Annotated in this window: 65 protein-coding genes; 18 read left to right on the forward strand and 47 right to left on the reverse strand. The window is 56.9% G+C overall.

The genetic code is table 11. From position 1 onward, the window contains the following. Nucleotides 1–82 precede the first annotated feature (82 nt). Nucleotides 83–920 (forward strand): IS5 family transposase gene (locus HZB23_13405; GenBank protein MBI5845652.1). Its coding sequence is split into 2 segments (ribosomal slippage): nt 83–495 and nt 494–920, totalling 840 coding nucleotides; the frame shifts between segments, so codons are not numbered across the junction. Nucleotides 921–1278: 358 nt separating this feature from the next. Here HZB23_13405 and HZB23_13410 read toward each other — a convergent pair. The 5 genes from HZB23_13410 to HZB23_13430 form a co-directional block, all read right to left on the reverse strand. Further along, complete coding sequence (locus HZB23_13410; GenBank protein ID MBI5845653.1) at nt 1279–1779, reverse strand: hypothetical protein; 501 nt, start codon at nt 1777–1779, stop codon at nt 1279–1281. Continuing rightward, the gene (locus HZB23_13415) at nt 1772–3124 is read right to left on the reverse strand and encodes an ATP-binding protein (GenBank protein ID MBI5845654.1); all 1353 of its coding nucleotides are present in this window, start codon (nt 3122–3124) and stop codon (nt 1772–1774) included. The genes HZB23_13410 and HZB23_13415 overlap by 8 nt, the downstream gene beginning before the upstream one ends. Nucleotides 3125–3376: 252 nt before the next feature. After that, a complete protein-coding gene (locus HZB23_13420; protein MBI5845655.1) occupies nt 3377–4144 on the reverse strand; it encodes a succinate dehydrogenase/fumarate reductase iron-sulfur subunit in 768 nt (255 codons plus the stop codon). Continuing rightward, the gene (locus tag HZB23_13425; GenBank protein MBI5845656.1) at nt 4141–6054 is read right to left on the reverse strand and encodes a fumarate reductase/succinate dehydrogenase flavoprotein subunit; all 1914 of its coding nucleotides are present in this window, start codon (nt 6052–6054) and stop codon (nt 4141–4143) included. The genes HZB23_13420 and HZB23_13425 overlap by 4 nt, the downstream gene beginning before the upstream one ends. A 33-nt stretch (nt 6055–6087) precedes the next feature. After that, entirely contained in the window at nt 6088–6744 is a 657-nt protein-coding gene (locus HZB23_13430) for a succinate dehydrogenase cytochrome b subunit (GenBank protein MBI5845657.1), read from the reverse strand. A 253-nt stretch (nt 6745–6997) separates the two neighbouring features. Here HZB23_13430 and HZB23_13435 point away from each other — a divergent pair, with 253 nt between their 5' ends. The 3 genes from HZB23_13435 (at nt 6998) to HZB23_13445 (ending at nt 8751) form a co-directional block, all read left to right on the forward strand. Further along, nucleotides 6998–7372: a type II toxin-antitoxin system RelE/ParE family toxin gene (locus HZB23_13435; protein MBI5845658.1), complete on the forward strand. Its 375-nt coding sequence runs from the start codon at nt 6998–7000 to the stop codon at nt 7370–7372. Beyond that, nucleotides 7369–7722, forward strand: coding sequence for a helix-turn-helix transcriptional regulator (locus tag HZB23_13440; protein ID MBI5845659.1), 354 nt, complete (start codon nt 7369–7371; stop codon nt 7720–7722). The genes HZB23_13435 and HZB23_13440 overlap by 4 nt, the downstream gene beginning before the upstream one ends. 72 nt (nt 7723–7794) lie before the next feature. Beyond that, the gene (locus HZB23_13445) at nt 7795–8751 is read left to right on the forward strand and encodes a hypothetical protein (GenBank protein MBI5845660.1); all 957 of its coding nucleotides are present in this window, start codon (nt 7795–7797) and stop codon (nt 8749–8751) included. A gap of 190 nt (nt 8752–8941) precedes the next feature. On the opposite strand, the gene HZB23_13450 is transcribed toward HZB23_13445, so the two are convergent. The 5 genes from HZB23_13450 to HZB23_13470 all read right to left on the reverse strand — a co-directional run bounded on the left by HZB23_13450 (nt 8942) and on the right by HZB23_13470 (nt 14927). After that, nucleotides 8942–10081, reverse strand: coding sequence for a hypothetical protein (locus HZB23_13450; GenBank protein ID MBI5845661.1), 1140 nt, complete (start codon nt 10079–10081; stop codon nt 8942–8944). Nucleotides 10082–10092: 11 nt separating this feature from the next. After that, nucleotides 10093–11250: a nickel pincer cofactor biosynthesis protein LarC gene (gene larC, locus HZB23_13455; GenBank protein ID MBI5845662.1), complete on the reverse strand. Its 1158-nt coding sequence runs from the start codon at nt 11248–11250 to the stop codon at nt 10093–10095. A gap of 16 nt (nt 11251–11266) precedes the next feature. Next, complete coding sequence (locus HZB23_13460; GenBank protein MBI5845663.1) at nt 11267–12097, reverse strand: acyltransferase family protein; 831 nt, start codon at nt 12095–12097, stop codon at nt 11267–11269. 94 nt (nt 12098–12191) lie between these two features. Then, nucleotides 12192–13016: a YkgJ family cysteine cluster protein gene (locus HZB23_13465; GenBank protein MBI5845664.1), complete on the reverse strand. Its 825-nt coding sequence runs from the start codon at nt 13014–13016 to the stop codon at nt 12192–12194. Between the two features lie 192 nt (nt 13017–13208). Further along, a complete protein-coding gene (locus tag HZB23_13470; protein ID MBI5845665.1) occupies nt 13209–14927 on the reverse strand; it encodes a GAF domain-containing protein in 1719 nt (572 codons plus the stop codon). 435 nt (nt 14928–15362) lie between these two features. Here HZB23_13470 and HZB23_13475 point away from each other — a divergent pair, with 435 nt between their 5' ends. Further along, a complete protein-coding gene (locus tag HZB23_13475; protein ID MBI5845666.1) occupies nt 15363–15974 on the forward strand; it encodes a class IV adenylate cyclase in 612 nt (203 codons plus the stop codon). A gap of 148 nt (nt 15975–16122) precedes the next feature. Here the strand turns inward: HZB23_13475 and tkt are convergent, their stop codons facing one another. Beyond that, a complete protein-coding gene (gene tkt / locus HZB23_13480; protein ID MBI5845667.1) occupies nt 16123–18126 on the reverse strand; it encodes a transketolase in 2004 nt (667 codons plus the stop codon). A gap of 445 nt (nt 18127–18571) precedes the next feature. Between tkt and HZB23_13485 the strand changes: the two genes are divergently transcribed. The 5 genes from HZB23_13485 to HZB23_13505 all read left to right on the forward strand — a co-directional run bounded on the left by HZB23_13485 (nt 18572) and on the right by HZB23_13505 (nt 21672). Continuing rightward, complete coding sequence (locus HZB23_13485; protein MBI5845668.1) at nt 18572–19276, forward strand: YkgJ family cysteine cluster protein; 705 nt, start codon at nt 18572–18574, stop codon at nt 19274–19276. A gap of 2 nt (nt 19277–19278) precedes the next feature. Next, nucleotides 19279–19623: a hypothetical protein gene (locus HZB23_13490; GenBank protein ID MBI5845669.1), complete on the forward strand. Its 345-nt coding sequence runs from the start codon at nt 19279–19281 to the stop codon at nt 19621–19623. After that, on the forward strand, nt 19613–20422 hold the full coding sequence (locus HZB23_13495; protein MBI5845670.1) for a 50S ribosomal protein L11 methyltransferase: 810 nt from the start codon (nt 19613–19615) through the stop codon (nt 20420–20422). Before HZB23_13490 ends, HZB23_13495 begins: the two co-directional genes overlap by 11 nt. Nucleotides 20423–20459: 37 nt before the next feature. Continuing rightward, entirely contained in the window at nt 20460–21098 is a 639-nt protein-coding gene (locus HZB23_13500; GenBank protein MBI5845671.1) for a tetratricopeptide repeat protein, read from the forward strand. A gap of 187 nt (nt 21099–21285) precedes the next feature. Continuing rightward, a complete protein-coding gene (locus HZB23_13505) occupies nt 21286–21672 on the forward strand; it encodes a LysR family transcriptional regulator (GenBank protein ID MBI5845672.1) in 387 nt (128 codons plus the stop codon). Between the two features lie 36 nt (nt 21673–21708). Here the strand turns inward: HZB23_13505 and HZB23_13510 are convergent, their stop codons facing one another. The 3 genes from HZB23_13510 to HZB23_13520 all read right to left on the reverse strand — a co-directional run bounded on the left by HZB23_13510 (nt 21709) and on the right by HZB23_13520 (nt 22684). Further along, the gene (locus HZB23_13510; GenBank protein ID MBI5845673.1) at nt 21709–21996 is read right to left on the reverse strand and encodes a hypothetical protein; all 288 of its coding nucleotides are present in this window, start codon (nt 21994–21996) and stop codon (nt 21709–21711) included. A gap of 116 nt (nt 21997–22112) precedes the next feature. Continuing rightward, the gene (locus HZB23_13515; protein ID MBI5845674.1) at nt 22113–22439 is read right to left on the reverse strand and encodes a ferredoxin:thioredoxin reductase; all 327 of its coding nucleotides are present in this window, start codon (nt 22437–22439) and stop codon (nt 22113–22115) included. After that, nucleotides 22436–22684: a glutaredoxin family protein gene (locus HZB23_13520; GenBank protein MBI5845675.1), complete on the reverse strand. Its 249-nt coding sequence runs from the start codon at nt 22682–22684 to the stop codon at nt 22436–22438. The genes HZB23_13515 and HZB23_13520 overlap by 4 nt, the downstream gene beginning before the upstream one ends. Nucleotides 22685–22785: 101 nt before the next feature. Here HZB23_13520 and HZB23_13525 point away from each other — a divergent pair, with 101 nt between their 5' ends. Next, the gene (locus HZB23_13525; GenBank protein MBI5845676.1) at nt 22786–23451 is read left to right on the forward strand and encodes a TIGR04282 family arsenosugar biosynthesis glycosyltransferase; all 666 of its coding nucleotides are present in this window, start codon (nt 22786–22788) and stop codon (nt 23449–23451) included. Further along, nucleotides 23448–24122 carry a TIGR04283 family arsenosugar biosynthesis glycosyltransferase gene (locus HZB23_13530; protein MBI5845677.1) on the forward strand — a complete coding sequence of 225 codons (675 nt, stop codon included), beginning with the start codon at nt 23448–23450 and terminating at the stop codon, nt 24120–24122. The genes HZB23_13525 and HZB23_13530 overlap by 4 nt, the downstream gene beginning before the upstream one ends. 10 nt (nt 24123–24132) lie before the next feature. On the opposite strand, the gene HZB23_13535 is transcribed toward HZB23_13530, so the two are convergent. Then, a complete protein-coding gene (locus HZB23_13535) occupies nt 24133–24804 on the reverse strand; it encodes an MBL fold metallo-hydrolase (protein MBI5845678.1) in 672 nt (223 codons plus the stop codon). 334 nt (nt 24805–25138) lie between these two features. Between HZB23_13535 and HZB23_13540 the strand changes: the two genes are divergently transcribed. The 6 genes from HZB23_13540 (at nt 25139) to HZB23_13565 (ending at nt 32458) form a co-directional block, all read left to right on the forward strand. After that, complete coding sequence (locus tag HZB23_13540; protein ID MBI5845679.1) at nt 25139–26362, forward strand: SpoIIE family protein phosphatase; 1224 nt, start codon at nt 25139–25141, stop codon at nt 26360–26362. Nucleotides 26363–26597: 235 nt separating this feature from the next. After that, the gene (locus tag HZB23_13545; protein ID MBI5845680.1) at nt 26598–28322 is read left to right on the forward strand and encodes a glutamine--tRNA ligase/YqeY domain fusion protein; all 1725 of its coding nucleotides are present in this window, start codon (nt 26598–26600) and stop codon (nt 28320–28322) included. A 14-nt stretch (nt 28323–28336) separates the two neighbouring features. Beyond that, nucleotides 28337–29539, forward strand: coding sequence for an MFS transporter (locus HZB23_13550; GenBank protein MBI5845681.1), 1203 nt, complete (start codon nt 28337–28339; stop codon nt 29537–29539). A 275-nt stretch (nt 29540–29814) separates the two neighbouring features. Continuing rightward, entirely contained in the window at nt 29815–30447 is a 633-nt protein-coding gene (locus tag HZB23_13555; GenBank protein MBI5845682.1) for a PH domain-containing protein, read from the forward strand. Nucleotides 30448–30590: 143 nt separating this feature from the next. After that, nucleotides 30591–31862 carry an NYN domain-containing protein gene (locus tag HZB23_13560; protein ID MBI5845683.1) on the forward strand — a complete coding sequence of 424 codons (1272 nt, stop codon included), beginning with the start codon at nt 30591–30593 and terminating at the stop codon, nt 31860–31862. 80 nt (nt 31863–31942) lie between these two features. Beyond that, nucleotides 31943–32458: a peptidylprolyl isomerase gene (locus HZB23_13565; protein ID MBI5845684.1), complete on the forward strand. Its 516-nt coding sequence runs from the start codon at nt 31943–31945 to the stop codon at nt 32456–32458. Between the two features lie 160 nt (nt 32459–32618). On the opposite strand, the gene HZB23_13570 is transcribed toward HZB23_13565, so the two are convergent. The 32 genes from HZB23_13570 to tuf all read right to left on the reverse strand — a co-directional run. Beyond that, nucleotides 32619–33842, reverse strand: a complete 1224-nt coding sequence (locus tag HZB23_13570) for a PDZ domain-containing protein (GenBank protein MBI5845685.1) — start codon at nt 33840–33842, stop codon at nt 32619–32621. A gap of 260 nt (nt 33843–34102) precedes the next feature. After that, nucleotides 34103–34591 carry a 50S ribosomal protein L17 gene (gene rplQ / locus HZB23_13575; protein ID MBI5845686.1) on the reverse strand — a complete coding sequence of 163 codons (489 nt, stop codon included), beginning with the start codon at nt 34589–34591 and terminating at the stop codon, nt 34103–34105. After that, nucleotides 34588–35616 (reverse strand): DNA-directed RNA polymerase subunit alpha, encoded by a 1029-nt coding sequence (locus tag HZB23_13580; protein MBI5845687.1) that lies wholly within the window; start codon nt 35614–35616, stop codon nt 34588–34590. Before HZB23_13580 ends, rplQ begins: the two co-directional genes overlap by 4 nt. A 170-nt stretch (nt 35617–35786) precedes the next feature. Beyond that, entirely contained in the window at nt 35787–36413 is a 627-nt protein-coding gene (gene rpsD / locus HZB23_13585; GenBank protein MBI5845688.1) for a 30S ribosomal protein S4, read from the reverse strand. A 54-nt stretch (nt 36414–36467) separates the two neighbouring features. After that, nucleotides 36468–36854, reverse strand: coding sequence for a 30S ribosomal protein S11 (gene rpsK, locus HZB23_13590; GenBank protein MBI5845689.1), 387 nt, complete (start codon nt 36852–36854; stop codon nt 36468–36470). Between the two features lie 164 nt (nt 36855–37018). Beyond that, nucleotides 37019–37402: a 30S ribosomal protein S13 gene (rpsM, locus tag HZB23_13595; GenBank protein ID MBI5845690.1), complete on the reverse strand. Its 384-nt coding sequence runs from the start codon at nt 37400–37402 to the stop codon at nt 37019–37021. A 6-nt stretch (nt 37403–37408) separates the two neighbouring features. After that, nucleotides 37409–37522, reverse strand: a complete 114-nt coding sequence (gene rpmJ / locus HZB23_13600) for a 50S ribosomal protein L36 (GenBank protein ID MBI5845691.1) — start codon at nt 37520–37522, stop codon at nt 37409–37411. Between the two features lie 31 nt (nt 37523–37553). Beyond that, nucleotides 37554–37772: a translation initiation factor IF-1 gene (gene infA / locus HZB23_13605; GenBank protein MBI5845692.1), complete on the reverse strand. Its 219-nt coding sequence runs from the start codon at nt 37770–37772 to the stop codon at nt 37554–37556. A 9-nt stretch (nt 37773–37781) separates the two neighbouring features. Next, nucleotides 37782–38531 (reverse strand): type I methionyl aminopeptidase, encoded by a 750-nt coding sequence (gene map, locus HZB23_13610; GenBank protein MBI5845693.1) that lies wholly within the window; start codon nt 38529–38531, stop codon nt 37782–37784. A 7-nt stretch (nt 38532–38538) separates the two neighbouring features. Further along, complete coding sequence (gene secY / locus HZB23_13615) at nt 38539–39852, reverse strand: preprotein translocase subunit SecY (GenBank protein MBI5845694.1); 1314 nt, start codon at nt 39850–39852, stop codon at nt 38539–38541. A gap of 3 nt (nt 39853–39855) precedes the next feature. After that, nucleotides 39856–40317, reverse strand: coding sequence for a 50S ribosomal protein L15 (gene rplO / locus HZB23_13620; GenBank protein ID MBI5845695.1), 462 nt, complete (start codon nt 40315–40317; stop codon nt 39856–39858). Between the two features lie 7 nt (nt 40318–40324). Next, nucleotides 40325–40510 carry a 50S ribosomal protein L30 gene (rpmD, locus tag HZB23_13625; GenBank protein MBI5845696.1) on the reverse strand — a complete coding sequence of 62 codons (186 nt, stop codon included), beginning with the start codon at nt 40508–40510 and terminating at the stop codon, nt 40325–40327. Between the two features lie 9 nt (nt 40511–40519). Then, nucleotides 40520–41017 carry a 30S ribosomal protein S5 gene (gene rpsE / locus HZB23_13630; protein ID MBI5845697.1) on the reverse strand — a complete coding sequence of 166 codons (498 nt, stop codon included), beginning with the start codon at nt 41015–41017 and terminating at the stop codon, nt 40520–40522. 17 nt (nt 41018–41034) lie between these two features. Next, entirely contained in the window at nt 41035–41403 is a 369-nt protein-coding gene (locus HZB23_13635) for a 50S ribosomal protein L18 (protein MBI5845698.1), read from the reverse strand. A gap of 3 nt (nt 41404–41406) precedes the next feature. Continuing rightward, the gene (gene rplF, locus HZB23_13640) at nt 41407–41952 is read right to left on the reverse strand and encodes a 50S ribosomal protein L6 (GenBank protein MBI5845699.1); all 546 of its coding nucleotides are present in this window, start codon (nt 41950–41952) and stop codon (nt 41407–41409) included. 128 nt (nt 41953–42080) lie between these two features. Further along, complete coding sequence (gene rpsH / locus HZB23_13645; GenBank protein ID MBI5845700.1) at nt 42081–42479, reverse strand: 30S ribosomal protein S8; 399 nt, start codon at nt 42477–42479, stop codon at nt 42081–42083. Nucleotides 42480–42519: 40 nt separating this feature from the next. Beyond that, on the reverse strand, nt 42520–42705 hold the full coding sequence (locus HZB23_13650; GenBank protein ID MBI5845701.1) for a type Z 30S ribosomal protein S14: 186 nt from the start codon (nt 42703–42705) through the stop codon (nt 42520–42522). 51 nt (nt 42706–42756) lie between these two features. Continuing rightward, on the reverse strand, nt 42757–43296 hold the full coding sequence (rplE, locus tag HZB23_13655) for a 50S ribosomal protein L5 (protein MBI5845702.1): 540 nt from the start codon (nt 43294–43296) through the stop codon (nt 42757–42759). Nucleotides 43297–43317: 21 nt separating this feature from the next. Next, nucleotides 43318–43665, reverse strand: a complete 348-nt coding sequence (locus HZB23_13660) for a 50S ribosomal protein L24 (GenBank protein ID MBI5845703.1) — start codon at nt 43663–43665, stop codon at nt 43318–43320. Between the two features lie 28 nt (nt 43666–43693). Then, nucleotides 43694–44062 (reverse strand): 50S ribosomal protein L14, encoded by a 369-nt coding sequence (rplN, locus tag HZB23_13665; protein ID MBI5845704.1) that lies wholly within the window; start codon nt 44060–44062, stop codon nt 43694–43696. Between the two features lie 15 nt (nt 44063–44077). Beyond that, nucleotides 44078–44335: a 30S ribosomal protein S17 gene (gene rpsQ / locus HZB23_13670; protein MBI5845705.1), complete on the reverse strand. Its 258-nt coding sequence runs from the start codon at nt 44333–44335 to the stop codon at nt 44078–44080. 1 nt (nt 44336) lies between these two features. Further along, entirely contained in the window at nt 44337–44561 is a 225-nt protein-coding gene (rpmC, locus tag HZB23_13675) for a 50S ribosomal protein L29 (protein MBI5845706.1), read from the reverse strand. Continuing rightward, complete coding sequence (gene rplP / locus HZB23_13680; GenBank protein ID MBI5845707.1) at nt 44561–44974, reverse strand: 50S ribosomal protein L16; 414 nt, start codon at nt 44972–44974, stop codon at nt 44561–44563. The genes rpmC and rplP overlap by 1 nt, the downstream gene beginning before the upstream one ends. A gap of 16 nt (nt 44975–44990) precedes the next feature. Then, nucleotides 44991–45650 (reverse strand): 30S ribosomal protein S3, encoded by a 660-nt coding sequence (gene rpsC, locus HZB23_13685; protein MBI5845708.1) that lies wholly within the window; start codon nt 45648–45650, stop codon nt 44991–44993. Between the two features lie 18 nt (nt 45651–45668). Then, nucleotides 45669–45995: a 50S ribosomal protein L22 gene (rplV, locus tag HZB23_13690; protein MBI5845709.1), complete on the reverse strand. Its 327-nt coding sequence runs from the start codon at nt 45993–45995 to the stop codon at nt 45669–45671. A gap of 22 nt (nt 45996–46017) precedes the next feature. After that, nucleotides 46018–46305 carry a 30S ribosomal protein S19 gene (rpsS, locus tag HZB23_13695; protein MBI5845710.1) on the reverse strand — a complete coding sequence of 96 codons (288 nt, stop codon included), beginning with the start codon at nt 46303–46305 and terminating at the stop codon, nt 46018–46020. A 144-nt stretch (nt 46306–46449) separates the two neighbouring features. After that, nucleotides 46450–47274 carry a 50S ribosomal protein L2 gene (rplB, locus tag HZB23_13700; protein ID MBI5845711.1) on the reverse strand — a complete coding sequence of 275 codons (825 nt, stop codon included), beginning with the start codon at nt 47272–47274 and terminating at the stop codon, nt 46450–46452. Nucleotides 47275–47284: 10 nt separating this feature from the next. Beyond that, the gene (locus tag HZB23_13705) at nt 47285–47572 is read right to left on the reverse strand and encodes a 50S ribosomal protein L23 (GenBank protein ID MBI5845712.1); all 288 of its coding nucleotides are present in this window, start codon (nt 47570–47572) and stop codon (nt 47285–47287) included. Further along, nucleotides 47569–48192 (reverse strand): 50S ribosomal protein L4, encoded by a 624-nt coding sequence (rplD, locus tag HZB23_13710; GenBank protein MBI5845713.1) that lies wholly within the window; start codon nt 48190–48192, stop codon nt 47569–47571. Before rplD ends, HZB23_13705 begins: the two co-directional genes overlap by 4 nt. 18 nt (nt 48193–48210) lie before the next feature. Then, nucleotides 48211–48846: a 50S ribosomal protein L3 gene (rplC, locus tag HZB23_13715; GenBank protein MBI5845714.1), complete on the reverse strand. Its 636-nt coding sequence runs from the start codon at nt 48844–48846 to the stop codon at nt 48211–48213. Between the two features lie 122 nt (nt 48847–48968). Beyond that, on the reverse strand, nt 48969–49277 hold the full coding sequence (gene rpsJ / locus HZB23_13720; GenBank protein MBI5845715.1) for a 30S ribosomal protein S10: 309 nt from the start codon (nt 49275–49277) through the stop codon (nt 48969–48971). Between the two features lie 21 nt (nt 49278–49298). Further along, a partial coding sequence (tuf, locus tag HZB23_13725; protein ID MBI5845716.1) for an elongation factor Tu occupies nt 49299–49551 on the reverse strand: 253 nt, incomplete at its 5' end.

The raw sequence follows: 49551 nt of genomic DNA on the forward strand, positions 1-49551 counted from the left end.
AGAGCTTATTCGTAAATAATATTTACATAGACAGAATTTTTAGCTATAATGTCTCATTGTTAATCATAGTCATGGAGACATTATGGCAAAAATCCAGTCGTGGGAAGTTTCCGATTCTTTTTGGGCGGTGGTCGAGTCTCTGGTTCCGCCTGCCAAGAGGGATCAAAGCCGGGTGTATAAACGTAAGCAAGGTGGTGGTAGAAAGCCGATACCGGCACGAAAGATTTTCGAGGCCATTGTATTTGTGCTCCGCACGGGCTGCCAGTGGCAGGCTCTTCCTAAAGAGCGCTTCGGTAGCCCCAGCGCAATTCACACCCATTACATGCGCTGGATGAAAGCAGGATTTTTTGTTGCTCTTTGGCGGGCGGGCCTCGCTGAATACGATGAAATGGAAGGCATCTCCTGGAGTTGGCAAAGTATTGACGGGGCGATGGTCAAAGCGCCGCTTGCTAGGGAAGCGGTCGGAAGAAATCCGACTGACAGGGGGAAAAAAAGGGACAAAGCGCCACATCATGGTGGACGGGCGTGGTGTCCCTCTCTCGATCGTCGTGACAGGAGCAAATCGGCATGATGTCAGCCAGCTCGAACTGGTTATGGATGAAATCATTATTGAACGCCCCGATGATGTGGAACAGCATTTGTGCGCTGACAAAGGCTATACCGGTGAGCCTGCTCAAGCTGCTATTCGGGCGAAAGGTTACATACCTCACGTAAAACAGCGCGGAGAAGAAATTCGTGAGAAAAAAACTATTCCCGGATACAAAGCCCGCCGATGGGTGGTCGAGGTCTCTCACTCATGGTTCAACCGTTTCAGGAAACTACTGGTCAGGTATGAAAAACTCACCGACTCCTACTTGGCCCTTTGTCATTTGGCTGCGGCAATAATCGCCTCACGAAAGGCAGGGCTTATTTACGAATAAGCTCTTAGTATCTGCGGAGCGGAACCCATGATGGAGCGGATTTTGGTGATCGAAACAATCCTGCGGAAATTCCTCAGGCGCATTGGCGAACTATCTGGTGGGTCTTTGGGGAGGACGATTTCTTTTTTCAAGGTGCATCAAAATTGACGACCACGCGCGGCTAAAGGCTGAAAAAACCTTTGGCAGAAGGGGTGCGCCTGTTCTTTTTTTCTCCTGGCTTCCGGGCAAAGCCGCCGAAATCCCCGCCGGGGAAGTGCTCAAGCGCGCGCTTGCTGCCATCTATTAACTGAGTCTTCTGCACCAAAAAACATGTTGGGTGAACCGAAACGATGTGCAGAACCACCCAAGCCAACCTCGTTTACTTCGCTTTTTTCAGCAGAACGGAAAGGTCTATTCTGTAATCCTTCCAGTGAAGTGCATCTATGCCCCTTTTTCGCATTTCCTTGATTTTGGCTTGATCCTTCTGGCCCCGTGGGCAGGAAACAAGGCCTATCACCCTTTTGAGGTGATTTGAGCCCAAGCCCTTTCCGTGCTCCTTTTTCCGTCCTCTGCCGCAATACCTTTCGGATGTCTGCTCTAGTTGCGAAAGGGCGTGGGGGAAATCAGAACCCTTCAGTTCAACTATAACCACAACAAAATGTTGCGCATCCTTTGCCCTGCACACGAAAATGGCGTCAGCCGTCCGCTCACCTTTTTCTGCGGCCTTAGCTTCAAGCCTGACCCTCACAACCTCGTCGCCCTTCTCGTGGGTAATGGTAAGGTTGCGCCGTTTCTCGCCTATGGAATTTTTCATTTCGACGCCATGCCCAGGAAACATCTGCGCCACGGCTTGCGCCAGATCAGACCCGGAATCAGCCACGGCCTTCCTCCAGGTCCAAAAGTGCGTCGAATTCGCGGCCAAGCTGGTTGGCGGTGGCGTCAACCTCGTCGGAATCCATCAGCCCGGTTTTCTTGTCAATTATGCTGACAGCCTTCCCGTCCGCCGTAAGACGGTATGCTGCGACCTCCTTGGGATCGAGAAGGTGATGATTTTCGGGCATTTCAGCACCAAGATGATCGCCACACCGTGCCTCTCCCATTCTGAAAGGTGGATATTTTTGGCAAAATGCAGAATAACTCATAAATGTTTGCATGAGGTTGTTTATTGTATAAAGCACATAAGGTGAATGCGTGGTAATAAAAAAACTGCGGTTTTGATTTACGAGATAGGCTATCGTTTCGACTACAATTCGTTGAGCGGCGGGATGGAGATGGGTTTCGGGTTCCTCGAAGATGAAGGATGTATCCGAAAACTCAACGCCCGCCGTAGATGCTGCTGCGAAAAAAGGCCAGGTTTCCATCTGTCCTGACGTAATTGCCGAAAGAGGCATCATTTTACTTACATTGCCCATTTCCTTATCAATTATATGAGTACCGAATTCCCATCCCTTATTCTGTCCCGTTCTTTTATACGAAAGTTCACCTTTGAGCGCATTTCGCTGAAAATCACGTAATTTAATAAACAAATCATCCCTTTTATCATTAAAGTGATAATTAAAATTGTTTCCTATGAACCGCTTTTCGTACTGTCTTTCGGCATAATCGAGAATTGTGATGAATTTTCTGAACGGCAACGGCAGATAATTTCTATATACAACTCCCATTTCATTTTTAAAAAACATCGAAATCATAGCTCGTTCAGTTGGAATGAACACATTGTTGACAAAAGGTGAAATCCCTTTTGATGAAGCCCTCTCGTTCCATGTGTCTGCCCATTGTTGCATTTGACTTGCGAGGACGCTGTTAAGTTTCACTTTACCGTTTACGTTGCATCTTATCTGCCAATCAATATTATTTGACGCGTCAGAGTAATGAATTGATGTATTCTTGGCTGTGTAATAATAAAAAGGCGTTCCGCGCAATTCATTTAAAATTTCCTCAATTATTTTTCCCTGCCATCCTTTTTCTTCCGTGTTTTCACGTTTGTACCTTTGATCGAATTCTGACTGGAGAGTTCTAAAAAAATACAGCACCTGGGCGGCGAGGGATTTTCCAGAAGCCTGGGGGCCGACCAGCACGGTGAGGGGCTTGACTTCGATTTTCAGGTTTTTTATGGGGCCGAGCCCGCTGATTTTGAGAATTTCCGGCATCGGGGGCCTTCTTTCCGGCGAATTTTTGACGGTTTGAGGTTCAAACACCGGCTGGATAAAAAAGTATACACCCATTTATGCTTCAAATCCGTATCAATATCAAGGGGATTTGTTGAAAATCACCAAACCGGAAAAAAGGCGGGGGGGGGGGGAGAGGAAAAGCACCAAGCCCTGAAAACCGGCGGCGGTTATGTGCTTGCGTAAGCAAGCACATAACCGCCGCTTAATAATTGGGGGTCCGGGGGAACGCAGTTCCCCCGGCCGCCGGAGGCATATCTTTTGCTTTTACTGTTCTGCCTTTACTGTGTCGCCTCTGCTGTTCCGCCTTTACTTTTCCTTCGAGAAAAAGCTCGCCTTGAAGAACTCGCGGTTCATGCGGGCGATGTGGGAGATGGAGATTTCCTTGGGGCAGTCGGCCTCGCATTCCTTCTCGTTGGTGCAGTTGCCGAATCCAAGGCAGTCCATGGCGCGGAGCATGGCAAGCACGCGCTTGGCGGCTTCGGGGCGTCCCTGGGGAAGGAGCGCCATCTGGGAGACCTTGGCTGACAGGAAGAGCATGGCGCTTGCGTTGGGGCAGGATGCCACGCAGGCCCCGCAGCCGATGCAGGCGGCGGCGTCCATGGAGCTTTCGGCGTTATCCTGAGGAACCGGGATGGAGTTGGCTTCCGGGGCCGAGCCGGTGTTCACCGAGACGAAGCCGCCCGCCTGGATGATGGTGTCGAAGGCCCCGCGATCCACCACGAGGTCTTTTATGACTTTAAAGGCGCGGGCGCGGAAGGGCTCGATGGCGATGGTGTCGCCGTCGGAAAAATGCCTCATGTGAAGCTGGCACAGGGTGGTGCCTTTTTCCGGGCCGTGGGCGCGCCCGTTCACCACCGCGCCGCACATGCCGCAGATGCCTTCCCGGCAGTCGTGGTCAAAGGCTATGGGCTCGCGGCCTTTTAAGGTCAGTTCCTCGTTAACTTTATCCAGCATTTCAAGGAAGCTGGAATCAGTTGAGATTTCGCGGGCTTCTATGGTCTCAAATGCGCCTTTTTTGGATCCGCTTGCCTGCCGCCAGACCTTAAGCGTCAAATTTATGTCTCGTGCGCTCACTTGTAGCTCCTTTGGGTGAGTTTCACGTTTTCGAACGTAAGGGGCTCCTTGTGGAAATTGGGGGCCGCGCCATCGCCCGCGTATTCCCAGCAAGCCGCGTGGCAGAAATTTTCGTCGTCGCGCTGGGCCTCGTTTTCCGGGGTCTGGAAGGCCTCGTTGAAGTGCCCTCCGCAGGATTCCCGGCGCGTCAGGGCGTCTGTCACCATGACTTCCGCAAATTCCAGGAAATCCGCCACGCGGCCCGCGCGTTCAAGGGACTGGTTGAAATCGCTGCTGTCGCCCGGAACCAGCACGTTTTCCCAGAACTCGGCGCGGATTGCCGGGATGCGATCCAGGGCCTTTTGAAGCCCTTCGTCGGTACGCCCCATTCCGCAGTTGTTCCACAGTAAGAGACCGAGTTCCTTGTGGAAATCATCCACAGTGCGTTTGCCCTTTATGGAAAGGAGCTTGTTGGTTTTGGCGGACGCCGCTTTTTCGGCTTCAACAAAGGCCGGGTGATCGGTGGTGATGGTATCCAGCCCGCCGCCAGTGAGGTAGCCGCCTATTGTGTAGGGGATGACGAAGTAGCCGTCCGCAAGGCCCTGCATGAGAGCCGAGGCCCCAAGGCGGTTTGCGCCGTGATCCGAAAAATTGGCCTCGCCGAGTACGAAAAGGCCCGGAACAGTGGACTGGAGGTTATAATCCACCCAGAGCCCGCCCATGGTGTAATGGATGGCCGGGTAGATCATCATGGGGGTGGTGTATGGGTCGTCGCCGGTGATTTTCTCGTACATGGCAAATAAGTTGCCGTATTTTTTGCGGATAACTTCCTTGCCATCCCGATTGATCGCGTCGGCGAAATCGAGATAGACCGCAAGCCCGGTTTCGCCCACGCCCATTCCGGCGTCGCACATGAGCTTTGCGTTGCGGCTGGCGACATCACGGGGGACAAGGTTTCCGAAGCTTGGGTACTTGCGTTCAAGATAGTAGTCGCGGTCGGATTCCGGGATATCCTGTGGCCTACGGGTGTCACCCTTGGTCTTGGGAACCCACACGCGCCCGTCGTTGCGCAGGCTCTCGCTCATCAGCGTCAGTTTCGACTGGCTGGTGCCATGCACCGGAATGCAGGTGGGGTGAATCTGGGTGAAGCAGGGGTTGGCGAAAAAGGCCCCTTTTTTGTAGCAGCGCCAGGATGCCGTGACGTTGCAGGCCATGGCGTTGGTGGAAAGAAAAAACACGTTGCCGTAACCGCCCGTGGCCAGAACCACGGCATGGGCCTCGTGGCGCTCCATCTGCCCGGTGACGAGGTTGCGCACCACGATTCCCCGCGCCCTGCCGTTAACAACCACGAGATCGAGCATCTCCCGGCGCGGGAACATGGTGACCTTGCCGACGGATATCTGCCGGGCAAGGGAGCTGTAAGCGCCAAGCAAAAGCTGCTGGCCGGTCTGGCCGCGCGCATAGAAGGTGCGGGAAACCTGGGCTCCGCCGAAGCTGCGGTTGGCCAGAAGCCCGCTGTACTCGCGTGCAAAGGGGATGCCCTGGGCCGCGCAGTGGTCAATGATAAGGTTCGATACCTCCGCAAGCCGGTAGACGTTGGCCTCCCGCGCCCGGAAATCGCCGCCCTTTACGGTATCGTAGAAAAGCCGCCAGACCGAGTCTCCGTCGTTGGTATAGTTCTTGGCCGCGTTTATGCCGCCCTGGGCCGCTATGCTGTGCGCCCGTCGGGGGCTGTCCTGGATGCAGAAGGTTTTTACGTTATAGCCAAGCTCGGCAAGGGATGCCGATGCGCTTCCACCGGCAAGCCCGGTTCCAACCACTATCACCGTGAATTTGCGCTTGTTGGCGGGATTGACGAGCTTCAGATCCGCCTTGTGCCGTTGCCACTTGCTCTCGATTGGTCCGCCTGGAACCTTGGAATCAAGCGTCATGGGATAACTCCTTGAATATTTGAGCGCGGGGGATCAGCCCGCGACGGAATTGACCGCGAAAAGGAAAAAAAGCGGCAGGGCCCCAAGCCCCACGGCCACAAGAAGGCCGAAGACAAGGGAGAGCTTTTCGATCCCCGGCATGTACTTGGGATGGTTGGCCCCAAGGGTCTGGAAGGCGCTCCAAAGTCCGTGCCGCACGTGAAGGGCAACCACGATCATGGCGGCGGAATAGAGGCCGACGTTAACGGGGTTGCGGAAAAAATCCGACACGAAGGCAAACAGGGCGTCGGGCGCTGGCGGGTTCAAGCGAAAAGCGTAGAGATGCCAAGTAACGAATGCGAGAATGAGAATGCCGGTATAGGGCATGGTGGCGGATGAGAGGGTGCGCCCGCCCGCCCATTTTTTTCCGTGATAGCGAACGGGCCGGGCCGCCATGTTTTGTAAAAAAAGTGTAAGGCCCATTGAAATGTGAACGCAGGCGAAAAGGATGAGGCCGATTTCCGCAGCTTTCACCACGATGGCCAGTTCGTGGAGATGCTCCGCGTAGGAGTTCAAGGCCGCAGGCCCAAGGTAGGCGGTGAAATTTCCCGCAATGTGCCCGGCCAGGAAGCCCAGAAACCCGAGGCCGGTAAGGGCCATGAGGGATTTCTTTCCCACCGAGCTTCCAAAGGTGCGAATTACCCAATCCATAAACTTTTCCTCCACAGATAGGTAACGGAATGAAGGGGAAAGCGAGTAAAATTGCGATTGACCCGATTCCCGAAAAGAACTGCACAGTTTTCTAGACCCATCGGAAAAACAAGTCAACCACTTTTCTCATTTTTCAGCAATTAAGATTATTGTTGATAAAACAGTACTGATTATGTATTCCGAGATCGGAAACATCAAGTGTCTTGACAAAGGCCGCCAAAATAGTTAACTTGTAAATTAACAAGGATGCCCTGTGACACTGGACAAGGAACTGCTTATTGAAGGCGATTGTTTTTCCATCTACGAAATAATCAGGGATGGAAAGCCTTTGATAAAAAAATTTTTGCTGTCCCTTCCTTCCGATTTGTTAGAAAAAATCAAAAAGGAACTTCAGTTTATAGCCTTTAAGGGAACTCCCAGAAACGTACAGAAATTCGCCTATGAGGGCGACGGAATCTGGGCCATAAAGGCGAAGCAGGTTCGGATTTACTGTTTTTACGAAGGAAACCGGCTGATCCTTCTTGCCCACGGCGTGGTCAAAAAGCGCCCCAAGGCCAATCCGGTTGACCTGGAAAAAGCAAGGACGCTCAGAAGCGAGTGGAAAAAAATGAAAGGAGGAATGCAATGACAAGAGAACTGACCTGGTTTGAAAAGGAACTGGACAGAACCAGGCATGCTTTCGCCTTCCGGCTGGCTGGCCTGGAATTCGAGCTTACCGAGGACATAGCCACTCTGATGCAGGAAAAAAAGGTTACGCGGGCCGAACTTGCAAGGCGCATGGGCATAAGCCGGGCGGCGGTGACAGCGTTTTTGCGGGACGGGTCCAATCTTACGCTAAAGCGGATGCTCAGAATCGCCGATGCCCTGGGCGCTGAACTCACCGTCAAAATCGGCGGGAAGGAGGCGGTTGAGTCTGTGACTGACGCCGGTTCGCCGGAAACTGCGGAGATCGAGCCCCGGCAAGCTGTTGGAGGATGATTTTCCGGAAAAAGCGTGATATGCCGTAAAGCGAGCTTCGGGAAAACCCAACCTTTTTCGGACCCCTTTTCCATGCCAGACGAACCGTCATCCCCCCTAAAAAAAAGCCCGCTCAGGCGCGCCGCCGGTGTCGCAAAACTCCTTTTCACGCCCGTTGCAGTGGCCTTCATACTGTGGGCCGGATGGATGAACCGGCAGTCCCTGGCATCCACCCTTCAAACCGCCCTCTGGGGACGCCTCGCCCTGTCGGCCCTTCTCTGGGCCGCCGCGCACTTCGCGGCCCCCATCATGGCCTGCCTGGTTCTATCGGGCGGCTCCTTCAAGCTCGATTATCTATCGGCCTACGACATCCACGCGAAAAACCTTCCGGCGCGATACATACCGGGCGGGGTCTGGCACTCGGTGGGCCGGGTGGCGGCCTTCCACGCCCTGGGCGCGCCAGCCCGGAGGCTCATCCTTTTCGTTTTCCTGGAAAACTCCCTGGCCCCGGCCACCGGCTTTTTGTTTGGCGGATTGATCGTAACCGGCCTTAGGGGCCTTGCAGGATGGGGCGGGGTGGGGGCGGCGGGCGCGGCGGTGGGGGCGGCTGCCCTTCTGGCCCTGCCCGCAATCGGCAGGCGCTTCGTTCTGGGCGGGGAGCCCTTTCCCACGGCGGTGTTCATCAAGGCCTGCGGAGCCATGATACTCTTCTGGGCCGGGATCGCGTCCTCGTTCACTGTCTTTGTCTCGGCCTTCCCTGACGCATTTTCGAGGCTTGCGCCCATTTCCGTGGCCGGGACCTACATGTTTTCCTGGGCCGCCGGGAACCTGGCCATATTCGCGCCCCAGGGCATAGGGGTTTTCGAGACCGTGGCCGCAGGAATCCTGAACGGCTCGCTTTCGGTGGGCGCGGCTGCCGCGCTTCTGGTGGCCTTCCGGGGGGTGGCTCTGGTGAGCGACGCAGGAAGTTTCCTCTTGGCCCGGCTTGTCGTAATGATTTTGAGGAATAGAGAAAAAAATGAGGGCGGCAGGCCCAAAAGACCTATGTGATATTACTGCTTATAGGCTGTTTCATAACCCCCATGCGGGTGAAGGCCATATTTCAATCATCTCATTCAAGCCTCGAAAGTATTGATGATTTGGGACTATTATTCTGAAAATATAAAGTTTTTTGAAAGGGGGTGCGGGGGAAACTTTTTTTTCAAAAAAGTTTCCCCCGCAAAAGCAATTCCTAAAAAGGTTATGAAACGGCTTCTATCATTAAAAGCGCCGCGTAAACAGCCCCTGAGTGATCCGAAACCTCCGGGGCCAAAAAGCCCACGTCCGGGGAAGCGGGGTCGCAGGCGGAAAGAAGCTCGTTCGCGGCCTCGGCCAGCCCCTCCGGGCCTGCTTCAATGAGGCGCTTCAAAAGGCGCGATGAAAAATCCGAGCCTGCGCCCCTTTCCTTTTCCCGTTCGGAAAGACCCTGAAAAAAGCCCTCCACGATTTTTTCCACAGAAAACTCCGGGGCGAAAACAAGCCCGCCCGTTCCGTTTTCCCGGTCAAGCCTCATGCGAAGAATCGTATTGACGAAAAAATAGATGCCGGAATCCATGGGGTCGGGCAGATCATCGTCTTCTCCGCCAATCAGCGGGTCATGCCCGCGTGCGGTTATGAGTTTTACCTCCGGGCGGCCTTCGGAATCCGGGCGCACCACGAAGTCCCCGGCGGCGTGGTGCCAGGGGGACAACTGCTCCCCGCTTACGGGCTCGTAATAATAGGCAAGGATGCGGGACGCCTGGAAATAGACTTCGTCAAGAAATGCGTTGTCGGCGAAATATGGGCCTTTTATGGTGTCCCAGACTCTCAGTCCAATTTCACCCGTTGCCGGGTTTTGGGCAAGGTGGAACTCGAAAAAACCGGTGAGCCACGAAGTCATCAGAATCGTGCCGGAAAGACAAGCGTACTCGCCCTCGAAAAACCCGTAAGACCCTGGCAGATACTTTAAGGCTGAAGCCGCGTCCAGCTTTTCGAGAACCCCGACCTCCCGCCTCGCCATGAACCGGGCCATTGGCGCGAGGGCCGCGTTGGCGCACAGAACCGCCTGTTTTCCGCCGCCTTCGATTTCGATCCGCGCCGGGTGATAGAGCGCCCCGTGCTTTTCGGCGATGATCCCAACCCGTTCCGGTTCATGTCCCCCAAGGGCGAGGGTCAGGGCAGGAAGGGCCGGGCCTCCCAGAATCCGTTGCAAAAGCCCGAAAAAGTCGGCGTAGGACGGGCCACCTGTTTCTGCCTCACCCTGGCGGGAAACCGGGAGCGGGCGGGAGAGCCATTCGCGGTCGGCTTCCGCGTCCCCTTCGCCGGTTGAAATGAAATATTTGAATTCGGGATGACTGTTCACTTTTTTCCCCATTAGACACCAGAACCCGCAACGGCCCGGTAAATCTCCTGGATGGGCGCGCCATTTGCAACGGCCGCCCTGCGGCATGATTCGTATTCCGGGGTGACGCGAATGGAGCCGTCGGGCGTCACCACCTCCTTGGCGGCTATGTCGCCAAAGGGAGTCGAAACCGTGACCACCCTTCGCACCAACTTGGTCCGGGCCGCCTCGCACCAGCGCACGCCTATGGTGGTGGTTTCCGAAAGAATGAGCCTTATGAGCTGGTCCCGAAGTTCCGGTGGGCAGACAACCTCCACCAGGGTCGCCGGGCGGCTTTTTTTCATCTGGACCGGGATGAACATCACGTCAAGCGCTCCCTCGGAAAGGAGCCTCTCCATGAGAAACCCGTAGATTTCCGGGTTCATGTCGTCGATTTCGGTGGAGATCACCGTCACCCGGTCGTGGTCAAGGGACGCGGAAGGCTGGCCCAGAAAAACCCGAAGCGCGTTGGGGCCGCGTGAAAGAACGGCGGAGCCGAAGCCGAAACCGGTGGCGCTTATCGTCATTTCCGGCATTGGGCCGAAGGACTCGCAGAAGGTGGACGCTATGGCCGCGCCGGTGGGGGTGACGAACTCGAAGGCCGCGTCAACGCCGTAAACGGGGACGCCCTTTAGAAGCCGCACCGTGGCTGGGGCGGGGTTGGGCAATACCCCGTGGGCGCATTTGATGAGGCCGGTCCCCATGGGCAGGGGCGAGGCCGTTAGGCGCTTGATCTGAAGGGCCTCGATGAGCCAGGCCGCGCCGGCGACGTCGATGATGGCGTCCACCGCGCCCACCTCGTGAAAATGGACGTGATCGGGCGTGGTTCCGTGAACCCCGGCCTCGGCCTCGGCAAGACGGGTGAAAACAGCCAGGGCCCTTGCCTTGACTGATTCAGGAATCGCGGCCCCTTCGATTATTTTTCTGATGTCCGAAAGATGGCGCTCCGGCTGGGGCTCGGTTACGTTCACGCTCACCCGTTTTCCGGAAAGCCCGCCACGGTTCTCATCCGTGATCGAGATGTCGAAGCCGGAAAGCCCAAGGGAATCCATGGCCCGGCGGAACCCGGTCTCGTCCGCGCCCAGGCTTAGAAGCGCGCCCAGGGTCATGTCGCCGGAAATCCCCGAAAAACAGTCAAGATGGGCTATCATACGTTTCCCCTGGATTTCAGAGCCGGGTCAGAATCCGGCGCAGGAGGCTCTTTCTGGTGTCCTGCTCCCGCTTGATCAGAAGGTCGCCTATCTGGTCGGTTATGGAATCCCCCACAGCCTTCCTGATGCCGTAAAGAACCGCCCGGTCGTGGGCCTTTCCGGCGAAGGGCGTGGTTTCGATGGGTTTTCCGAAGGAAAAATAGAAGCGTTCGGGCCGGGGGATTAGGGTGGGGCCTATGCCGCGCGCTATGGGCGGAATGGCCTCGCCGTTTCGCATGATCTTCGAGACGATGCCCTTTTTTTCCAAGAGCTTTCCCACGCGGGACTTCAAAAAATCGTCCGCGTCGTAAAGTATGGACCAGGCGTTTTCCGGCCCCACCGAGGCCATTGGAATTATTGGGTAGCCGTGCTCAACAGCCAGGCGCACAAAACCGGCTCTCTCCTTCCAGATTAGCTTGTAGCGCTCGCCCTTGCGCTTGCAGACCTCGCGCCCGCCGCCCGGAAAGACCACTATGTTTTCGCCCGCCTCCATGAGCTCCGAGCAGATTTTCGGGGTGCCAAGAACCCCGCCGATGGCCTTTAAAAAATCGCCCCACACCGGAAGCATGAAATGGAACCGGTCCCCCAGGCCGCGAAGGTAGATGCCCTTTTTGCGGTAAAGTACTGCGGCCAAAAGCGGAATGTCGAAAACCCCGTAGATGGTGTGGTTGCCCACGAAAAGATAGGGGCCGCCTCCTTCGGGTATGTTCTGAAGACCGTATGTGACCGGGGAAAAATACTTCCGCAGGGGCGTGGTGAGTAGCCACACGGTGTTGGGGGAAGCCCGTACGTAGTCGTGTTTTTTCATGATGGGCCGGAATGTTCATGGAGGGTGAGCGGGAGCGGATTATCCGTCTGGTTTCAGGGGAAATTTCCGCTCCCGGTTCGGATCGGGATGATGGTCAGTGGGGCTGGTTTACGGCTTTGTGCTTGGCCTCCATCCGGGCCTGGGCTTTTTCGGCGTTCAATTTCACCGGGCCCTGCTTGAAAAGCACCCCTTCCAGCCAGTCAAAGCCGAATTTCATGAGGGCTGTGTCGTCGTTGCGCATGGCCTCCACAAGGGCCGCATCCACCTCGTAAACAGACAAGAACGAGCTGTCGAAAACGAAGCTGCGGAAGCGGTCCAGGTCGTAGCTTCCCAGGAAGAACATCTTCTTGGCCTCGGAGGTGAGCTTTATCATGTCGGGAAAGGAGCGCTTGCGCACCACCAGGTTGGCCCAGCCCGCGTTCATGTCGTCGTAGATGTCAACGCCCTGGTCCTTGCGCCATTCGCCCACGCTCCAGTTTTTTTCCCGGGCAAAGCCCTTGCAGTGGGGCTCCCTTACCAGAAAATAAAAGCGCTGGTTCTGATCGGCTTCCTTGGGGCGAAGGGTGCCGTGGCCGATGGGGTAGTAGCGGCAGGCGGCGGGCCTGTCCTCGTAGACCAGGCAGCCGTCCTCGCGCACAAAGGGGCAGGTGCGCTCGGCGTCGTCCATCATGCGCAGCACGGGCACCGGCAGATCGGTCTTTTCCAGAAGCTCCGGCACCGAGTAAAGGGACAGGAATTCGCCGGATGAAAGGCCCAGGCGCTTTTTGAGCCTTAGGATGTCGTAAGGGGTGAGTACTATGGTAAGCCCCCGGCAGCAGCGGGTGAAGCAGTCGTTTTTGCTGTCGCAAAGAAAATCGAAGCGGCTCTCGTCCGAAAGCTGCACGGGGTCTATCTGTGCCTGATTTTTGATCTGTTCCATTATTACTTCCCTTCCTTTAAGTAAATGCCAGGGGGAACATAATGGCGAAGAAAAAGGAAGTCAACCCGGAGAAAGAGGAAAGCGCCCTCATTTTCGGATGAAAAGCTAAGGCGGTGTTTTAAGGGCAAGGCCCGGTCGGGAAAAAGAGTGGCCGTAATGTGGCTTGTCGGCGGCTTGTGAACAGGGGCTTTTTCAGGCGGCGGACGGGAAAACGATCTCGAAGGCGGCCCCCGATCCCACCTGGGATTCGGCCCTTATGAATCCGCCCTGGAGCTTCACTATCTCCCTTACCGAGGCAAGCCCCAGGCCCGTGCCCTTGCCTGGTTCCTTGGTGGTGAAAAAGGGGTCGAAGATGCGGGGAAGAACTTCCGGGACAATGCCGAAGCCTGTGTCGGAGACCCTGAGGCGCACGTAGTTTCCGGCGGGCGCGTCGAAAATATCGGCAAGGTCCTTTTCAGTGGCGGTTTCCGTGCGGACCGTGAGCCGCCCGCCCTGGGGCATGGCGTCTCCGGCGTTGAGATAGAGGTTCCACAGAATCTGCTCGATCTGGGTGGGATCGGCTTTGATCGAAGGAAGGGAGGGCAGAAGGTCCAGCCTGATGGTGAGGTCTTTCCTGGCGCGTCCGAAGACTTCCGCCGTGTCCGCCACCACCCGGTTCATGTCCACCTGGCAGATTTCCGCCTGGCCCTTGCGCGAAAGGCCCAGGAGCCTGCTGGTGAGCCTGGAGCCGCTGGCCACCTGCCGCTCGATGTTTTTGAGGCGGGCGTGGGGCGGGGAGTCGGGCCGGGCCTCTATGAGCATGAGGGAGACGTTGCCCTGGATGGCCATGAGAAGATTGTTGAAATCATGGGCGACTCCGCCTGCGAGTATTCCAAGGGCCTGGATTTCCTGGGCATGGATCATGCGGCTCGCCAGGTGGTTCCTCTCGGCCTCGGCGGTTTCGCGCATCCCGTGTTCAAGGGCCAGGCTGTCATTGACAGAAGCCAGGTCGTTTGCGCTCTTTTCCCATCGCTCCTGGAACAGGGCGTTTTGCAGGGCAAGGCCCATTTCAGCAGCGCAGAGGCTTAAAAGGTGCTCGTCTTCCTCGTCAAAGGGGCTTTTGTCATGCTTGCGCGCGAGGTTGAGAACGGCTACTGTTTCCGTTCCGGCGAAAACCGGCAGCGAGATGAACGAGGGCATTCCGTAGCGCGGCTTGTTGGGCATGAGGGTGCGGGGATCGTTTTCGATGTTCTGCACCCGCAAGGCGGCCCCGGTCTCCACCACCTTTCGCATGATGGGGGCGTCGGCCCCTATGGGAAAGTCCGGCGGGGCCTCACTGTTGACGCCCTGGTGGCCCACCAGCCGGAAGGACAGGGACAGGGCTCCGTCCTGGGATTGGCGGTCCGAACTCACCGCGAACACGGAGCCTATGGAAGCGCCCGAAAGCATCATCGCCTGCTCCATGAGCGTGGACAACAGAACGTTCATGTCAAGGGTGACGCCCGCAACCTTCATCATGTCGCGCAGGACCAGGATGCCCGAAACCTTGCGCTCCAGCCTGCTGTCCGCATACTTCATGCGCTCCAGCATACTTCCGAAGGCGTCGGCCAGCCCGGCCAGTTCGCGTGTGCCGCGCAGAGCTTCCAGGGCTGCGGTGTTCCCGGCCACCGCAGTTTGGGCGGCCTTCTCCACGTCATGTGCGAAAACGGTTATTCTCTCGAAAAAATTGCGGATCATAATGAGCCCGGCCAGCACCACCAGAAGTGACAGGCCCAGGAAAAATATACGAAGGGGTTCCCAGTCGGCGATGTTGTCCCTGTTGAGATACAGAAGAAGCAGGATGGGAAGCCCGGCAACCAGGCTTTCTATTATGGCGAGCCTTCGCCTCAGGGCGGAAGAGGCTGTTTTTGGGCGCGTGCTGGAATTGGGCATTGCGCACATCTCGCTTTTGAAGGAAAAGGGCGGCCCTGATTATCCGGTCAAACCTGGGAAAATCATGTGTAAAACCCGTTTTTTTCGTGCATGATTGAGCAAAAGATATGATGTGCACGCCCGAAAAACCGGTATTTTTACATCATGCCATGCGCCGTCAGGAAAACGGCATTGCTGTTGACGCATCAATCATGGAGTATTGATGCGCTTTATTGCAACAACATAATACCACGAAGAAGAAGCAAATGTAAAAATTATCTTTTTTCCGGGTCGATATTCCGTTATGTTTAACACACGTTAAAAATAAGCGGGCGCATCAAATCGATTTTTGGAGCATATGGGCATCCTCATGGTTGACAGCGTTGATGCTTCAATGGCAATCATGATTTTGGGGTTTTATTGCGGCCTTATATCAGGCATAGCAAGGAGCAACAGATGAACGAATTTATCGAGGCCGAAGTGAAGTTCCACCTCACTGACCCGCAAAAACTGCGCGACGGGCTTGTTGCCTGCGGCGCTGAATTTTTGGGAAGGGCCTTTGAGACTAACGCGATATGGGACAACGAGCAGGATGAGATGGCCGCCCGTGGCGGGCTTCTGCGCCTGCGCCGGGACGGCTCATGCCGTCTTACTGCGAAGCTGCCGCCCGAAAACGCCGATGCGGATTTCAAGGTAAGCAGGGAATGGGAGGTCACGGTCTCGGATTTTACAGCGATGGAGGCCATTTTGAGGGCCCTGGGGTTTTCGCCCAAAAGGCGCTACGAAAAGGAGAGGGAAACCTGGCTTATTGGGAAGGTCCACGTGACCCTGGACAGGATGCCCTTCGGGTGGTTTGCCGAGCTTGAGGGCGAAAGGGACGAAATCAGGAGTCTGGCGGCCCGGCTGGGCTTTTCCTGGGAGCGCCGGATAATACTCACCTACATGAGGATGTTTGAGATCATCAGAAGCGGCGAGGGCCTTTCCGCGACCGAGCCCACCTTCGATCTCATGAAGGGGGTTTCCGTTCCAATTGAAAGGTACCTTCCGGCCTTCGAGGCCGGGGCGTGAGCGCCCGTCTAAAACGCGAACTGCCGCGTCAGATGGGCGCGGGCGGGTCGGAATGTACGAAAAGTAGTATTCCTTCCCGCCCGCGCCCATCTTCCTTGCATTTCACCTTTTTAACCAGGTTTCACATCTTGCCTTTTTCAACAGACTGCTACTTTCCCGCCAGTTTCAGGGCTTCTTCAAAAACCTTTTCCGCCGTGAACCCGAATTTTTCCAGCACCGTGTTTCCGGGCGCGGAAGCGCCGAAATGGTCGATTCCCATCACCTTTCCGGCAGAGCCCGTGAAGCGCTCCCAGCCGTAGGTGACCCCGGCCTCCACGGCAAGGCGTTTCGTGACTGATGCGGGCAGCACCGATTCGCGGTAGCTTTCATCCTGGGCCGCGAAAAGCTCCCAGGAGGGCATGGAGACAACGCGGGCCTTGACGCCCCTTTCCGCCAGCTTGTCGGCTGCCGTTACGCAAAGCGCCACTTCCGAGCCGGTGCCGATAAGGATTACGTCGGGAGTCCCGGCGGTGTCCGCCATCACGTAGGCCCCCCTGGAAAGCCCGGATGCTGCCGAGTACCTGGTCCTGTCGAAAACCGGCAGGTTCTGGCGTGAGAGGATGAGGGCCACGGGCTTTTTGAGGCTTACCGCAGTCTTCCAGGCTTCCACCGTCTCGTTGGCGTCCGCCGGACGGATGACGGTAAGCTGTGGGATGATGCGCAAGGATGCGACGTGCTCCACGGGCTGGTGCGTGGGGCCGTCCTCGCCCACGGCAACGGAGTCGTGGGTCAGAACGTAGATTGCCGAAATTCCCATGAGGGCTGCAACCCTTATGGCCGGGCGCATGTAGTCGGAAAAAACCAGGAAGGTTGCGCAATACGGAATCACGCCTCCGTGCAGGCTCATGCCGCTTGTAATGGCGGTCATTGCGTGTTCCCGCACACCGAAGCGGATGTTGCGGTTATCGAAATGAAGGGGCTCAAAATCGCCCGTGCCAGCAATGATGGTGTTGTTGGATGGGGCAAGGTCCGCCGAGCCGCCCAGCATGGTTGGAATTTTGGCGGCTATGGCGTTCAAGGCCTTGCCGGAGGCCGCCCTTGTGGCGACGGGCTTGGTTTCCGGGCCGAAAAAGGGAAGGTCCGCGTCCCAGCCATCCGGCAGTTTACCGGCAAGAAGGGCCTCGTACTCTGCGGCGATTTCCGGGTGGGCCGCCTTGTATGCGGCAAATTTGCCCTCCCAGTCCTTCTGGGCCTTTTGGCCCTTTTCCACGCAGCCTCTGAAAACCGAAAGGGCCGTGTCCGGAACCGTGAAGGGCTCCTCGTAGGGCCAGTTGAGATTCTTCTTGGTGATCAGAATTTCTTCAGCCCCCAAAGGTTCCCCGTGGGCCTTGGGGGAGTCCTGGCGCGCCGGGGAGCCGTGGCCAATGTGGGTTTTTACCATTATGAGGCAGGGGCGGTCCTTGTCCTCCTTCGCCTCGTCAATGGCGGCGGCAACGGCGGAAAGGTCCGTTCCGTCGGCCACCTTTATCACCTGCCATTTGTAAGCTGTAAAACGCGCGGCCACGTCCTCCGTAAAGGTGATGTCGGTTTTGCCCTCAATGGAAATCCCGTTGTCGTCGTAAAGGCAGACGAGCTTGGCAAGGCCGAGGTGCCCCGCAAGGGATGCCGCTTCGCCGGAGATGCCCTCCATCATGCACCCGTCGCCGCAGACCACGTAGGTATAATGGTCAACCACAGGGTGTCCTGGGCGGTTGAAGCGCGAGGCCAGAAAGCGCTCGGCCATGGCCATTCCCACGGCGTTTGCCACGCCCTGCCCAAGGGGGCCGGTGGTGGTTTCAACGCCCTTGGTGTGGCGGTATTCGGGGTGCCCTGGAGTCAGGCTTCCCCACTGGCGAAAATTTTTGAGATCGTCAAGGGCGAGGTCGTAGCCGGTGAGGTAAAGCAGGCTGTACAGAAGCGCCGAGGCATGGCCTGCGGAGAGCACGAAGCGGTCCCGGTCGGGCCAGGAGGGGTCTTTCGGGTTATGCTTCAAAACCCTGGTGAAGAGCACCGACGCGGGCGCGGCGAATCCCATGGGGGCTCCGGGGTGGCCGGAATTGGCCTTCTGCACCATGTCCATGGAAAGTGTGCGAAGCGAGTTGACACAAAGCTCGTCCAGATCAATCTTGCTCATGGAAAATGTCCTTTCAGGCGGATTCGATGTTTCGCAGGGTTTTTGCTAACACGCTCGCCCCGCGATTGCAAACTGCCATTTTGGGATACGATTTCCAGACTTTCGGCAAACATATCTGCCACTTCTTTAACGGGCGGTCAACGTCATGGGCGAAAATTTTTGAAGAAAATCGCCATATTGTTGGGTTTTGCATTCAAAACAGTAATTTGCCGATTGTAAAATTTTTATAAACGGCTTGGTGTTAAGCCTGAATAAAAACGATGAAGCGCAAGGAACGTGAAAAGCCAATGAGCCAAGCGTACTAAATGTACGTGGCGGAATTGGCTTTGAAACGTGACACAGCGATTCGCGTTTTTAGACGGGCGGTTAAGGGTTAGCTCTTGACGCGGAGTGTTCAAGATGGGATTAAGAAGGGTTTTTTAACCGCAACATGGAGCACAAGAAAATGGATCACGATTTTTCCGAAATTTTCGCCCGTTACGAGGCCCTTAGAGCCCAGACGGATTCGGCCTTTCTCCGCGTAAGCGAGGCCCACCCGGACTGCGTCGCCTGCAAATCCGGCTGTGCGGACTGCTGCCACGCCCTTTTTGACCTGTCTTTCATCGAGGCGCTTTACATCAATTCCAAGTTCAACAGCGAGCTGGATGAAAGCAGCAAGGGAAAAATCCTGGAACGCGCCGATCAGGCGGATCGCAAGATAGCCCTCATCAAAAAGGAAGCCTATCAGGCCGTCAAAAAGGGCAGAGAGGCCGACGAGGTCCTTTCCCGCGTGGCCTGGGAGCGCGTGCGCTGCCCCCTTCTTGGGGATGACGACCGCTGCGCCCTGTACGAGCATCGCCCCATAACCTGCCGCCTTTACGGCATCCCCACCTCCATCGGCGGCAAGGCCCACACCTGCGGAATGAGCGGCTTTGCGGAAGGGACGCCCTACCCCACCGCCAACCTGGACGCAGTCCACGGACGCCTTCTGGAGCTTTCGACGGAAATCGTCAAAACCCTCCCAACCAAATACATCGGCCTTACGGACATGCTGGTGCCGCTTTCGATGGCGCTTCTAACCATCTATAACGACGAATACCTGGGCATCAGAAAGCCCGCACCGGAGAACGGCGAACCCCAAAAAGCCGGAGATACCGGGAAAGGGGACTGAAAATGGCCATGACCGAGGAGGAGGAAGGCAAGAAAAAGGCGGTCTTTGACCAGATGCGCCCAAGGAACCAGGCACATATCCTTAAAAAGGGCTATGACAAGTGGGACCCCTTTCTGGTGCCCAAAGACCCCATAGACATAAGGAAGGACGCCACCAGCCGAACCACCCAGCAGCTCGTGCGGGAGTTTCTCCAGGAAAGGCAGGGGGACGCCCCTTCCCACGCCTTCAGCCGGGGTGTTCTGGAACTGGCCCTGGGAATAGTGAACAACGAGGAGCGCTTCATAGGCATGTTCGAGTTCGCGGCTTGGTATCAAAGGCTTCTGGAGCGGGAAAAGGGTGGAAAATAACCCTCTGCCTTCATCCTTTGTTTTGGGCGCGGTAAGCCTTTCCGGGCGTGCGACGCCTTCCGAGATCATCCAAAAGGCGATGCTTTCCGGATTTTCGAGCCGGGAAGCCAGGAACGCTCTAAAGAAGCTGGTGGACGGCGGCGCTCTTGAGTATGTCTGCGAAAACGCCACAGTTTATGCTGTTCCGTCCTTCGCGGCTCCGGTAAGGGTGGGGAGGCGGCTTTTCCTGTGCAGGCCGGGCATGGAGCACTCGCTTCCGTTTGAGGGCGCGATCCCGGTTATTTTGAGGGAGGGGGCCTCCTTCGGAAGCGGCAGGCATCCAACAACAAGGCTTTGCCTTGGCCTTCTGGACGAGGTTATGGTGGCCATGCCGGAAACCCTGTGCGAACAGGCCCTGGACGTTGGCACGGGAAGCGGGGTTCTGGCCATAGCGGCTGTAAAACTGGGCATAAAAAGGGCCATCGGCCTTGACCGGGAACCTGACGCAATCGCCGAGGCCCGCAATAACGCGGCCCTAAACGGCGTTTTTGATCGAATAGTTATAAGCGGAGGCGACGCAGGGGCGGTTTCCGGCGGGTTCTGCCTTATTCTGGCAAACCTTCGCGCGCCAACGCTTGTTTCCCTGGCGGGTTTTTTTTCGGAAAAGCTCCATAAGGGCGGCTTTCTGGTGGTTTCGGGCCTTCACCCCGAAGAGGCGGATAATTACGAGGCAAAAGCTCAGACAGCAGGTTTGCGGCTGTCCGAAAGGCGCGATGAAGGCGCATGGAGCGGCCTTTCCTTTCAAAAATCAACGGGTTGAACCCTGAAACCGGGATGCGCCCAAAGGACGGACTAAGATGGAAGAAAAACCCAAAAACGTTGAAGAATACATCGCCAAGTGGCAGGACGCGGTCAACCTGAACCCCGGCTGCGGGCATTCCCGCTACAACCTTGCAGTGGGGCTCATCGGCCTGCACCGTTTTGAGGAGGCCATAGAGCACCTTCAGGAAGCCCTGGAAAACTCCCCCAACCTTGCCGAAGCCTACGCACAGCTTGGGGCCATAGCCTTGCATCGCGGCGATCTTGAAGGCTGCCTTCAATACAACCGCATGGGCGTCAACTCCCGCGCCGGTTTTTCCGTGGGCTGGGCCAACATCGGCTTCTGCCTGCTTCAAAAGGGCGAGGTGGAAGAGGCCGAGCGGGCGCTCCGTAAGGCCATCGCCTATAATCCCAAGTTCATCCAGGCTTACACGTCGCTTGCTTCCGCCTACTTCATGCAGGGCCTTATTGAAGAAAGCATCGAGGCCTGCCGCAAGGCCCTGGAGCTTTCCCCCGAATTCGCCGTGGCCCACGCCAACCTGGCCCTGGCCCTCCTTGAGCAGGGCAACGCGGCGGAAGCGGCCCATCACAGGGATGAGGCCAAAAAGTACGGCTACGAGGTGCCGGAAGGGCTCTCTACTCAGATAGATGCGGCCTTGCAGGCTGACGGGGGTTAGAAGCCTGCCTGAAACGCAAACTGCTGTGTCATCCATGAGGGTATAGCCCCTGGTGGCCAAGGCTTTTTCGTTGCCGGGGCGCGCCAGCGCAAGAGGTTCTTTTTTGAGAGTAACCGCCAAGCCTTCCGCGCCGCTTGAATTGGCGGGATATTTTTGAAAGCGGACACAAACCGATCTTTTTGGCCGGATGGAATCGGGTTTGCCCATGAAAGAGAATCTGGCGATACGATCCAAAATCTGGATAGAGGACGCCGACGGCAAGGTGGTCATAGGCTTCGGCAGGCTGCGGATGTTAAAGGCCATAAAACGCCACGGCAGCCTGCACGCGGCGGCCAAGGAGCTTAAAATCGGCTACCGGGCGCTCTGGGCCAGAATTTCCGCCACCGAGGAAAGGCTGGGAGCCCCCCTTCTGATCAAAAGGCAGGGCGGGGCGTCGGGGGGAGGCTCGGCCCTGACCCCCCTTGGCGAAAAACTTCTTGATGATTTCGAGAAGATCCACACGCAGGTTGAAAAAACCGCCGACACTCTTTTTGCGGAAACATTCGGGAAGGACAGTCAGGAGCCTTACGATTGAAAACCTTAAAAGGCTTTTGCAGCCAAATGCTATGCCCTATCCAACAGCTATAAATGCAGCTATTCCGGCTATTACAACACAAGGCAAAAGCTGTAAAAACCATTTATACCGATAATTTTTCAAAAGCGCCAAACCGGAAAAAATTAACGAAACTGTCAATGGCGTAAATGCGAAAAAAAATACCCACGTCCATGCTCCTTCACACATATGAATATGCTCTGGCGGTATGAGTAATTCTATCAACGCCGTGATGCTGAGATAACCGGTAAAAATCGAAAAAAGCAATTCAATGAATCCGAAAATTTTTGAACATTTTGCCGCCATTTATGGATGCGCTCCAAATAGCTTCGTTTCGCAGAGCTTTTCCCCAACAGCATTTAGCGCCTGTAAAAAGGGGGCAGGGCCAAGAGGCCCCGCCCATTTATTTTTCAAGCCTTGGGTTAAAACCTCGGAACCCGCCGTTCCGGCACGAAATCAGGGGCCTTTTTGCCTTCGGCCACTTCGGGGGAGACATAGAGCAGGCAGTAGCAGCTTCCGAACTCGGCCACGTCATCCGCCCTGTATTTGCAGGGGCAGAAGATGTCCGAATCGATCTCCCGGTCGCCCAACGCAAGCCGGCAGGGGCAGGACATGTAGCCGAAGCGGGCCTTGTTCTCGATGAGCCCTTCCAGGACCTCGAAAACCCGCTTTTTGTCCGGGTTGAAAAAATACCCCTTGGGCTCCTGGATTTTTTTCAGGGTTTCATACAGCTTTTCCGCGTCCGTCATTGATCCAAGGCCTTTCTTATTGCCTCTTCCTTGAAGCCCACTATCACGGTGTCGCCGATGATTAAAGTGGGAAAGGAAAGGTTGGGGTTCACCTCCCGCACCGCCTCTATGGCTTCCTTCCTGGCGTCACCGTCCAGCCTGTCCACGTCAACCGCGTCAAAAGGTACCGAACACTCGTTCAAAAGGGCCTTGGCGCTCTTGCAATGGCTGCACGTGCTAAGAGTGTAAATTTTGATCGGGGGCATATGGGGCCTTTCCCTTAAGGTTATTGATTAGCACTTGAAAGTCCGCTAAAAATAATACGCAATGCGTTCTTTGGCAAGCCCCTTTCACAGGTTAGCCCATCATGGCTGATTCCGACATCATCCTTGTTTTCGTGCGCCTTCCAAGGCCGGGAGAGGTTAAAACCCGGCTCGGAAAAACGATGGGAAACAGGGCCGCTGCCGAAATCTACAGGGCCTTTGCGGAGGATGTGATGGATACGGTGAAATCAACCGGTTTCGCCTTCCAGGTCCATTTCTCCCCGCCCGGCGAACAAGAGGCGGTCCGGGCCTGGCTGGGCGGCGTCGATCTTGTCCCGCAGACGCCCGGAGACCTTGGAGCGCGGATGCGAAACGCCCTTGCCGGGGCCTTTCTAAACGGGGCGGAACGGGCGGTGGTTATAGGCTCGGACTCGCCCGACCTGCCAAAATCAGCGCTTTCGGAAGCCCTGGACGCCCTAAAGCGACACGACGCGGTGATCGGCCCGGCGGGCGACGGAGGCTATTACCTCATAGGTTTTTCCAGCAAGGGCTTTTCGCCGGAGGCCTTTTCCGGCCCGGAATGGGGAACCGGGGGTGTTCTGGCCGACACCCTAAGGATTCTGGAAAAAGCCGGGGCGAGCCTTCACACGCTTCCGGCCCACTGGGACGTGGACACCAAAGAAGACCTTGATCGTCTGATGGAACGCGCCAAAGGCTCATCCTTCATGGAATCGCGCACCATGGCGGCCTTATCGGGGATTCTGCCGTGAAGCTCTCCGTCATCATCCCCACCTTGAACGAGGACAAACGCCTGCCGGGGCTTTTGAATTTTCTCGCCGGAAAAGGCCTCGAAATCATAGTGGCCGACGGCGGAAGCGGCGACGGAACAGCCGCCATTGCACGCTCCTTCACGCCACTGGTCGTGATCTCCCCTCCTGGTCGCGGAATCCAGATGGCCCGTGGCGCAAGGCTCGCAACCGGCGACGTTTTGCTTTTCCTGCACGCGGACACCCTGCTTCCGGGCGCTTTCAAGGCCATTATCGAAAGGGCGCTTTCAAGGCAGGGGGCGGTTTTCGGGGCCTTCCGGCTGGACATCAGGCCCATCTCACCCGCCCTTCGCCTCATCCGGCTTGGGGCCAACCTGCGAACCCGGCTTTTCTCGCTTCCCTACGGAGACCAGGCGGTTTTTGTCCGGCGGAGCGTTTACGAAAAACTGGGGGGCTTTGCCGAAATCCCCATAATGGAAGACGTCGAACTCGCCCTCCGCCTCAAAAAGGCCGGGCGCTTCGTAATGGCAGAGGGCAGCGCCGTGACCAGCGCCCGCCGCTTTGAAAAGGAAGGCGCGTTAATGGCCTGGCTCAGAAACCAGAACCTTTTATGGCGCTATCTTCTGGGAACCCCGCCGGAAAACCTGCTCCCGCGCTATCGCCCCGTAAGGTGAAGGCTCTGCCTTAGAGTTCATCGGCTGAAAAAGCCTCGCCGTGACCGGGATATATGATTCTCGCCCCCCTGTCCAAAAGGAGCCGCCAACTGTTGTGCAATATATCTATATTTTCGGCAAAGGGCGGCTTGCGGGTTTTGGCCAGAAAAGGAAGCTCGTTATAGGCGAGATCGCCCACAAAGGCCCGCCCGTCGTCCGTGAGAACTGTGATCGAGTCTTTCGTGTGGCCCGGAGTTGGAATGGCCCTGGCCGAAAAGCCCCAGGGCTCAAGGGATGTTTCTTCGTTTACGTAAAGGTCCGCCCTCACCGGCTCGTAGCGGGTCACCCAGGCCGTGACTGACGGAAACCTTCGGGCCAGCCGCACCAACTGGCGGGTGAGGAAAATCTGCCCGCCGGGAATCGACATTTCCCCGTGTGCCAGGGCATCGGCCCCGGCCTCGTGAACCATCACGGGACACCCGCTGGCCTTAACCACCCCGGCAAGCCCGCCCACGTGATCGTAATGAACGTGGGTGACGATGCCGAGTTTCAGCATGTCGGGCCGTATGGCAAGATCGTTCATTTTTTGAACGATACGTCCGCCCGCGCCGGGGACTCCCGCATCGATCAGAACGTATCCGGCCCGGCCCTTTAAAAGGTAGGCCCTGGCCATGCCGAGTTTCAAGGTATGGATCGTGTCCAAAATTTTGCTCCCGAATTTGAACCACAGGTTTAGGCAGGCCTTTTTGCGCCCGGTAATCATTAAAATCGAGCCCCCCCGGCCCTGGAGGCAAAATCGCAGGTCACCGCCGTTGACGCGGACGCCTTAGTCTGATAGCATGGAAAGATGACGGGAATAAGGCTTATCCGTGCAAATTCTCACAGGCGAAAAAATCGGCGCATCAGGCACGATGTTGAACCGGCCCCTGCAAGGTCCGGGCAAATCTGTCAACGCATGAAATAATTCTTACCGGTTCATCGTTCGATTAATCAATATAGGCTTTGGCAACCCGAAAAATATATAGCGAAAATCTGCCATGCGAGCCCCCAGAATACTGATAGCCCTGCCTGATGAAAACAAGCGCCGGAGCTTGTCCGAGTGCCTGATCAACTGGGGCTACCAGATCACGCCCGCCTCCGACGGTTTAAGCGCCTGGGACATCATAGAAAACGACGGGATATGGCTGGTTATCGCAAGCGTGGCGCTTGCGGGAATCGACGGCCTGGAGCTCACCCGGCGAATCAGGGCCGCCGGTCTTTCGTCCTACCTCTACGTGGTTCTCATTACAAGCCAGGAAAAGGAGGCCGACCTTCTCCAGGCGATGGAGGCCGGAGCCGACGAATTCGTCCTGGAGCCCTTCGGCCCGGAGGAAATCAGGGCCAGAATCCTGGTGGCCGAACGCATACGCCAACTGGAGGAAAGCCTTGAGCTTCGGCACAAGGAGCTCTGGGAGACCAACCAGCGCTTAAGCCGCGCCCAGGACGTGATCACCCGCGACCTGGAAGCGGCGGCGCGAATCCAGCAGGGGCTTTTGCCCGTTTCCACCAACAACCTTTACGGGTACAGCTTCGAGTCCCTGTTCATTCCGTGCAACGTGGTGGGCGGGGACATGTTCAACTTCTTCCCGGTGGACAGCCAACACCTGGCCTTCTACCTCCTGGATGTTTCGGGCCACGGGATACCGGCTGCCATGCTTTCCGTGGCGGTTTCCAAGACCATATCGTCTCTTCCCTTCCACGAAAACCTGCTCAGGGGCGGTACCAGCGATCTTCCGGGCCACGAGATGACCTCTCCGGCCTCTGTGGTGCGCGAGCTGGACCAGCTTTTCCAGACCAACGCCCTCATGGAGCAGTACTTCACCATGATCTATGGGGTCCTCAACAAGGAGACCGGCGAGACCTGCTTCACCCAAGCGGGCCACCCGCATCCGGCCTACGTGCCCCACGTGGGCGAGCCTCACCTTGTGGGCGCGGGCGGGCTTCCGGTCGGGCTTGTACAGGATGCGGATTTCGCCGAAACCAGCATGGTTCTTTACGAAAACGACAGGCTCTTTCTGTATTCCGACGGCATAGTGGAATGCTCAAACCAGGAAGGCGCGCGTTTCGGAACAGACGGCCTTCTGGGCTTTCTCACCCACAACAGGGACCTTCCCCTTCACATGCTCATGCGAAGGCTGGGGGAGGAAATTTACCGTTTTCACGGCAGCGACAATTTTGAAGACGATATGAGTGTCCTCGTAATCGAACGCAACGGCTCTTAGGAAGCCTGTATAAAAACGCGAACTGCTGTGTCAGGCATCGTAGCGCGGGTCGGTCATATACGAACAGTATTATTCCTCCCCGCGCTTCTCGCCTTCCTTGCATTTCATCGTTTTTATCCAGGCTTCTTGCCAACCCATTTAACAGGCGATTACATGCCTACAAGTTAGTAATGTTTATCACAGACAACTCTGCGCGGCGTTTTTGCGTGAGATAAATCGGGAGACGGGTTTCAACATGAGCGTAACGGAAAAAGAGGCTGCATCCAAAACCGAAACAATCGGCGGCGAATCCAACGACTTTGTAAGGGCTGCCGTGGCCGAGGACGTGGCAAACGGAAAAAACGGCGGGCGGGTCCACACGCGTTTTCCGCCGGAGCCCAACGGGTATCTGCACATGGGCCACGCCAAGAGCATCTGCCTCAATTTCGGAATAGCGCGACAGTTCGGCGGAAAATGCAACCTGCGCTTCGACGATACCAACCCGGCGAAAGAGGACGTGGAATACGTCAACTCCATTAAAGAGGACGCCCGCTGGCTTGGGGCGGACTGGGAGGACCGCGAGTTCTACGCCTCCGACTACTTCGACAGGCTCTACCTCTTTGCCGAGGAACTGATCCAAAAGGGCCTTGCATACGTGGACTCCCTTTCCGCCGAAGAGATCAGGCAATACCGGGGAACCCTCACCGAGCCGGGCAGAAACAGCCCTTACCGGGACCGGTCCGTGGAGGAAAACCTGGACCTCTTCCGGCGCATGAAGGCAGGCGAATTCCCCGACGGAACCCACGTCTTGAGAGCCAAAATCGACATGGCTTCAAGAAACATAATTCTGCGTGACCCCACCATCTACCGCATAAGGGCAGCCCATCACCACCGGACAGGGGATGCGTGGCGCATCTACCCCATGTACGATTTCACCCACTGCCTCTCGGACGCCCTTGAGGGCATTACCCACTCGGTCTGCACCCTGGAGTTCGAGAACAACCGGCCCCTCTACGACTGGGTGCTTTCTAACGTCTCGGCCCCCTGCCACCCGCGCCAGATAGAATTTGCCCGGCTCAACCTCACCTACACGGTTTTGAGCAAGCGAAAGCTCATCAGGCTAGTTTCAGAGAACAGGGTTTCCGGCTGGGACGACCCGCGCATGCCCACCATCTCAGGGGTGAGAAGGCGCGGGATTCCGCCTTCGGCTATTCGCTCCTTCTGCGAAAAAATCGGCGTGGCCAAAAGAGACAGCACCGTGGATGCCGCCCTTCTGGATCACTGCATCCGCGAGGACTTGAATCCAACGGCCCCCCGCGCCATGGCGGTTCTAAGGCCGATAAAGGTAATCATCGAAAACTACCCGGATAATTCCGTTGAGGAACTCGACTGCCTAAATCACCCGGAAAACCCGGAAATGGGCAGCCGCATGGTCCCCTTTGCACGGGAAATCTTCATCGAGGCGGAGGATTTCATGGAAGAGCCGCCCAAGAAGTATTTCCGGCTCTCCCCTGGCCGGGAGGTTCGGCTACGCTACGCCTATTTCATAACATGCACGGGCGTGGATAAGGACCCCGAAACCGGGGCCATAACCGCCATAAGGGCGACCTACGACCCTGCCACACGGGGCGGAGACGCTCCCGACGGCCGCAAGGTGAAGGCAACCCTGCACTGGGTGGCGGGCCCCACAGCTTTTTCGGCCACGGTGAGGCTTTACGATCACCTTTTCACAAGGCCCGACCCGGACGGGGAGGAGGATTTCACCGCCTGCATCAACCCGGCTTCGCTCGAAACCCTTACGGACTGCCGCCTGGAGCCATCCCTCAAGGCCCTGGGGCCGGGCGAGCGGGTGCAGTTCGAGCGGCTGGGCTATTTTTTCACCGATCCCGTCGAGAGCCGCCCCGGCGCTCCCGTCTTCAACAGGATAGTGGGCCTTAAGGACGCCTGGGCGAGGATAGTCAAATCGGGGAAGACCGAATGAAAACCACCGGTGCAATGGCGGGTAAATTACCGCGCACGGTGGTTGTGTTAGGGCTGGTGAGCTTTTTCACCGACCTTTCCTCGGAGATGATCTACCCCCTTCTGCCGGTGTTCCTGGCCGGGGTTCTGGGGGCCGGCCCGGCCATTCTGGGCCTTATTGAAGGAGTCGCCGAAACCACGGCATCGGTGCTGAAACTGGCTTCCGGGTACTGGGCGGACAGGCTCAAAAAGCGCAAGGGCCTGGTTCTTCTGGGCTACGGGATTTCAAGCATCGCCCGGCCCCTGGTGGGGCTGGCCCTTTCCTGGCCCTTCGTGCTGGTTCTCCGGTTCACCGACCGCGTGGGCAAGGGCATACGCTCGTCACCTCGGGACGCCTTAATTGCCGACGCGGCCCCGCCCGAACGAAGGGGCGAAGCCTACGGCTTCCACCGGTCCATGGACCACGCAGGAGCTGTTGCTGGCCCCCTGGTGGCCGCCCTTCTCATGGGGGCCTTCGGGATGTCCATGAGGCATGTCTTTTTGTGGGCGGCCCTTCCCGGAGTGGTGGTGATAGCCCTGATACTTGCGGGCGTGCGGGAAACGCCGAAAACGGCGGCAACCGCCAAGGCGGCCAAGGCCGCAAAAACGGAGTCAGGCGAAACGGGCGGGCTTTTCACGCCCGATTTCAAGCGCCTTCTGGCGGCCCTGGCCATTTTCACCCTGGGTAACTCCACCGACGCCTTTCTGCTTTTAAGGCTTTCCAGGGCAGGGGTTTCGGTCCAGGGCGTGGCATTCATGTGGTCGGCCTTTCACGTTGTCAAAATGGCCTCCACTTATCTTGGCGGGCGCGTTTCAGACCGGCTTGGCCGGAAGGGGATGATTCTTTCCGGCTGGATTCTCTACGCGGCGGTCTACGCCGCCATGGGAGTCATTGATAATACCGTCGGCGTGATTACGATCTTCCTGATTTACGGCCTCTACTACGGGCTCACGGAGCCCTGCGAAAAGGCCTGGGTGGCCGATCTGGTTCCTCCGAACGCGCGCGGCAGGGCCTTTGGCCTTTATAACGGAGTCGTGGGCATAACCGCGCTTCCGGCAAGCATTCTTTTCGGCCTTTTGTCCGAAACCCTGGGAATGCCTGCGGCCTTTTTCACCGGAGCCGGTCTGGCCGTGGCCGCATCATTCCTTCTTGCGGGCGTGGCGGCTCCCAAAAACGGGGTATGCGAAATAGCCGCCTGACCTTTTGAGCTTATCCCTAAATAATATTTACATTCGATTGTGGCTTCATCCCAACCAACTGTGTTGCCCTCCTCACGGCATCGCTCGCTATGCCGTGAGGAGATGCGCCTTGTTGGTTGGGCGAATCCGCAATCTCGCTGTCACAATCTTATTTAGGGATAAACTCTTAGGACCAAAGCCTTTTCCCGTGCGCCGGTATGGGGTGGGATGAACGGGTTTTTAGCCGGGCGCGATTTTTAATTTGTTGAATTTTTTGATATAAAGGAGCGAGAGTGATGCAGCCTGACGAAAAGAAATGCCCCCTTTGCGGGGAAACCATAAAAATGAGCGCCGTCAAATGCAGGTTCTGCGGGGAGTTCCTGGACAAGGCCCAGGAAGCCGCCCAAGGCGCGGCGGGCGCTGGCAGGCAGGCCGAAGGCGGGGACAGCAAAGTCTATTACCAGGGCAACGTTTCCAAGGTTCTGCTTCTGGGACCTTATGCCTACGGAATCTTCGTCTTCATCATGTCCCTGGTCCTTTTGTTCATGCTGGAAGGGTCAAAGCGCGAACTTGGCTATTACGCGGCGGGAATACTCATCCTGTCCTGGGCGGGATATTTCCTGGCCAAATATTTCCAGTGGAAATCCAGGTCATTCAGGGTCACCGGGGAGCGCGTTGAGAGCGAAACAGGAATTTTGTCCAAAAGCATAGTTAACATCGACATGTGGCGGGTGCGCGACATCCGTTTCGAGCAGACCATTTTCGAAAAAGTGCTGGGCGTGGGCTCGGTTTCCTTTTTTACTCCCGAAAAACCGAACGCCCCGCTGGTCATAGGACCCATAAAGGAGGCCAGAAAACTGTACGACATAATGAAGGAGGTGCAGGTCACGTCAGACCGAAAAAGGGGCGTCGTGCGCCTCGAATCATGATTCTTTTGTTTCAGGCCGGGCATTTTAAGCGGAATCTGTATAAGATGAGATGCCGCTTTGGGGAGCGGCGGATTGAACGGACATCCCACTGACTTATTCATCAATGCAATTGAAGGCAAATACGTTCACTAAAGGAGGCTTTCATGGCCAAGATAATGCTCTTCATAGACGGTACGTGGTTGTACGCAAATAACAGAAGGCTAAGTGAATCCTACGGGGACGCCAGCTACAGGGTGGATTTCGGAAAGCTGCCGTCGGTTCTCGCCGAGGAGGTGAGCCAATACCTTGGAAAAGCCGACATAGACGTTGTTCGCACCTACCTCTTTGCAAGCTATGCAATAAATTACAACCCCTTGGATGAGGACGCGGTTTTGCGCCGCAAGGATTTCTTCGACATGCTGAAGGAGGAATACCATTACGAGGTCGAGGTTTTCCCCATAAATTACATTGGCCGCAGGCTCAGGAAGACCGACCGTGACCCCGGCGACACCTTCGAGCCCAAGGAAAAATGTGTCGATATAGCCCTTGCAACCAACATGCTCTATTACGCGGCCATTCCCCAGGCCTACGACATAGCCATAGCAGTTGTGGGCGACCGCGATTTCATGCCCATGCTTCAAAGCGTGCGCCGCCTCGGAAAACGTGTGGCAATAGCCAGCATAAAGAACTCCTGCGCACCGGAATTCGCCGATCCGCACGACGACGCGCGGGTGAAGGACTACGACATCATCTGGCTGGATGACCTTCTGCAGAAACTGGAGCTAAAGTGGGAGCGCCACCAGTTGAAGTGCGAGAGCCCCGTTCACAAGGGGAATCCTTTGGTCTGGACCACCTTCCACCCTAGGAAGAACCAGAAGTTCTACTGCGACATCTGCCGCCAGGAGATTTCCCGCCAGCGCTACGCCGGGTACCAGGATTACGCGCCCCCGCCCGCCGAGCCCGGCCAGGAAAATCTTCCACCCATGCCCTCCGCGCCCGCAGTCCGGATTCCGGGCGTGATAAAGAAGCTCTTCAACGACCGGGGATTCGGCTTCATCTCGACTGAAATCGGCGACTATTATTTCCATCTCACCGACCTGGTGCCGGGTCTCGATTTTTCCGAATGCATGGAAAACCTCACGGTGGATTTCGAGGTCAAGCGCCCCCCGGCCAACGGCAAGGCGGGAGCTGCCCAGAAGGTGGGACGCCACAACCCGGAACTGGGCATGGCTTATCAGCCTTCCGAGTATCCGCCAGACCCCTACGCGGACGAGGATCAGCCTATGGACGCCCCTGGCGAGTCTTACGATGCCGCCCCTGTCGAGGCAGGCGATGAAGGCGAGCCCGCTCAGCCGGACCCGGCCCCCCCTGCTGCTCCCAAAGACGAAGACTTTTTCGACGACGAGGAAGACGGCCAGTTGAAGTATATAAAATGATATGGTAACCGTTTCCAGTGCGGCATTTGAACTGCCCGCCGGGACATCCTTAAAAACATCAAGACCTGGAGAAAGAGACAGTGGCGAACCCCATAGCCCTTTTCGAGACCACAATGGGCGATTTCATGGCTGAAATCTATTCCGACCTCATGCCCAAAACCGCCGAAAACTTCATCAAGCTCGCCAAAAGCGGCTTTTACGACGGCCTTCACTTCCACCGGATCATAGACAACTTCATGCTCCAGTTCGGATGCCCGGAAAGCCGCGATCCCAAAAGCCCGCGCTGCGGAACCGGCGGCCCTCCCTGGGGATGCGTGGAAGACGAGTTTCCCGAAAACGCCAAGTTAAGCAACGAGCCGGGCACCCTTTCCATGGCCAACACGGGCCGCCCCAACTCCGGCGGAAGCCAGTTTTTCATCAACCTGGTCCATAACGATTATCTCGACTGGTTCGCCCCCGGCCCGTCCAGGCACCCGGTTTTCGGAAAGATCACCGAGGGTATGGACATCATAAAGAAAATCGGCAAGGTGGCCACCGACCGCAGCGACCGCCCGGTCACGCCTGTAAAGGTGATAAGGATCACCGTGGAAGACTGAACCTTTTCTCGTCAACTGCCGTAACCAGGGCGGGGGCCTTCCAAAAACCGGGGGCGCCCGCCTTTTTCATCCCCCAGGAAAGCAGAAAGGCCGGGAACGATGTCGTTCCCGGCCTTTTGCATCCAGCGGCAACTTGAGGATTGTCACCTCCCCCTTCCGGCTACCTCGTCAGGAGCTTCACGGCGGTTATCATGGCCACGTCCCTGGGATAGCGGGTCTTGGGGTCCAGCTTCAAAAGGGCCGCCGTGGTGCGCTCATCGGTGTCGGCCAGAAAATCCGGCAAGAGCCCGTTGGTCTGCCAGCTTCTCCCCTTGGGCGAGTACATGGCCCCGGTTATGAATTTCACCCGATAGCCATTATCAGTGGCGAAGGTTGTCTCGAAAACGCCTTTTCCGTAGGTGCGCCCGCCCACCAGAAAGGCCCTGCCGTGATCCTGGAGCGCCGACGCCACCACTTCCGCAGACGAGGCCGTGCCCCTGCCGATCAGCACGGCCATGGTGAACCTTGCGGGGTTTTCGTTGGACGAGGCCACTGCCCGGACCTTTGAATCCTTTTGAACCACGCGGATCATGATGGACTTGGCGGGCAGAAAAAGCTCCGAGACCTTTAGGGATTCCTCGAAAATGCCGCCCCCGTTGCCCCTCAAATCCAGAATCAGCCTGCTCACCCCCTGGGTTGCCAGCTTGTCCAGTTCCGCTTTCATTTCATCGGCAATTCCGAGGGTGAATTTCTTTAGCTCCATGACGGCGGTGGTTGCATCCAAGAGGGTGACCACCAGGTTCTGGGTGGCCACTTTCTGGCATTTCAAGGTGACCTCGAAGACCTGTATATCGCGGTTCACGGTAAGGGCCACCTGGGTTCCTTCCGGGCCGTCCAGAAGCTCCGAGACCTCGGTAATCTTCTTTCCTGCAAGGCTTTGGCCGTTTATGCGCAAAATCCGGTCATGGGGCTTCAACAACATGTCAGCCGGGGAATCGGGCATGACCTCACTTACGGTAAGGCTCCCCTCCACCGGGTTGAAGGTTGTGCGGATGCCGATGGAAACCTGCTCGCCCTTCAAGCTGTCCACAACCTGGGCGTACTGGTCCGGGGTCCACAACTGGGCCAAGTCCGGGTGCTCCGGCGGAGACACGTGCCTCAGCATCCCCTTTATGGCCGCGTAATAGAGGGCGTCCTCGGTGAGGGTTGGGCTGTAGTAATTTTTAAGAATGAGCCCCCTGATCTCCTCGAAGGAGGCTTTCGCCTCCGGGATGTCCTGGGAAAGGGCCACCGGGAAAAGGGGCTTTATTGCCGCCTCGTCCGAGGCCAGGACGATGGAGGAAAAGAGGATGAAGGCTGCGCAGAAAAGGAACGCAAGGGGCCGCTTGGCGAGTTTTGGCATCATGGCCGGGCATCCTTTGTCTTCTTGGGATACTGGAAGGAAAATGTCGGGGCGGAACCTGGACCTTTGGGGGCTTGAACGGACGGAGCCGGAAAGCGGCGGATGGAACGGCATCAAAAAAGGGGCGGCGAATTCGCCGCCCCTTGTCACGCTCTGCACATATTTTTCGCGTCCGCATGGCCATGCCGACCGGACCGGTTGAAGGCCAAAAAATCCGGCCTGTCAACCTTTCGGGTCAACGGGGCTTGCGGATGCCACCGGTGTTACGCCGGGGTTTCGACGGGCTCTGCGGCCTTGGCCGGAGCTTCCGGGGCCTTTTCCTTGCCTGCGGCCTTCTTGTCGGCCTTCTTGCGCCCGGCAAAGGTCTTGTTGCGCTTTTCCTTCTTGAACTCTATGGGCTCGCCCACGAGTTCGATCAGGGATATGGGCGCCTTGTCTCCGGGGCGTAAGCCGATCTTGGTGATGCGGGTGTATCCGCCGTCAACCTGGCCGAAGCGGCCCGATGCCTCGAAGAAAAGATGATGGACGATGTCCTTTTTGCGTATCACCGCCATTGCCTGACGCCTGGCGTGAAGATCGCCCCTCTTGGCCAGCGTGACCATCTGGTCGGCCCAGCGGCGAAGCTCCTTGGCCTTGGCGTCGGTGGTGCGGATTTTTCCGAATTCGAAAAGGGCAGTCACGAGATTCCTGAAAAGGGCATCGCGATGGGCTACCGAGCGGCCTAATTTTAGTCCGGCATTCCTGTGTCTCATGGGTTCGCCGAATCTCCTTTGATTTCTTTTTCTTCAGGTGGAACGAACCCCTCCAGCTTCATCCCGAAGGAAAGGCCCATGTCGGAAAGAACTTCCTTGATTTCATTCAAGGACTTGCGTCCGAAGTTCTTCGTCTTGAGCATTTCGTTTTCGGATTTCTGAACCAGTTCCCAAATCCTGTGTATGTCGGCGTTTTTTAGACAGTTGGCGCTTCTTACGCTAAGCTCCAGCTCATCCACGCTTCTGTACAGGTTCTCGTTGAAAACCGGGTTGGAGCTTTCCTCGCGGAAAACCACCTGTTCGGGTTCGCCTTCGTCCTCGAAGGTGATAAAGATGGAAATCTGGTCCTTCAGGATTTTCGCGGCAAAGGCCACGGCTTCCTCGGGCCGGATGCTTCCGTCCGTCCACACCTCGAAGGTGAGCTTGTCATAGTCGGTTTTCTGACCCACGCGGGCGTTGCCCACCACGTAGTTGACACGGCGTATGGGTGAAAACACCGAGTCGATGGCGATGGTGCCGATTGGGTCTTCTTCGTCCTTGTTTGCCTCGGCCAGCGCAAAGCCCTTGCCCAGCTTGCAGTTCATCTCGATGCGAAGATTCGACCCCTCGGAAAGGGTGGCGATCTTGTGATCGGGATTGAGCACGGTGACGTGGCCGTCCGGGCTTGAGATGTCACCGGCAAGGACCGGGCCGGGAGTCTGCTTCTCAAGGATGAGCTTGCGGGGGCCGGCGTCGTTCATGGAAAGCCGGACTTCCCGCAGGTTCATGATGAATTCGGAGACGTCCTCCATCATTCCGGGAATCACCGTAAACTCGTGCATGACGTTTTCGGTGTAGATGGAGGTTATGGCCGCGCCGTGGAGCGAGGAAAGGATGATGCGGCGAAGCGCGTTGCCAAGGGTAAGGCCGTATCCCCGCTCCAGCGGCTCGCATACGAACTTCCCGTACGTGGGCGTGCTTTCCACTTGAACCTTCTGGGGCTTTATCAGCTCCTTCCAGTTCATGCTCATGAGCTCCTTTGGCATGTCATTCTCCGCAGTTTATCAGCCCGTTCAAAAGGCTTGTTTTGACGGTTTTCATGACGCCGGCCACAAAATTGGCTTTCGGCGCCACGACTGGCAAGGCCATAAGCAAGGCTTAAGTTGAAGGATGCGGCCAGGCCGCAAAAAAGAACACCTCGCACCAGAAACAGGCTCTACTTGGAGTACAATTCCACGATAAGCTGTTCCTGCATGGGCATGGTGAGCTCTTCCCTCATGGGGTAAGCCTTGACCGTTCCCGTAAACTGCTCTTTGTCCAGTTCGAGCCACTGGGGAACGCCGCGCCTGACGGCAGCCTCCAGCGCTTCAACGATTACGACCGTCGTGCGGCTCTTCTCCTTCACGGAAATCTTGTCGCCGACCCTTACAAGCGCGGACGGTATGTCCACCCTTTTGCCGTTGACGAGAAAATGACCGTGACGGACGAGCTGCCGGGCCTGATTCCGGCAATTGGCGAAGCCAAGCCGGAAAATTATGTTGTCCATCCTTCTTTCGAGAAAGACCAGAAGGTTGGTGCCGGTGACGCCCTTTTGGCTGTCCGCCTTCTCGAAGGTAAGATGAAACTGGTTTTCGGTCAGGCCATACATACGCTTGACCTTTTGTTTTTCCCTCAACTGGATGCCGTAGTCGGAAACCTTGGTACGCCGCTGACCATGCTGTCCGGGTGGAAAGGATCTGCGGTCGAATGCGCATTTTTCCGAGTAACAGCGGTCACCCTTGAGAAAAAGCTTCAGGTTCTCACGCCTGCATAACCTGCAGGCTGCACCGGTATAACGTGCCACCCCAAACCTCCGTAGTAATTCGTGGTTCCTTTGTCCGATGAAAGAAGAAGCCCCTTAAACGCGGCGTCTCTTCCTGGGACGGCAGCCATTGTGGGGGATGGGCGTGACGTCCTTGATGAGTGTCACGGAAAGTCCCGCAGTCTGAAGGCTGCGTAGGGCCGATTCCCGCCCTGATCCCGGTCCCTTGACATAAACTTCAACCGTTCGCATTCCCTGTTCCACGGCCTTCTTGCCGGCGTCTTCACCGGCCATCTGGGCCGCGAAGGGCGTGCTTTTGCGGGAACCCTTGAAACCGGCGACTCCTGCCGATGACCAGGACACCACGCCTCCCGTGGGATCGGTGATGGTGACGATGGTGTTGTTGAAGGTGGATTGGATATGTGCAACACCCACCGGAATGTTCTTTTTTTCCTTTTTACGGCTGACCTTGCGTTTGGCCATGGCTTTTCGAGCGCCTTTCGCACATGATGACGCCAATCATCGATTTTGACGGCGTCTGTCCGGTTTAAGTGATTTCCGGATTTTTTTGTCGCAGCCAGTTCATGAAACGAAATGACTGCGGGTTTTCGGGTGTAACCGGCGTCAAAAGCCCGGCCCTTTGCCCGTTACTTCTTCTTGGCTGCCGACTTTTTCTTGACAGCGGCCCTGCGCGGACCTTTTCTGGTCCTTGCATTGGTCTTGGTCCTCTGCCCGTTTACGGGAAGGCCTTTTCTGTGCCTCAAGCCCCGGTAGCAGCCCAAGTCCATGAGCCTTTTTATGTTCATGGAAATAACGGACCGCAATTCACCCTCAACACGGTATTCGCCGTCAAGAACCTTACGAATCTCGTTGATCTGGGATTCGGTGAGATCGTCGGTGGATGTGTTGGGGTCAACATTCACCGCGTCAAGGATCTTCTTCGACGTGGAACGCCCGATTCCGAAGATGTAGGTGAGTCCTACCTCGATGCGCTTTTTTTTCGGCAGGTCAACGCCCGCGATGCGTGCCATGGATGCCTATCCTTGTCTCTGTTTGTGGCGTCTGTTCTCGCAGATCACCCGGACGACGCCCTTCCGTCTCACGATCTTGCATTTCGGGCAAATCTTCTTCACGGATGCTCTAACCTTCATTGTAAACTCCCCTTCATGAAAACGGCCCGGATCACTTGGACCGGTAGGTGATCCTCCCCCGTGTCAGATCGTAGGGAGAAAGTTCAACCGTCACTTTGTCTCCGGGAAGAATCTTGATGAAATGCATGCGCATCTTGCCCGAAATATGGGCAAGCACCATGTGCTTGTTCTCCAGTTGAACCTTGAACATGGCGTTAGGCAGCGTTTCGGTAACCGTGCCCTGAACCTCTATGGCTTCTTCCTTGGACATCCTTCTTCCTTAATCAATGAGGCTCAAAACGAGCGGACCGTTTTCCGTGACCGCAACAGTGTGCTCAAAATGAGCCGACAGCGAACCGTCCCTGGTCACCGCCGTCCATCCGTCCGAAAGAACATCCACCTCGTGCCCGCCCGCGTTGACCATGGGCTCGATCGCAAGGGTCATTCCGGCCCTTAGGACCGGCCCCTGGCCCGGAGTCCCGTAGTTGGGAATCTGCGGGTCCTCATGCAGGCTGCGGCCAATGCCGTGGCCGACAAACTTTCTGACCACCGAAAATCCGTCGCCTTCCGCGCTCTTTTGAATGGCGTGGGAGATGTCGGAAAGGCGTCTTCCCTCTTCCACAAGCGAAATGCCGACAAGAAGCGCCTGCTCGGTTGACTTGATCAACCGCCGGGCTTCTTCAGATACTTCGCCGATGGCTATGGTTATGGCCGAGTCCCCGAAAAAACCCTTGTAGGACACCCCGTAATCCATGCTCAGGATGTCGCCCTCGCAAAGGGGGCGGGACGCCGGGAACCCGTGCACCACCTGTTCGTTGACCGAGGCGCAAAGGCAGAACGGATAACCCCTGTACCCCTTGAACGCGGGCACGGCCTTGTTTTGCCTGCACAGCTTTTCGGAGAGAGCGTCAAGCTCAAGGGTGCTTACCCCAGGCTTCGCCTCCTCCCGCAAACGACCCAGAATCTCGGCCACGATGCGGTTTGCCACCCGCATCTTTTCGATTTCCTTGGGGGATTTTACAATTACCATCTTTTGCTTACGAACGCCCCTTGACCCGCATTCCCTTTTTCAGAAAGCCGTCGTAATTTCTCGTTATCATATGGCTTTCCATCTGGCTCAGGGTGTCGATGGCCACGCCAACCACGATGAGGAGGGCCGTTCCGCCAAAGTAGAACGGAACCCCGGCCTGGATGCTCAAAACCGAGGGAAGCACGCACACTGCGGAAACGTAAAATGCACCTCCAAGGGTAATGCGCGTAAGCACCCTGTCAATATAGTTGGCGGTGCTCTTTCCGGGCCTGATGCCGGGAATGAATCCGCCGTGCTTTTTGAGGTTGTCCGCCACGTCCACCGGGTTGAACTGAACCGCAGTGTAGAAGTAGCAGAAAAACACGATCAGTACAACGTAAGGCACCTGATAGGCCCAGGAGCCGCGCATCATGTGCTCGGCCACTACCTTCAGCCAGCCGACGTCCACGAAACTGCCTATGGTGGCTGGCACCATGAGCACGGACGAAGCGAAGATGGGGGGAATGACGCCCGACGAATTGATCTTCAAGGGCAGATGCGTGCTCTGCCCCCCGTACATTCGCCGACCCACCACCCGCTTGGCGTACTGCACCGGAATCCTTCTTTGGCCCGATTCCACGAAAACGATGATGAAAATGACTCCCACCATGATTACCAGGATGGAAAGCATGATGAACACCGACATGTCGCCGTTCTGCACAAGGCGAAGGGTCTTGAACACCGCGTTGGGAAACCTTGCGATGATTCCTGCGAAAATTATAAGCGAAATGCCGTTGCCGATGCCTCTTTCCGTTATCTGCTCACCAAGCCACATAATGAAGGCGGTGCCGGAGGTGAGCGTGATGACGGTCATTATCCTGAAACCCCAGCCGGGTTCTATAACGATGGAAGCCCCGGACGCCGCCTTCATGGCCTCCAGGCCCACGGCTATGCCGAATCCCTGGATGATGGCCAGAACGATGGTTCCGTAACGGGTGTACTGGGTAATCTTCTTGCGTCCTGCAGCGCCTTCTTTGGACAGCCTCTCAAGGTGGGGTACGACCACCGTAAGAAGCTGAAGGATGATTGAAGAACTGATGTAGGGCATGATTCCGAGGGCGAAAACCGACAGATTCTCGAACGCGCCGCCCGAAAACATGTCGAAAAGCCCCAGTAGGGTGCCCCGCTGAGCGGCGAAATAGCTGGCAAGGGCCGTGCCGTCGATTCCTGGCGTGGGTATGTGAACACCCACGCGGTAAACGGCGATAAGGGCCAGGGTCACCAGTATCCTGCGCTTCAGCTCAGGAATCTTCAGTATGTTGCCGAATCCGCTGCCGACCATGCTTTATTCCGCCTCGACCGGTGGAGTTGAAGCCTCGATGGTTCCGCCCGCGTTCACTATCTTGTCGTATGCAGCCTTGGACCACTTGTCGGCCTTCACGGTGACAGCGTGGCTGATGTCGCCGTCGGCCAGTATCTTTATGCCGTCGGGGCGACCGGAGACGAGGCCCGCGTCGTAAAGGGCCATTTCGTCGATCACGGAGCCGGCCTCAAAACGGGCCAGGTCGCGCACGTTGACAATGGCGTAGATTTTCCTGTCGATGGGCTTGAAGCCGCGCTTGGGGAGCCTGCGATGAAGGGGCATCTGGCCGCCTTCAAAACCCACCCAGGTGTTGCGGCCAGCACGGGCCTTGGCGCCCTTGCAGCCCTTGCCCGCGAAGGTTCCGGTGCCGCTGCCCGGCCCACGGCCAATGCGCTTTCTGTTTTTCTTCGCTCCCGCAGGGGGAGCCAGCTCGTGCAGTTTCATCTTGTTCTCAAGCCTCCGTGACCTTCACCATGTCGCAGACTTTATGGATCATGCCCCGGATGCAGGGGGTGTCCTCAAGAACGACCGTGCGGTGCATCCTGGTAAGTCCCATTCCCCGAAGCACCTTGCGATGCTTTTCGGGTCTGGTGATCATGCTCTTTACCAGGGTGACGGCGATTTTTTTGTCAGCCATGATGCCCTCCTATATGGAAAGCTCCTCAACGCTCTTGTCGCGCCTCTTGGCCACGGCCTCGCGGCTTTCCAGCCTGGAGAGCCCTTCGATGGTTGCCTTGATGACGTTGTGGGGGTTGTTGGAGCCCATGCACTTGGTGAGTATGTTGTGGATGCCGACGGCTTCCACCACTGCCCGGACCGCACCGCCCGCGATGATTCCGGTTCCGGGGGAGGCGGGCTTCAGAAGAACCCTGCCTGCGCCGAAATGGCCCAGAATTTCGCTGGGGATGGTGTTGTTGACCACGGGCACGCGGATCATTGCACGCTTTGCGGCTTCAACGCCCTTCCTTATGGCTTCGGGGACTTCCCCGGCCTTCCCCAGGCCGAATCCCACGCTGCCTTCCCCGTCCCCCACAACCACAACGGCTGAGAACGAGAAGCGGCGTCCGCCCTTGACCACCTTGGCCACGCGGCTTATATGCACGACCTTGTCGATATAATTCTTTTCATTTGCGCTTGGCTTCAAGTTAGCGTCTCCTTGCTTCAGAAATCTAGTCCGCCTTCGCGTGCACCGGCGGAAATGGCCTTTATACGGCCATGATACAGGAATCCGTTGCGGTCAAAGACCACCTTGGACACGCCTTTTTCAAGAGCACGCCGGGCGACGAGTTTTCCCACGTACTCGGCTGCGGCCACCTTGTTTTCAAACTTTTCGTGGTCGCGCACTTCCTTGTCCAGGGTGGAGGCGGAAACCAGGGTCCGGCCTTCGGTGTCCAGCACAACCTGGGCGTAAACGTGCCGGGCGCTGCGAAATACGGATAGCCTGGGGCGCTCGGAGGTGCCTTCGATGTTCTTCCGCACCCTCTTCTTGCGCTTGGCATGGGCGACGATGTTATCCTTGACCTTACCCATGACTTATTTTCCCTTTCCGCCTGTTTTTCCAGCCTTGCGCATGATCTTCTCCGTGGAATACTTGATTCCCTTGCCCTTGTAAGGTTCGGGCGGACGAAGCCTGCGAATGGCCGATGCGGTCTGTCCCAAAAGTTCCTTGTCGATCCCGGTGAGCGTGATGGCGTTCTTCTTGTCCACCGTGGCGGATATCCCATCGGGAAGCGGGAACTGGATGGGATGCGAAAAACCCAGGGCGAGGGACAGAGTGGTCCCGGAAACTTCGGCCTTGTAGCCTATTCCGTTGACCTCAAGAATCCTTTCAAAGCCCTGGCTCACGCCCGTCACCATGTTGGCCACAAGCGCGCGGGTCAGGCCGTGCAGCGCGCGGGTTTCGCGTCCGGGATCCCTTGGGCGGACGACTATGAAATCGCCTTCCACCGCCACATCCACGTTGGGATGAAGGTCCCGCGCAAGCGTTCCCTTTGCGCCCTTGACCGTGATAAGAGCCCCGTCAATGCTGACGGTGGTCTTCACCGGTATGCTTATGGGTTTCTTGCCTATCCGGGACAGTTTTTCCGGAATATCTGTCGGTTTGTCATCAACCGGGGACATGTCGCCTCCTTAACGCGGCAGCGGGTACGGTTCTTTCCGTTGAAAACCGCCACGCCGCCTTAACCGTGGGTGTCTGGAAAGTCAGATCACCAGACCTTGCACACGAGTTCTCCGCCCACGTTTTTCCTGCGGGCATCCTTGTCGCTCATCACCCCGCTGGACGTGGTCAGGATGGCGGTGCCCAATCCGTTCAGAACGGGCTTGACGGCATCGCGCCCCACGTACACCCGCCGACCGGGCTTGGATATGCGCACGATTGACTTCAGTGCGGGCGTCTGGGTTCCGCTGTACTTGAGATAAACCCGCAGCACGCCCTGCTTGCCGTCGGCGGTGACCTTGTAATTCTTGATATAACCTTCGTCCTTCAGAACCCGCGCAATCTCAACCTTCACAAGGGAGGCCGGTATGTCTACCTTTGAGAAACGGGCTTTGGAGCCGTTTCTGATGCGCGTGAGCATGTCGGCGATGGGATCCGTGATTGCCATATTGCACTCCATCTAAACGGAAAATTCCGAAGGCGTTATCCTACCAGGATGACTTAGTAACGCCAGGCAGGTCGCCCTTGGATGCCAGGGTCCGGAAGCAGATCCTGCAGACGCCAAACTGGCGCATGAACGCCCTGGGCCTGCCGCACAAGGGGCAACGGTTGTAGGCCCTGACCGCAAATTTTGGTTTGCGGGCCGCTTTCGCCTTTAAGGATTTCTTAGCCAAAACCCTCTTCCTTTCGTTTCTTTACCCTAAAATATGTCACAGCCCAGGCTTCTACTTGCGGAAGGGCATTCCCAGAAGCTCCAGGAGCTTTCTGCCTTCCGCGTCGGTTTCGGCGGTGGTGACTATGGCAATGTTGAGACCCCGGACTTTTTCGATCTTATCGTAATCGATTTCGGGGAAAATTATCTGCTCGCGGATGCCCAGGGCGTAATTTCCCCTGCCGTCAAAGGCTTTTGCGGAAACGCCGCGAAAGTCGCGCACACGGGGAAGGGCCACGTTCACCAGCTTGTTCAGAAAATCGTACATCCGGTCCCGCCTGAGGGTCACCATGAGTCCGATGGGCATTCCCTGGCGGATCTTGAAGGCCGCGATGGATTTCTTGGCCTTGGTCACCACTGGCTTCTGCCCGGCGATCTGGGTGAGTTCCACCATGGCCGCGTCTATCACCTTGACGTTGGCCACCGCTTCACCGAGGCCCATGTTCAAGACGATGCGGCTAAGCTTGGGAATCTGCATCCTGTTCTTATAGCCGAACTCTTCCGCAAGCTTGGGGGCCGTTTCAGTTTCGTACACCTTCTTCAAGTACGACATTTTTTAAAACCTTTCGCCCCGTTACTTGGAGTCCAAATGCTCGCCGCATTTCGCACAGGCACGCACCTTGACCTTCTTGCCGTTTTCCTGGCTTTCCAGCACCTTGTAGCGCACACGGACGGCCTGGGTGCACTTGCCGCAGAGAACCATTACGTTGGAAGCATTGATGGGGGCTTCCTTCTCTATGATTCCGCCCTGGCGCATGGCCCCTCCCGGTTTCTGGTGGCGCTTGACCTTGTTGAGATTCTCAACGATCACGCTCCCCTTGTCCGTGAGCACCTTCATCACCGTACCAATCTTGCCCTTCTGGTTTCCGGCGATGACCTTGACCTTGTCGCCCTTTTTTATGGGACCTGTTTCGTTTGCCATAACACCCTCTTATAAGGAACGCCGCAGATCAGAGAACTTCCGGCGCCAAGGAAACGATCTTCATGAAACGCTTGGCCCTGAGCTCGCGGGCCACGGGGCCGAAAATACGCGTTCCGATGGGCTCCCTTGCCTGGTTGATCAAAACGGCCGAGTTGTCGTCAAAACGGATGTAGCTTCCGTCGATGCGGCGCACTTCTTTTTTCGTGCGCACAACCACGGCCTTCATGACGTCGCCCTTTTTGACCTTGGAGTTCGGAATGGCCTCCTTCACCGACACCACTATGATGTCGCCAAGGGTGGCGTACCGCCTCTGGGACCCGCCCAGAACCTTTATGCACTGCACCGCCTTGGCGCCCGAATTGTCCGCCACGGTGAGCTTCGATTGCATCTGGATCATGAAACGCCCCCTTTCCTACACCGCCTTTTGGACGATCCCGGATACGCGCCAGCGCTTGGTCCGGGATAGGGGGCGCGATTCGGTAATCAGCACCCTGTCTCCAGTTTTGCAGGCGTTTTGCTCGTCATGGGCCGAATAACGTTTACGGCGGCGCACGTATTTCTTGTAGTCGGGATGCAGCACCGTGCGCTCAATCAGCACCACAACGGTCTTATCCATCTTGTCGCTGACCACCGTGCCGATCAACCTTTTTTTGGATCCGCGCTCTTTCATGTCACGCCTTCTTTTCAGCCTCGTTCAAGGACGCCCCTTGCGCGGACTTCTCCTTGAGTATGGTTTGAAGCCTGGCCAGGTCACGGCGTTGCTGCCTCAACTTCATGGGGCTCTCCAGCTGGCCTGTGGCATGCTGGAACCTCAGATTGAAAAGGGCGTGGTACGCATCCGCAACCTTGGCCTGGATTTCCGACGCAGTCAGGGACCTGATTTCCTTGGCTTTCATCACATCCTACTCCGAGCAACTATTTTGGTCCTGATGGGAAGCTTGTGCTTGGCCAGAAGCAGGGCTTCCGTGGCCAGCGTTTCGCTCACGCCGTCCATCTCGTAGAGAATCCTGCCGGGCTTGATTATGGCCTGCCAGCCTTCAGGAGCTCCCTTGCCCTTGCCCATGCGGGTTTCAAGAGGCTTTTTGCAAAAGGGCTTGTCCGGGAAAATCCGTATCCAGATTTTTCCGCCCCTCTTGACGTGACGGGTCATGGCGATACGGGCAGCCTCAATCTGCTTGGAGCTGATGGCGCCGCACTCGGTGGCCTGAAGCCCGTATGTTCCGTAATTGAGGTCGCCTCCGCGCCATGCGGTGCCCCTCATTTTTCCTCTTTGCACCTTGCGGTGCTTGACCTTCTTGGGACTTAGCATTGCCTTAGGCCCCTTCTCAGGACGCGGTTTCTAAAAGGACCGCACCCTTATCCAGGATTTCTCCCTTGAAAATGTAAACCTTGATGCCGATTATGCCGTATGTGGTCTTGGCTTCGGCAAACCCGTAGTCGATGTCGGCTCTCAGCGTGTGATGGGGCATTCTGCCTTCACGATACCACTCGCGGCGGGCCATTTCAGCGCCGCCCAGGCGACCGGAGCAGATGACCTTCACTCCCTGGGCCCCGAAACGCATGGCTGAAGTGACGCCGCGTTTCATTGCCCTGCGGAACGCCACCCTGCGAATCAACTGGCCGGCCACGTTCTCGGCCACCATCTGGGCGTCCACCTCGGGTTTGCGCACTTCCTGGACCTCGATATGCACGTCCTGAACCGTGAGCTTTTCCAGGTCCTTTTTCAGAAGCTCGATCTCCGAGCCCTTTTTACCGATGACGATACCCGGCCTTGCGGCGAATATTATCAGCCGGACGCGCTTGGCCGAGCGTTCTATCTCGATCTTGGATATTCCGGCGTGGTTCAGCTTGGCCTTCAAGAAACGGCGTATCCTGAAATCCTCGTGAATATAGGTAGGATACTGCTTCTTGCCGGCAAACCACCTGGAATTCCAGGTCTTGACGATGCCCAGCCTCAATCCGATTGGACTTACCTTCTGGCCCAAAATGGTCCTCCTTTGGTACTAATCTTCCAATATCACCGTTATATGGGCCATGGGCTTCAAAATCCGGTTGGCCCGCCCCTGGGCGCGAGGCCTGAAACGTTTGAGCTTGGGTCCCTGGTTGACGATTATGTTCGCCACCTTGAACTTGTCAACGTCCCCGCCCTGTTGTTCGGCGTTGGCCGCCGCAGACTGAACCACCTTGCCGATTATGGCTGCGGACTTTTGCGGCATGAACTTCAAGGTGTTGATTGCCTTCTCAACCGCGTTTCCCTTAACCACAGCGGCCACCCAGCGGGCCTTCTGCGCCGATACGCGGATGAACCTGGCATGAGCCATTACCTTCATTTCACCCATCCTTCGGCGGGGCCTATTTTTTACCCGACGCCTTTGTCTTTTTATCCCCAGCATGGCCGTAGAAGGTCCGCGTGGGAGAAAACTCGCCAAGTTTATGGCCCACCATGTTTTCCGTAACGAACACGGGGATGAACTTCTTCCCGTTGTTCACGGCTATGGTGAGTCCGACCATTTCAGGCAGGACCGTTGAGCGCCGGGACCAGGTCTTGATCACCTTTTTCGATTGCGTATCCTGGGCCGCGGCCACCTTTTTCACCAGGTGATCGTCAACAAAGGGCCCCTTTTTCAACGACCGCGGCATGGCCGCCTCCGTCTTCTGCTTAAAGGTTCATATGATCCGACAATGTCCCGATTTTTCGCTTCCGTTCCGCCGACCCGAAGGCAGGAAAAAACGCATCGGAACTCCCCCGTTAACTTTCCACGGGGTTCGGGACAGTGAAGACTGCTACTTGCGCTTCTTGACGATGAGGCTGTCAGAAGGCTTCTTTTTCCTGGTCTTGAAGCCCTTGGCGGGCATGCCCCAGGGTGAACACGGGTGCCTGCCGCCGGACGACCGGCCTTCACCGCCGCCCATCGGATGGTCAACCGGGTTCATTGCAACGCCCCTCACCTTGGGCCTTCTGCCGAGCCAGCGTGCCCGGCCAGCCTTGCCCAAGGAAAGGTTTTCGCTTTCGACGTTACCCACCTGACCGATGGTGGCCATGCAGCGGGTGAGCACCAGACGGACTTCACCGGAGGGAAGCCTTACCTGGGCGTAGTCGTTGTCCTTGGCCACGAGCTGGGCGAAGGTCCCGGCGGAACGGACAATCTGGCCGCCCTTTCCGATCTTCAACTCCACGTTGTGAATCAGTGTGCCCAGTGGAATGTTGGACAAGGGCAGCGCGTTTCCCGGCTTGATGTCGGCGGTTGCGCCGCTCATCACCGTATCGCCGACCTTCAGGTTCACCGGGCAGAGGATGTAGCGCTTTTCGCCGTCCGCGTAAAAAAGGAGGGCGAGCCGGGATGAACGGTTGGGATCGTATTCGATGGCTGCGACCCTTGCCGGAATTCCGCTCTTGTTGCGCTTGAAATCCACCATCCTGTAGTGCCGCCTGCTTCCGCCGCCCTTGTGACGCGAGGTTATGCGACCGTAGCAGTTTCTGCCGCCGCTTTTCTTGAGCGGTGTGAGGAGGCCCTTTTCCGGATCCTTTTTGGTGAGTTCCTCGAAATTAGCGAATTCGAAAAACCTTCTGCCCGGAGAGGTGGGTTTGTTCTTTTTGATGGCAGCCATAAGTCCCTTCCTACACTCCGTCGAAGAATTCGATGCTGGCACCCTGCGCCAGTCTTACGACGGCCTTTTTCCAGTCCCTCTTTTTTCCAACGGTGCGTCCCCTACGCTTGACCTTGCCGTTGACGTTCAATGTCTGAACGTCTTTGACCGTGACCTTGAAAATCTTTTCAATCGCGCGGGCGATTTCCACCTTGTTGGCGTCCGGCAACACCTCAAAGACGTACTGGTTGTGGGTGTCTTTCAGCCTGGTGCCCTTTTCCGTGATGAGCGGACGCCTTATAATGGCGTATGCATTCATGCCTCAAACCTCCCCCGGATGCCGTCTATGGCTGCGGCGTCCAGAATCAGGTGGTCGTAACGCAGGATGTCGTACACGTTGAGACCCTCAACCCGCAACACCTTCACGTTCGGTAGGTTTCTGGCGGAGAGCTCCAGGTTTTCGTCCTTGCCGTTCACCACCAGGAGAGCCTTTTTGAGCGCGAGGGCCGAACAGATGGCCGCCACGTCGCGGGTCTTGATGCGCTCCAAAGAGAGGGAATCAATGACCTTGAGCGTCTGATCGACGAGCTTCGAGGAAAGGGCCATCGCCAGAGCCTGGCGGCGGACCTTTTTGGGCACGGTATAGGAGTAGTCCCTGGGATGCGGACCGAAAACCGAGCCGCCGCCCCTCATGATGGGGCTGGAGCGCTCGCCTCTGCGTGCGCGGCCCGATCCCTTCTGCTTCATCTGTTTCTTGCCGGTTGCGTTTACGTCGCTGCGGTTCTTGACCGATGACGTACCGCGCCGGCGGGCGGCCAGCTGGGCCACCACAACTTCATGAAGTATCCAGGGTTTGATCTCGACCGAGAAAACATCGTCGGAAAGCTCTATTTCCGAGACCTTCTCGCCCTGCTTGCTGTAAACATCTGTGAGCGCCATACTAACCTCGCCTCTTTTTCACCAGAACGCGGACTTGGGTTTGCGGACCTCCACGAAGGATGATCCCGATCCCGGAACCGCTCCCTTGACGAGAATCAGGTTTTGTTCCGGACGCACATCCACGATGACGAGGTTGCGGGTGGTCTGCCGCGTGTCTCCGTAATGCCCCGGAAGCCTCTTGCCCTTGACAACCCGGCTCGGCCAGGCCGATGCTCCGATGGAGCCCGGACGCCTGTGATGCATGCAGCCGTGGCTGTCGGGTCCGCCGGCAAATCCGTGGCGCTTCACCGAGCCCTGGAATCCGCGTCCCTTGATTTTACCTGCAATGTCAACCTTCTCGCCTACGGCGAAAATGTCGGCTGTGAGCACCTGGCCCAGGTTGAAGGCCGAAGGATCGAGAACTCCGAATTCCTTCAGCACGCGGAAAAGCTTTCCGCCGCTCTTTGCAAAATGACCCGCCGCAGGCTTGTTAACCCTCTGCTTCTTGGCCTCAAGAAAGCCCACCTGTATGGCGTCGTAGCCATCGGTGGCCTTTGTCTTTATCTGAGTCACCACGCAAGGCCCAACCTGGATCACCGTCACGGGAACATGACGCCCGTCTTCGGCGAAGATGCCCGTCATTCCCAGTTTTTTACCTAAAAGCCCCTTCAACATGGCCTCTCCTCCGGTTTCGCCGGCTTTCCCGAAATACCCAACCGACTCGAACGTCAAACCCGCGTGTTTTTTTCGCCGACAACAAAAAAGGTTTTCGGACGAGGCGGGGAATGGAACCGCTTTTAGACCTTTATCTCCACGTCAACACCGGGGGAGAGGTCCAGCTTCATGAGCGCGTCGACGGTCTGCTGAGTGGGTTCCAGAATATCCAGAAGCCTCTTGTGTGTGCGAACCTCGAACTGCTCCCGGCTCTTCTTGTCTATGTGGGGCGAACGAAGCACGCAGTGCTTGCTTATGCGGGTGGGGAGCGGAATCGGTCCCACAACCTTGGCCCCGGTGTTCCTGGCCGTTTCCACGATATCGCTCGCGGATTGATCCAGGAGCTTGTGGTCGTAAGCCTTAAGCCGGATTCGGATTTTCTCGTTCATCAACATGGCTTTCGTCCTTATGGCTTACGCTATGATCTCGGCAACCACGCCAGCGCCCACGGTGCGTCCGCCTTCGCGGACCGCGAACCGGAGTTCCTTCTCCATGGCGATGGGGGTGATCAGCTCGGCGGTGACGGAAACGTTGTCGCCGGGCATGACCATTTCAACGCCTTCGGGAAGGGTCACGATCCCGGTCACGTCCGTTGTGCGGAAGTAGAACTGGGGGCGGTAACCGTTGAAAAACGGGGTGTGACGCCCGCCTTCTTCCTTGGACAAA

The organism is Deltaproteobacteria bacterium, assembly GCA_016235345.1.
Classification (GTDB): Bacteria; Desulfobacterota; Desulfobacteria; order Desulfobacterales; family Desulfatibacillaceae; genus JACRLG01.

What these genes read in the sequence shown, in the direction of transcription:
- HZB23_13415 (MBI5845654.1), bottom strand. Translation starts at nt 3,124, where the DNA reads ATGGGTGTATACTTTTTTATCCAGCCGGTGTTTGAACCTCAAACCGTC.
- HZB23_13425 (MBI5845656.1), bottom strand. Translation starts at nt 6,054, where the DNA reads ATGACGCTTGATTCCAAGGTTCCAGGCGGACCAATCGAGAGCAAGTGG.
- HZB23_13430 (MBI5845657.1), bottom strand. Translation starts at nt 6,744, where the DNA reads ATGGATTGGGTAATTCGCACCTTTGGAAGCTCGGTGGGAAAGAAATCC.
- HZB23_13440 (MBI5845659.1), top strand. Translation starts at nt 7,369, where the DNA reads ATGACAAGAGAACTGACCTGGTTTGAAAAGGAACTGGACAGAACCAGG.
- HZB23_13445 (MBI5845660.1), top strand. Translation starts at nt 7,795, where the DNA reads ATGCCAGACGAACCGTCATCCCCCCTAAAAAAAAGCCCGCTCAGGCGC.
- larC (MBI5845662.1), bottom strand. Translation starts at nt 11,250, where the DNA reads ATGATAGCCCATCTTGACTGTTTTTCGGGGATTTCCGGCGACATGACC.
- HZB23_13460 (MBI5845663.1), bottom strand. Translation starts at nt 12,097, where the DNA reads ATGAAAAAACACGACTACGTACGGGCTTCCCCCAACACCGTGTGGCTA.
- HZB23_13465 (MBI5845664.1), bottom strand. Translation starts at nt 13,016, where the DNA reads ATGGAACAGATCAAAAATCAGGCACAGATAGACCCCGTGCAGCTTTCG.
- HZB23_13470 (MBI5845665.1), bottom strand. Translation starts at nt 14,927, where the DNA reads ATGCCCAATTCCAGCACGCGCCCAAAAACAGCCTCTTCCGCCCTGAGG.
- HZB23_13475 (MBI5845666.1), top strand. Translation starts at nt 15,363, where the DNA reads ATGAACGAATTTATCGAGGCCGAAGTGAAGTTCCACCTCACTGACCCG.
- tkt (MBI5845667.1), bottom strand. Translation starts at nt 18,126, where the DNA reads ATGAGCAAGATTGATCTGGACGAGCTTTGTGTCAACTCGCTTCGCACA.
- HZB23_13485 (MBI5845668.1), top strand. Translation starts at nt 18,572, where the DNA reads ATGGATCACGATTTTTCCGAAATTTTCGCCCGTTACGAGGCCCTTAGA.
- HZB23_13490 (MBI5845669.1), top strand. Translation starts at nt 19,279, where the DNA reads ATGGCCATGACCGAGGAGGAGGAAGGCAAGAAAAAGGCGGTCTTTGAC.
- HZB23_13500 (MBI5845671.1), top strand. Translation starts at nt 20,460, where the DNA reads ATGGAAGAAAAACCCAAAAACGTTGAAGAATACATCGCCAAGTGGCAG.
- HZB23_13505 (MBI5845672.1), top strand. Translation starts at nt 21,286, where the DNA reads ATGGAATCGGGTTTGCCCATGAAAGAGAATCTGGCGATACGATCCAAA.
- HZB23_13510 (MBI5845673.1), bottom strand. Translation starts at nt 21,996, where the DNA reads ATGGCGGCAAAATGTTCAAAAATTTTCGGATTCATTGAATTGCTTTTT.
- HZB23_13515 (MBI5845674.1), bottom strand. Translation starts at nt 22,439, where the DNA reads ATGACGGACGCGGAAAAGCTGTATGAAACCCTGAAAAAAATCCAGGAG.
- HZB23_13520 (MBI5845675.1), bottom strand. Translation starts at nt 22,684, where the DNA reads ATGCCCCCGATCAAAATTTACACTCTTAGCACGTGCAGCCATTGCAAG.
- HZB23_13525 (MBI5845676.1), top strand. Translation starts at nt 22,786, where the DNA reads ATGGCTGATTCCGACATCATCCTTGTTTTCGTGCGCCTTCCAAGGCCG.
- HZB23_13540 (MBI5845679.1), top strand. Translation starts at nt 25,139, where the DNA reads ATGCGAGCCCCCAGAATACTGATAGCCCTGCCTGATGAAAACAAGCGC.
- HZB23_13545 (MBI5845680.1), top strand. Translation starts at nt 26,598, where the DNA reads ATGAGCGTAACGGAAAAAGAGGCTGCATCCAAAACCGAAACAATCGGC.
- HZB23_13550 (MBI5845681.1), top strand. Translation starts at nt 28,337, where the DNA reads ATGGCGGGTAAATTACCGCGCACGGTGGTTGTGTTAGGGCTGGTGAGC.
- HZB23_13555 (MBI5845682.1), top strand. Translation starts at nt 29,815, where the DNA reads ATGCAGCCTGACGAAAAGAAATGCCCCCTTTGCGGGGAAACCATAAAA.
- HZB23_13560 (MBI5845683.1), top strand. Translation starts at nt 30,591, where the DNA reads ATGGCCAAGATAATGCTCTTCATAGACGGTACGTGGTTGTACGCAAAT.
- HZB23_13570 (MBI5845685.1), bottom strand. Translation starts at nt 33,842, where the DNA reads ATGATGCCAAAACTCGCCAAGCGGCCCCTTGCGTTCCTTTTCTGCGCA.
- rplQ (MBI5845686.1), bottom strand. Translation starts at nt 34,591, where the DNA reads ATGAGACACAGGAATGCCGGACTAAAATTAGGCCGCTCGGTAGCCCAT.
- HZB23_13580 (MBI5845687.1), bottom strand. Translation starts at nt 35,616, where the DNA reads ATGCCAAAGGAGCTCATGAGCATGAACTGGAAGGAGCTGATAAAGCCC.
- rpsK (MBI5845689.1), bottom strand. Translation starts at nt 36,854, where the DNA reads ATGGCCAAACGCAAGGTCAGCCGTAAAAAGGAAAAAAAGAACATTCCG.
- rpsM (MBI5845690.1), bottom strand. Translation starts at nt 37,402, where the DNA reads ATGGCACGCATCGCGGGCGTTGACCTGCCGAAAAAAAAGCGCATCGAG.
- rpmJ (MBI5845691.1), bottom strand. Translation starts at nt 37,522, where the DNA reads ATGAAGGTTAGAGCATCCGTGAAGAAGATTTGCCCGAAATGCAAGATC.
- infA (MBI5845692.1), bottom strand. Translation starts at nt 37,772, where the DNA reads ATGTCCAAGGAAGAAGCCATAGAGGTTCAGGGCACGGTTACCGAAACG.
- map (MBI5845693.1), bottom strand. Translation starts at nt 38,531, where the DNA reads ATGGTAATTGTAAAATCCCCCAAGGAAATCGAAAAGATGCGGGTGGCA.
- secY (MBI5845694.1), bottom strand. Translation starts at nt 39,852, where the DNA reads ATGGTCGGCAGCGGATTCGGCAACATACTGAAGATTCCTGAGCTGAAG.
- rplO (MBI5845695.1), bottom strand. Translation starts at nt 40,317, where the DNA reads ATGAAACTGCACGAGCTGGCTCCCCCTGCGGGAGCGAAGAAAAACAGA.
- rpmD (MBI5845696.1), bottom strand. Translation starts at nt 40,510, where the DNA reads ATGGCTGACAAAAAAATCGCCGTCACCCTGGTAAAGAGCATGATCACC.
- HZB23_13635 (MBI5845698.1), bottom strand. Translation starts at nt 41,403, where the DNA reads ATGGGTAAGGTCAAGGATAACATCGTCGCCCATGCCAAGCGCAAGAAG.
- rpsH (MBI5845700.1), bottom strand. Translation starts at nt 42,479, where the DNA reads ATGGCAATCACGGATCCCATCGCCGACATGCTCACGCGCATCAGAAAC.
- rplE (MBI5845702.1), bottom strand. Translation starts at nt 43,296, where the DNA reads ATGTCGTACTTGAAGAAGGTGTACGAAACTGAAACGGCCCCCAAGCTT.
- HZB23_13660 (MBI5845703.1), bottom strand. Translation starts at nt 43,665, where the DNA reads ATGGCAAACGAAACAGGTCCCATAAAAAAGGGCGACAAGGTCAAGGTC.
- rplN (MBI5845704.1), bottom strand. Translation starts at nt 44,062, where the DNA reads ATGATCCAGATGCAATCGAAGCTCACCGTGGCGGACAATTCGGGCGCC.
- rpsQ (MBI5845705.1), bottom strand. Translation starts at nt 44,335, where the DNA reads ATGAAAGAGCGCGGATCCAAAAAAAGGTTGATCGGCACGGTGGTCAGC.
- rpmC (MBI5845706.1), bottom strand. Translation starts at nt 44,561, where the DNA reads ATGAAAGCCAAGGAAATCAGGTCCCTGACTGCGTCGGAAATCCAGGCC.
- rplP (MBI5845707.1), bottom strand. Translation starts at nt 44,974, where the DNA reads ATGCTAAGTCCCAAGAAGGTCAAGCACCGCAAGGTGCAAAGAGGAAAA.
- rplV (MBI5845709.1), bottom strand. Translation starts at nt 45,995, where the DNA reads ATGAAGGTAATGGCTCATGCCAGGTTCATCCGCGTATCGGCGCAGAAG.
- rpsS (MBI5845710.1), bottom strand. Translation starts at nt 46,305, where the DNA reads ATGCCGCGGTCGTTGAAAAAGGGGCCCTTTGTTGACGATCACCTGGTG.
- rplB (MBI5845711.1), bottom strand. Translation starts at nt 47,274, where the DNA reads ATGGCTGCCATCAAAAAGAACAAACCCACCTCTCCGGGCAGAAGGTTT.
- HZB23_13705 (MBI5845712.1), bottom strand. Translation starts at nt 47,572, where the DNA reads ATGAATGCATACGCCATTATAAGGCGTCCGCTCATCACGGAAAAGGGC.
- rplD (MBI5845713.1), bottom strand. Translation starts at nt 48,192, where the DNA reads ATGGCGCTCACAGATGTTTACAGCAAGCAGGGCGAGAAGGTCTCGGAA.
- rplC (MBI5845714.1), bottom strand. Translation starts at nt 48,846, where the DNA reads ATGTTGAAGGGGCTTTTAGGTAAAAAACTGGGAATGACGGGCATCTTC.